Origin of the sequence: Pseudarthrobacter sp. B907, from assembly GCF_040137805.1 — a bacterium.
Lineage (GTDB): Bacteria > Actinomycetota > Actinomycetes > Actinomycetales > Micrococcaceae > Arthrobacter.
In genome coordinates, this window is record NZ_JBEEQE010000008.1 from 1 (window position 1) to 56,370 (window position 56,370).

Annotated in this window: 52 protein-coding genes, 1 tRNA gene, 1 pseudogene and 2 riboswitches (1 of these 56 only partly in view); of the genes and pseudogenes, 35 read left to right on the top strand and 19 right to left on the bottom strand. The window is 68.2% G+C overall.

Annotated features, from left to right (window positions below):
- On the top strand, positions 1–244 hold a 244-nt coding region (locus ABLI39_RS08730; RefSeq protein ID WP_349413029.1), incomplete at its 5' end, for an L-serine ammonia-lyase, iron-sulfur-dependent, subunit alpha.
- A 3-nt stretch (positions 245–247) separates the two neighbouring features.
- Here the strand turns inward: ABLI39_RS08730 and ABLI39_RS08735 are convergent.
- Complete coding sequence (locus tag ABLI39_RS08735) at positions 248–760, bottom strand: TspO/MBR family protein (RefSeq protein WP_349413030.1); 513 nt, start codon at positions 758–760, stop codon at positions 248–250.
- 136 nt (positions 761–896) lie between these two features.
- On the opposite strand from ABLI39_RS08735, the gene ABLI39_RS08740 reads away from it, so the two are divergent.
- Both ABLI39_RS08740 and ABLI39_RS08745 read left to right on the top strand, forming a co-directional pair.
- Entirely contained in the window at positions 897–1,970 is a 1,074-nt protein-coding gene (locus tag ABLI39_RS08740) for a lipid II:glycine glycyltransferase FemX (RefSeq protein WP_349413031.1), read from the top strand.
- Between the two features lie 31 nt (positions 1,971–2,001).
- Positions 2,002–3,498: a threonine/serine exporter family protein gene (locus ABLI39_RS08745; protein WP_349413032.1), complete on the top strand. Its 1,497-nt coding sequence runs from the start codon at positions 2,002–2,004 to the stop codon at positions 3,496–3,498.
- A 14-nt stretch (positions 3,499–3,512) separates the two neighbouring features.
- Here ABLI39_RS08745 and ABLI39_RS08750 read toward each other — a convergent pair whose 3' ends face one another.
- Positions 3,513–4,352, bottom strand: coding sequence for a siderophore-interacting protein (locus ABLI39_RS08750; protein ID WP_349413033.1), 840 nt, complete (start codon positions 4,350–4,352; stop codon positions 3,513–3,515).
- 25 nt (positions 4,353–4,377) lie between these two features.
- The gene (locus ABLI39_RS08755) at positions 4,378–5,082 is read right to left on the bottom strand and encodes a uracil-DNA glycosylase (RefSeq protein ID WP_349413161.1); all 705 of its coding nucleotides are present in this window, start codon (positions 5,080–5,082) and stop codon (positions 4,378–4,380) included.
- A gap of 182 nt (positions 5,083–5,264) precedes the next feature.
- On the opposite strand from ABLI39_RS08755, the gene ABLI39_RS08760 reads away from it, so the two are divergent.
- From ABLI39_RS08760 to ABLI39_RS08785, 6 genes are all read left to right on the top strand, one after another.
- Complete coding sequence (locus ABLI39_RS08760) at positions 5,265–5,582, top strand: DUF3263 domain-containing protein (protein WP_349413034.1); 318 nt, start codon at positions 5,265–5,267, stop codon at positions 5,580–5,582.
- A 90-nt stretch (positions 5,583–5,672) separates the two neighbouring features.
- Complete coding sequence (locus ABLI39_RS08765) at positions 5,673–6,293, top strand: LytR C-terminal domain-containing protein (protein WP_349413035.1); 621 nt, start codon at positions 5,673–5,675, stop codon at positions 6,291–6,293.
- A 165-nt stretch (positions 6,294–6,458) separates the two neighbouring features.
- Positions 6,459–6,662, top strand: coding sequence for a cold-shock protein (locus ABLI39_RS08770; protein WP_349413036.1), 204 nt, complete (start codon positions 6,459–6,461; stop codon positions 6,660–6,662).
- A gap of 86 nt (positions 6,663–6,748) precedes the next feature.
- Positions 6,749–7,990: an ABC transporter substrate-binding protein gene (locus ABLI39_RS08775; RefSeq protein WP_349413162.1), complete on the top strand. Its 1,242-nt coding sequence runs from the start codon at positions 6,749–6,751 to the stop codon at positions 7,988–7,990.
- Between the two features lie 296 nt (positions 7,991–8,286).
- Positions 8,287–9,924 carry a chaperonin GroEL gene (gene groL / locus ABLI39_RS08780; RefSeq protein ID WP_349413037.1) on the top strand — a complete coding sequence of 546 codons (1,638 nt, stop codon included), beginning with the start codon at positions 8,287–8,289 and terminating at the stop codon, positions 9,922–9,924.
- 335 nt (positions 9,925–10,259) lie between these two features.
- Positions 10,260–11,315, top strand: a complete 1,056-nt coding sequence (locus tag ABLI39_RS08785) for an RNase H family protein (RefSeq protein WP_349413038.1) — start codon at positions 10,260–10,262, stop codon at positions 11,313–11,315.
- Positions 11,316–11,428: 113 nt separating this feature from the next.
- On the opposite strand, the gene ABLI39_RS08790 is transcribed toward ABLI39_RS08785, so the two are convergent.
- From ABLI39_RS08790 to ABLI39_RS08815, 6 genes are all read right to left on the bottom strand, one after another.
- A complete protein-coding gene (locus ABLI39_RS08790; RefSeq protein WP_349413039.1) occupies positions 11,429–11,716 on the bottom strand; it encodes a WXG100 family type VII secretion target in 288 nt (95 codons plus the stop codon).
- A 170-nt stretch (positions 11,717–11,886) separates the two neighbouring features.
- A complete protein-coding gene (locus tag ABLI39_RS08795) occupies positions 11,887–13,500 on the bottom strand; it encodes a sensor histidine kinase (protein ID WP_349413040.1) in 1,614 nt (537 codons plus the stop codon).
- Between the two features lie 2 nt (positions 13,501–13,502).
- On the bottom strand, positions 13,503–14,213 hold the full coding sequence (locus ABLI39_RS08800) for a response regulator transcription factor (protein WP_349413041.1): 711 nt from the start codon (positions 14,211–14,213) through the stop codon (positions 13,503–13,505).
- A gap of 67 nt (positions 14,214–14,280) precedes the next feature.
- The gene (locus tag ABLI39_RS08805) at positions 14,281–15,927 is read right to left on the bottom strand and encodes a DNA repair helicase XPB (RefSeq protein ID WP_349413042.1); all 1,647 of its coding nucleotides are present in this window, start codon (positions 15,925–15,927) and stop codon (positions 14,281–14,283) included.
- Positions 15,924–18,419 carry a helicase-associated domain-containing protein gene (locus tag ABLI39_RS08810; protein WP_349413043.1) on the bottom strand — a complete coding sequence of 832 codons (2,496 nt, stop codon included), beginning with the start codon at positions 18,417–18,419 and terminating at the stop codon, positions 15,924–15,926. Before ABLI39_RS08810 ends, ABLI39_RS08805 begins: the two co-directional genes overlap by 4 nt.
- A gap of 10 nt (positions 18,420–18,429) precedes the next feature.
- Positions 18,430–18,663 (bottom strand): hypothetical protein, encoded by a 234-nt coding sequence (locus ABLI39_RS08815; protein ID WP_349413044.1) that lies wholly within the window; start codon positions 18,661–18,663, stop codon positions 18,430–18,432.
- Between the two features lie 178 nt (positions 18,664–18,841).
- On the opposite strand from ABLI39_RS08815, the gene ABLI39_RS08820 reads away from it, so the two are divergent.
- Genes ABLI39_RS08820 through ABLI39_RS08830 form a run of 3 tightly spaced genes read left to right on the top strand, consistent with a single transcriptional unit; the run spans position 18,842 to position 21,175 of the window.
- On the top strand, positions 18,842–19,225 hold the full coding sequence (locus tag ABLI39_RS08820) for a cold-shock protein (RefSeq protein ID WP_138770163.1): 384 nt from the start codon (positions 18,842–18,844) through the stop codon (positions 19,223–19,225).
- A gap of 9 nt (positions 19,226–19,234) precedes the next feature.
- On the top strand, positions 19,235–19,789 hold the full coding sequence (locus tag ABLI39_RS08825; protein ID WP_349413045.1) for a DUF3027 domain-containing protein: 555 nt from the start codon (positions 19,235–19,237) through the stop codon (positions 19,787–19,789).
- Between the two features lie 42 nt (positions 19,790–19,831).
- Positions 19,832–21,175, top strand: coding sequence for an MFS transporter (locus ABLI39_RS08830; RefSeq protein ID WP_349413046.1), 1,344 nt, complete (start codon positions 19,832–19,834; stop codon positions 21,173–21,175).
- Between the two features lie 29 nt (positions 21,176–21,204).
- Here the strand turns inward: ABLI39_RS08830 and serC are convergent, their stop codons facing one another.
- Positions 21,205–22,335, bottom strand: a complete 1,131-nt coding sequence (gene serC, locus ABLI39_RS08835) for a phosphoserine transaminase (protein ID WP_349413047.1) — start codon at positions 22,333–22,335, stop codon at positions 21,205–21,207.
- A 298-nt stretch (positions 22,336–22,633) separates the two neighbouring features.
- On the opposite strand from serC, the gene ABLI39_RS08840 reads away from it, so the two are divergent.
- The 9 genes from ABLI39_RS08840 (at position 22,634) to ABLI39_RS08880 (ending at position 33,098) form a co-directional block, all read left to right on the top strand.
- Complete coding sequence (locus ABLI39_RS08840) at positions 22,634–23,329, top strand: iron-dependent transcriptional repressor DtxR (protein ID WP_349413048.1); 696 nt, start codon at positions 22,634–22,636, stop codon at positions 23,327–23,329.
- Between the two features lie 149 nt (positions 23,330–23,478).
- Positions 23,479–23,690, top strand: a riboswitch (cyclic di-AMP (ydaO/yuaA leader).
- Positions 23,691–23,694: 4 nt separating this feature from the next.
- Entirely contained in the window at positions 23,695–24,522 is an 828-nt protein-coding gene (locus ABLI39_RS08845; RefSeq protein ID WP_349413049.1) for a M23 family metallopeptidase, read from the top strand.
- Between the two features lie 147 nt (positions 24,523–24,669).
- Positions 24,670–24,828: riboswitch (cyclic di-AMP (ydaO/yuaA leader) on the top strand.
- Positions 24,829–25,092: 264 nt separating this feature from the next.
- Complete coding sequence (locus ABLI39_RS08850; protein ID WP_349413050.1) at positions 25,093–25,833, top strand: NlpC/P60 family protein; 741 nt, start codon at positions 25,093–25,095, stop codon at positions 25,831–25,833.
- A gap of 255 nt (positions 25,834–26,088) precedes the next feature.
- Positions 26,089–26,589 carry an HNH endonuclease gene (locus tag ABLI39_RS08855; RefSeq protein WP_349413051.1) on the top strand — a complete coding sequence of 167 codons (501 nt, stop codon included), beginning with the start codon at positions 26,089–26,091 and terminating at the stop codon, positions 26,587–26,589.
- A gap of 49 nt (positions 26,590–26,638) precedes the next feature.
- On the top strand, positions 26,639–27,340 hold the full coding sequence (mobA, locus tag ABLI39_RS08860; protein WP_349413052.1) for a molybdenum cofactor guanylyltransferase: 702 nt from the start codon (positions 26,639–26,641) through the stop codon (positions 27,338–27,340).
- Positions 27,324–27,611 (top strand): DUF6457 domain-containing protein, encoded by a 288-nt coding sequence (locus tag ABLI39_RS08865; RefSeq protein WP_349413053.1) that lies wholly within the window; start codon positions 27,324–27,326, stop codon positions 27,609–27,611. Before mobA ends, ABLI39_RS08865 begins: the two co-directional genes overlap by 17 nt.
- Positions 27,608–29,014, top strand: a complete 1,407-nt coding sequence (locus ABLI39_RS08870; RefSeq protein ID WP_349413054.1) for a molybdopterin molybdotransferase MoeA — start codon at positions 27,608–27,610, stop codon at positions 29,012–29,014. Before ABLI39_RS08865 ends, ABLI39_RS08870 begins: the two co-directional genes overlap by 4 nt.
- Positions 29,015–29,098: 84 nt before the next feature.
- Positions 29,099–29,968 carry a formate dehydrogenase accessory sulfurtransferase FdhD gene (gene fdhD, locus ABLI39_RS08875; RefSeq protein WP_349413055.1) on the top strand — a complete coding sequence of 290 codons (870 nt, stop codon included), beginning with the start codon at positions 29,099–29,101 and terminating at the stop codon, positions 29,966–29,968.
- Positions 29,969–30,074: 106 nt separating this feature from the next.
- A complete protein-coding gene (locus ABLI39_RS08880) occupies positions 30,075–33,098 on the top strand; it encodes an alpha-mannosidase (protein WP_349413056.1) in 3,024 nt (1,007 codons plus the stop codon).
- 205 nt (positions 33,099–33,303) lie between these two features.
- On the opposite strand, the gene ABLI39_RS08885 is transcribed toward ABLI39_RS08880, so the two are convergent.
- From ABLI39_RS08885 to ABLI39_RS08900, 4 genes are all read right to left on the bottom strand, one after another.
- On the bottom strand, positions 33,304–34,038 hold the full coding sequence (locus ABLI39_RS08885; RefSeq protein WP_349413057.1) for a hypothetical protein: 735 nt from the start codon (positions 34,036–34,038) through the stop codon (positions 33,304–33,306).
- 12 nt (positions 34,039–34,050) lie between these two features.
- Positions 34,051–34,800: a hypothetical protein gene (locus tag ABLI39_RS08890; protein ID WP_349413058.1), complete on the bottom strand. Its 750-nt coding sequence runs from the start codon at positions 34,798–34,800 to the stop codon at positions 34,051–34,053.
- On the bottom strand, positions 34,797–35,531 hold the full coding sequence (locus tag ABLI39_RS08895; protein WP_349413059.1) for a hypothetical protein: 735 nt from the start codon (positions 35,529–35,531) through the stop codon (positions 34,797–34,799). Before ABLI39_RS08895 ends, ABLI39_RS08890 begins: the two co-directional genes overlap by 4 nt.
- Before the next feature lie 98 nt (positions 35,532–35,629).
- Positions 35,630–36,409: a hypothetical protein gene (locus ABLI39_RS08900; protein WP_349413060.1), complete on the bottom strand. Its 780-nt coding sequence runs from the start codon at positions 36,407–36,409 to the stop codon at positions 35,630–35,632.
- Positions 36,410–36,664: 255 nt separating this feature from the next.
- Here ABLI39_RS08900 and ABLI39_RS08905 point away from each other — a divergent pair, with 255 nt between their 5' ends.
- Positions 36,665–38,335 carry an ABC-F family ATP-binding cassette domain-containing protein gene (locus tag ABLI39_RS08905; protein ID WP_349413061.1) on the top strand — a complete coding sequence of 557 codons (1,671 nt, stop codon included), beginning with the start codon at positions 36,665–36,667 and terminating at the stop codon, positions 38,333–38,335.
- Positions 38,332–40,245 carry an ABC transporter ATP-binding protein gene (locus ABLI39_RS08910; protein ID WP_349413062.1) on the top strand — a complete coding sequence of 638 codons (1,914 nt, stop codon included), beginning with the start codon at positions 38,332–38,334 and terminating at the stop codon, positions 40,243–40,245. Before ABLI39_RS08905 ends, ABLI39_RS08910 begins: the two co-directional genes overlap by 4 nt.
- On the opposite strand, the gene ABLI39_RS08915 is transcribed toward ABLI39_RS08910, so the two are convergent.
- From ABLI39_RS08915 to ABLI39_RS08925, 3 genes and pseudogenes are all read right to left on the bottom strand, one after another.
- Positions 40,242–40,664: an NUDIX hydrolase gene (locus ABLI39_RS08915; RefSeq protein ID WP_349413163.1), complete on the bottom strand. Its 423-nt coding sequence runs from the start codon at positions 40,662–40,664 to the stop codon at positions 40,242–40,244. The genes ABLI39_RS08910 and ABLI39_RS08915 overlap by 4 nt on opposite strands.
- A pseudogene (locus ABLI39_RS08920) lies at positions 40,656–41,117 on the bottom strand (DUF6314 family protein); the annotation flags it as partial. The pseudogene ABLI39_RS08920 and the gene ABLI39_RS08915, both read right to left, overlap by 9 nt.
- A 13-nt stretch (positions 41,118–41,130) precedes the next feature.
- A tRNA-Arg gene (locus ABLI39_RS08925) sits at positions 41,131–41,203 on the bottom strand.
- An 85-nt stretch (positions 41,204–41,288) separates the two neighbouring features.
- Here ABLI39_RS08925 and ABLI39_RS08930 point away from each other — a divergent pair.
- The 3 genes from ABLI39_RS08930 (at position 41,289) to ABLI39_RS08940 (ending at position 44,379) form a co-directional block, all read left to right on the top strand.
- A complete protein-coding gene (locus tag ABLI39_RS08930; RefSeq protein ID WP_349413063.1) occupies positions 41,289–42,059 on the top strand; it encodes a DUF998 domain-containing protein in 771 nt (256 codons plus the stop codon).
- Positions 42,060–42,368: 309 nt separating this feature from the next.
- A complete protein-coding gene (locus tag ABLI39_RS08935; protein WP_349413064.1) occupies positions 42,369–42,851 on the top strand; it encodes a DUF7793 family protein in 483 nt (160 codons plus the stop codon).
- Positions 42,844–44,379 (top strand): putative bifunctional diguanylate cyclase/phosphodiesterase, encoded by a 1,536-nt coding sequence (locus ABLI39_RS08940; RefSeq protein ID WP_349413065.1) that lies wholly within the window; start codon positions 42,844–42,846, stop codon positions 44,377–44,379. Before ABLI39_RS08935 ends, ABLI39_RS08940 begins: the two co-directional genes overlap by 8 nt.
- 126 nt (positions 44,380–44,505) lie before the next feature.
- Here ABLI39_RS08940 and ABLI39_RS08945 read toward each other — a convergent pair whose 3' ends face one another.
- The gene (locus tag ABLI39_RS08945) at positions 44,506–44,652 is read right to left on the bottom strand and encodes a hypothetical protein (protein ID WP_349413066.1); all 147 of its coding nucleotides are present in this window, start codon (positions 44,650–44,652) and stop codon (positions 44,506–44,508) included.
- Between the two features lie 200 nt (positions 44,653–44,852).
- Here ABLI39_RS08945 and ABLI39_RS08950 point away from each other — a divergent pair, with 200 nt between their 5' ends.
- Positions 44,853–45,932, top strand: a complete 1,080-nt coding sequence (locus tag ABLI39_RS08950) for a tetratricopeptide repeat protein (protein WP_349413067.1) — start codon at positions 44,853–44,855, stop codon at positions 45,930–45,932.
- A 278-nt stretch (positions 45,933–46,210) separates the two neighbouring features.
- Here ABLI39_RS08950 and ABLI39_RS08955 read toward each other — a convergent pair whose 3' ends face one another.
- On the bottom strand, positions 46,211–46,864 hold the full coding sequence (locus tag ABLI39_RS08955; RefSeq protein ID WP_349413068.1) for a hypothetical protein: 654 nt from the start codon (positions 46,862–46,864) through the stop codon (positions 46,211–46,213).
- Positions 46,865–47,013: 149 nt separating this feature from the next.
- Between ABLI39_RS08955 and ABLI39_RS08960 the strand changes: the two genes are divergently transcribed.
- The 8 genes from ABLI39_RS08960 to ABLI39_RS08995 all read left to right on the top strand — a co-directional run.
- A complete protein-coding gene (locus tag ABLI39_RS08960; protein WP_349413164.1) occupies positions 47,014–47,847 on the top strand; it encodes an inositol monophosphatase family protein in 834 nt (277 codons plus the stop codon).
- Between the two features lie 878 nt (positions 47,848–48,725).
- A complete protein-coding gene (gene pcrA / locus ABLI39_RS08965) occupies positions 48,726–51,245 on the top strand; it encodes a DNA helicase PcrA (protein WP_502935213.1) in 2,520 nt (839 codons plus the stop codon).
- 8 nt (positions 51,246–51,253) lie between these two features.
- Positions 51,254–52,582, top strand: coding sequence for a glycosyltransferase (locus ABLI39_RS08970; RefSeq protein ID WP_349413070.1), 1,329 nt, complete (start codon positions 51,254–51,256; stop codon positions 52,580–52,582).
- Positions 52,583–52,606: 24 nt separating this feature from the next.
- Positions 52,607–52,750 (top strand): hypothetical protein, encoded by a 144-nt coding sequence (locus tag ABLI39_RS08975; RefSeq protein ID WP_349413071.1) that lies wholly within the window; start codon positions 52,607–52,609, stop codon positions 52,748–52,750.
- 225 nt (positions 52,751–52,975) lie between these two features.
- Positions 52,976–54,145 carry an ADP-forming succinate--CoA ligase subunit beta gene (gene sucC / locus ABLI39_RS08980; protein WP_349413072.1) on the top strand — a complete coding sequence of 390 codons (1,170 nt, stop codon included), beginning with the start codon at positions 52,976–52,978 and terminating at the stop codon, positions 54,143–54,145.
- 12 nt (positions 54,146–54,157) lie between these two features.
- Positions 54,158–55,060: a succinate--CoA ligase subunit alpha gene (gene sucD / locus ABLI39_RS08985; RefSeq protein ID WP_146335623.1), complete on the top strand. Its 903-nt coding sequence runs from the start codon at positions 54,158–54,160 to the stop codon at positions 55,058–55,060.
- Positions 55,061–55,241: 181 nt separating this feature from the next.
- Entirely contained in the window at positions 55,242–55,970 is a 729-nt protein-coding gene (locus tag ABLI39_RS08990; protein WP_349413073.1) for a FadR/GntR family transcriptional regulator, read from the top strand.
- A gap of 241 nt (positions 55,971–56,211) precedes the next feature.
- Positions 56,212–56,370, top strand: the 5' end (the start) of a protein-coding gene (locus ABLI39_RS08995; protein WP_349413074.1) for an MFS transporter. 1,194 nt of this gene lie beyond the right edge of the window; only the first 159 of its 1,353 coding nucleotides appear in the window; the start codon lies at positions 56,212–56,214; its stop codon lies off the right edge, out of view.

A 56,370-nucleotide genomic window follows, 5' to 3' on the forward strand; every position in this document is an offset into this window, starting at 1 on the left:
ACACAACCTCGGCCTGACCTGCGACCCGATCGGCGGGCTGGTCCAGATCCCCTGCATCGAACGCAACGCGATCGCCGCGGCGAAAGCCATCAACGCCGCCAAAATGGCCCTCTGGGGCGACGGTACCCACCGCGTCTCCCTCGACGAAGTCATCGTGACCATGCGCGAAACCGGCAAAGACATGAGCTCCAAATACAAAGAAACCGCCATGGGCGGCCTCGCCGTCAACGTCGTGGAGTGCTGAGCCTCAGTTGTTCAGCGCCGCCCAGAGGTTCAGGGACGAAGCGAACACGATCCAAGTCAGGTAGGGGAGCATCAGTAACCCCGCGGCCCGGCTGATCGGTCCGAACCGCAGCACGGTGGCGGCCACGGCGAGGGCCAGCAACACGATGATCACGAAGCCGATCCACAGCGCCGGTGTGCCGAGGGACGGGTACAGGGCGAAGAATGCCGGCGTCCACAGCAGGTTCAGCACCAGCTGGACGCCGTAGGCGGTGAGGGCCGGCCTCATGGCGGGGGACCGGCTGCGCCAGACCAGCCAGGCGGCCACGGCCATAGCGATGTAGAGCAGCGTCCAGACCGGCCCAAAGAGCCAGTTCGGCGGGGACCACGGCGCCTTGTCCGCGGCGGCGTACCAGCCGTCGACGTTGGCGGCGGAGGCCAGCCCGCCGAGTGCCGCCACCAGGGCCGAAGCGCCCAGCAACCCGAGCAGGACGAGCACCTGCGCGGCGTGTCCCGGCGGTTCCGGCTGTGCTTGCATATCCCCAGCCTAATCCCAGAGCGGGCGTCCGGCCCCGGGCCGCGGGACCCGGACCGCCCCGGCCGCCCGATAGACTTGGGACGGCATGCCAGCCATGCCGCCGAAGCTCGTACCGCAATGATTGGATGCCGCCCCCTTGCGTGAATTCACTGCACGTTTTGCCTCAACCGAAGAGATCGCCAACTGGGATGCCCACGTCACGGCGAACCCCAACGGCGGCAACCTGCTGCAATCGGAAGCCTTCGCCGAGGTCAAGCAGCACTTTGGCTGGAAGCCCCTGCACCTGGTCTACGAGACCGCCGACTACACGAGCTACAACCTCGTCCTGGAGAAGTCCTTCCCGCTTCTCGGCAAGCTCTGGTACCTGATCAAGGGACCGGACGTGGCGTCCGTTGAGGACATCCCCGGGATCGCCGCGGCGAACGCCGAGTTCGTCAAGCGCGCCCGGTTGGGGGTCTTCGCCATCAAAATCGAGCCGGACATCATCCGGTCCGACGACGCCCGGCGTGTGATCGAAGGCGCCGGCCTGGTCAAGACCCACAACCTGCAGCCCAACGACTCGACGGCGCTTCTGGACATCTCCCCGGAGGAGAACCAGCTGCTGCGCAACTTCCACTCGCGCGGCCGCAACGCCGTCCGCCGCGCCATCCGGGAGGGCGTTGAGGTCCATAACGTGGACCCCAGCGAGGAGAACTTCCGGGCCATGTACGTGTTGATGACCACCACGGTGGAAGCCAAGTCCCAGGTCCGGGTGCGCGAATACGAGTACTACCGCCAGTTCTGGACCAACTTCATCAAACGGGACCAGGGCCGGCTGCTGTTTGTGTACGAAAACGGCGTGCCCTCGGTGGGCGCGTTCGTCATCAACTACGGCCGCAAGGGCACCTACAAGGACGGCGGGTCGCTGCAGAAACGCGGCCAGTACGGCGACTCCCACCTGGTGCAGTGGACGGCCATCAACCAGGTCAAGGAGCTGGGCTGCACGGAATACGATTTCTGCGGCACCCCGCCCAGCGACCAGCTCAAGGACACATCCAACCCCTTCCACGGCCTGGGCCTTTTCAAGACCAGCTTCAGCAAGACCGTCACGGACTTCGTCGGCTGCTACGACCAGGTACTGAGCCCGCTGAAGTACAGGGCCTGGATGGCCGCCGGGGAGCGCGTCGCCCGCCAGTTGTACACGCGGCGCACGGGCCAGCAGTTCTACTAAACCGGACGTACGGACAGTTGAGGACGCCGGAATGACCGAGGAAACCGACGGACAGCGCAGGCCGCCCACCGACGGCTTGCCCAAGACCGAACCGATGTCGCCGCTGCAGGTGCGCCAGAACGCCGCCGCCAAACGGATGCTCCGCCGCCTGGTCCAGGGCGAAAACCCGCCGACGGCCCCGCTGAGCATCGTCGACCGGCTGGCCGGCAGCCCGTACGCCAACCCAATGATCCAGGTCGGCGGCGTGGACACGTCGGCCCGCAAGACAATCGACTTTGCGCTCAAGCTGGCCGAATCGATGTTCCGGTACGGCGCCGGCGCCCTCGAAGTGGAAACCAGCATCATTGCGATTACCGCCGCGCTGGGGCTGAAAAACATCGAGGTGGACATCACCAACCAGTCGGTGGCCATCAACTACGCCCCGAAGGACCAGACGCCCATCACGCTGCTGCGGGTCGTGCGGTCGTGGACCAACAACTACGCCGGGCTGGCCGAGGTCCACCAACTGGTCACCGAGATTGTGGCCGGCGGTGTGGGGCGCGAAGAAGCGGTGCGCCGGCTCGAGGAGATCACGCACAGCCCGAAACCCTTCCCGCGCTGGATGGTCACCGTTGCCTTTGGCGTCTTCTCGGCGGTCTTTGTCGGTGTGCTGGGCGGAGACCTGGCCGCCTCCGGGGTCGCCTTCCTGTCCAACCTGCTGATCAGCCTGCTGGCCCGGCAACTGGGACGCTGGCGCACGCCGGACTTCTTCGTCACGGCGGCCTGTTCCTTCGTTGTCACCCTTATCGCGTTGCTGCTGTGGCGCTTCGGCGGCAGGGTCGGGATCGAGATCGCCCCCGCCATCGTGGTGGTCGGCGGAATCCTGCTGCTGCTCCCCACCGGCCGGCTGGTCTCCTCGGTGCAGGACGCGATCAACGGCTTCCCCGTCACGGCCGCCGGCCGCTTCCTCTCCACCATGCTGACCTTCGGCGCCCTCGTCGCCGGAATCGCCGTCGGCTTCGTCGTGGGGGCGATGACGGGCATGGAAGCCATCGATGTCACCGAAACATTCCCGCCGATGTATCCATTGTGGGCGCTGGTTCCCCTGGTCGCCATCGCCGTGGTCGCAATCGGCGTGACAGAACAGACCTCACTCAAGCTGCTGCTGCCGACGGCGGCCGTCGGCGTCGTCGGGCACCTGGTGCTCATCGGTGGAACCGCCGCCGGCATCGGCCCCCGGTTCGCTCCGGCCCTCGCCGCCGTCGTGATCGGCCTGCTCGCCCGGGTGGTGGCGCTGCGGATGGGCGCCCCGCAGCTGGTCGTGGCCGTGCCTGCAGCGCTCATCCTGCTGCCCGGCCTGACTATATTCCGATCCATGTATGTATTGACGATCGAGGAGTCCGAGATCCTGATGGGCGCCGGCGGGATGCTCAACGCCGGGGCGATCGTGCTCGGCGTCGCCGCTGGCATCGTGCTCGGTGACACGCTCGCCCGGCCCCTGACCCGGAGCCTCGCCAGCAACGAACGGCGCCGCGCCCGCCGCCGCTGACCCTCCGCCTCCGGCTAGATTTTGCCGATCGGCAGCTTCTTCTCGGCCTGGAAGTCGTCTTCCACCCGGCCCTGGGCCCAGTAGCCGGACAGCGACACCTGGCCGCGCTCCAGCCCGCGCTGGGCAAAGAACACCTGGCGCAGGCCTTTCATGGCGCCGCGCTCACCGTGGGCGAAGACCTGGACCTGACCGTCCGGCCATACGGCGTCGCGTACGGCGTCCACCAGCAGCGGTGGGCTTCCGGCCGGTGCGCCGCGGCGCAGGAGCCAGCGCAGTTCGACGCCGGCGGGGGCGTCGAGGGCCAGCACGTCGGCGTCGCCGTCCACCTCCAGGAACGCCAGGCCCCGGGCGTACCGGGGGAGGGACTCAATCGCGGCACTGATCGCCGGCAGGGCGGATTCGTCGCCCGCGAAGAGATGCCAGTCGGCCCCCGGATCCGGGTTGTAGCCGCCGCCCGGCCCCGTAAAAACAAGCGTGTCCCCGGCCTCGGCGGTGGCGGCCCACGGCCCGGCGAGGCCTTCGTCGCCGTGGATCACGAAGTCGATCGCGAGCTCGGCCGCGTCCTCGTCAACCCAGCGGACGGTGTAGGTCCGGGTGTGCGGCCACTGTTCGCGCGGATGGGATTCCCGGATGGCCCAGAGGTCCAGCGGCTGCGGGTAGTCGATCCCGGGCTGCGGGAAAGCAATCTTGACGTACCGGTCCACGTAGCTGTTGTTGACGTAGCCGGCGAAGCCGGGGCCGCCGGCAACAATCCGGACCATGTGCGGCGAGAGCTGCTCCCGCCGGAGGACCGTGAGGCTGGTCTGGGGCCGGGAGTTCCGGTTGGCGCTGGTGGCGGCGGGGAGCGAAGTCATGCGGCTAAGCCTAGCCAAGAACTGCTCACGGCAGCGGCGGCAGTTCCCAGTCCACCGTGCCGTCCCCCTGGGCGGTGAGCAGCTCATTGACCCGGCTGAAGGGCCGGGAGCCGAAGAACCCGCGGGACGCCGAGAGGGGACTGGGATGTGGGCTGGCAATCACGTCGGCGGAGCCGAGCAACGGCCGCACCCCTTCCGCATCCTTGCCCCAGAGAACTGCGACCAGCGGGGCCGGGGCGCCGTCGTCGCCGCGCCGCTGTGTGAGGGCCGTGATGGCCGCGGCCGTCACGGCTTCCCAGCCCTTGCCGCGGTGAGACCCGGCTGCGCCCGCCCGGACGCTGAGGACCCTGTTGAGCAGCAGCACCCCCTGCTCCGACCAGCGGCCCAGCTCTCCGTGCACCCGCGGCGGCAGCCCAAGGTCGGCGTCGAGCTCCTTGTAAATGTTGGCCAGGCTGCGCGGGATCGGGCGCGTGGCGCCGTCCACGGCGAAAGACAGTCCGACGGCGTGGCCGGGTGTGGGGTACGGGTCCTGGCCCACGATCAGCACCCGGACGCCGGCGAGCGGCTGGCGGAAGGCGCGCAGCAGGTTCGATGGCGCCGGCAGCACCTCGTGGCCGCCGGCCACCTCGGCGGCGAGGAACTCCAGGACCTCCCGCAACTGCCGCTCGACCGGCGCCAGCGCGGCAGCCCAGTCCGCTGCCATCAGTTCGGCCAGCGGTTGCCGCGCCATGTCTGCGAAGGCCGGCGTCCCGGCAGCCTTGGGTTCGAGGTCAAACAGGGCATCAGGATGGGACGAATTGGGCACGGTCCCATTCTCGCAGGACCTCCCGCGACCCGCCCGATAAATGACAATGCTGTTATTCGGCCGTAGCATGTGGGGGACAACTATCGGAACCAGCCAGGGAGTGCGTTGTGGCCGAAGCAGCACCGGAGTACCTGCCGGCGGAGGACCTCCAGTCATCGCCGGCGGCCGACGACTCGCCGCTGAGCAGCCGGGACCAGCAGATGCTCGCCCTGGAGCGGCAGTGGTGGAAGTACGCCGGCGCCAAGGAACAGGCCATCCGGGAGCTTTTTGACCTCTCCGCCACGCACTACTACCAGATCCTCAACGCCCTGATCGATACCGAGCCGGCGCTGGCCCACGATCCCATGCTGGTCAAGAGATTGCGTAGACTACGTACGTCACGACAACGTGCCCGCACCGCCCGCCGCCTCGGTTCAGACGCCTAAACCCGCGGGAAATCCAGCCGGAGGCGAGCAAATCCGCGAGGATTCCGGCGGCGGGCCATCAGCCAGAAATCAGCAAGGACGAGTTTTACCATGACCAAGTACGCTCGGGATGAATTTGATCGGGTCCCGGAGACCTCCACGCGCCAAGGCGTACACCGGACGGTTTCCGCAGCCCGCTCCCGCCGATTGGGTCCCATCCTGTCCTTTGGCGCCGTGGCCCTCGCAATCGGCCTCGTCGCCTTCCTCCTGCTGCCCAAGCTGGGCTTCGGCCCCGCCGGCAGCTCAGCCATGACCGCGGACCAGGCCAGCAACAACGCCACGGCGTCGCCCGCACCCACCGCTGCCGGCGCCACACCCTCCGCCAGCCCCGATCCGACCGGCAGCCTCGCCCCCGCAGGCTCGGCGCCGTCCGCCTCGGCCACACCGAGCGCGGCCGTGGACAAAACACAGCCGGTGGCCATCTACAACGGAACCGCGACGGCGGGCCTCGCCGGCCGCGTCGGAACCACCGTCACCTCGGCAGGGTGGGTCCTCGGCCCGCTCGGCAACTGGGGCGGCGCCCGGCAGCAAACCTCGGTGGTCTTCTACAACGGCCCGGCGCAGAAGGCCAACGCCGACGCACTTGGCTCACTCCTGGGGATCGCCACGCTCGTGGATTCGGCCGAATTCAAGATGCCCCTCGTCGTCGTCCTTGGCCCCGGCTTCAAGTAGCAGCGGCCGCGGCGTCGGTTACGCCTGAATAACTATCCGCGCGGCCCCGGGCCCGGTCAGCAGGCCAGTGGGAGGCTGTGGGTAGAGTATCTGCGGATTTGGTTTCGCATACCGCGGCGCACAACGAGGTGGGCCGTTAACCAGCTAACTGAAAGTGTGGAGAAGATGGCACTGGGGACCGTCAAGTGGTTCAACGCCGACAAGGGCTACGGCTTCATCACCGTCGACAGCTCCGGGGCCGACGTCTTTGTGCACTGGTCCGCGATCAACGGCGAAGGTTACCGCGCCCTGGCCGAGGGCCAGCGGGTGGAGCTGGAAATCGGCGAAGGCGACAAGGGCCCGCAGGCCGAAAGCGTCCGGCCCGCCTAGTGGCATTCTCCGCAGCGGCACCCGCCCCGAAGAGCCCCGACCGCCGCCCCCGCCTCCCGCGGTTCCTCCGCGCGTCCCCTGCCGGCATGGCGGCGGCCGGACTCTCCGTGGCCGTGGCGCTCAGCGCGTGTGCCGGGCCCACCGGCAACGCCCGGACGGACACCGTGGACGCCTCCGGGGACGGCACCCTGCGGATCGGCCTGATCCTGGACAACACCGGCAAGCAAAGCTTCCTCAACGCCCCCCAGCTTGCGGCGGCAAAGCTCGCGGTCAAGGAAATCAACGCGGCCGGCGGGCACAAGGGCCGGCCGGTGGAACTGCTGCCGCAAGCGATCGGCACGGATACCGCGGCTCAGGCCAAGAACCTGGTGGCGGCCAAAGCCGACGTCGTGATCGGTCCCACCGACTCCAGCCGGGCCGCCGACGCCATCGACGTGCTCTCGCGCGCCAAGGTGGCCCTGATTTCCCCGGCGAACACCGCACCCGGACTCAGCAAATACAAGAGCGGGGGCTACTACTTCCGGACCGCCGCCGCGGACATCGCGCAGGCTTCCGTCCTGGTCAAGCTCGCCAAGGACGGCGGCGCCAAGACCATCGCCGTGCTGCATGAGGAGGGCAGCTACGGCAAGGAAGTCTCAGTGGCCGTCTCCGCGGCCGCGAAAGCGGTGGGCCTCGGCACCGCCGTCGACGCCGAGTTCACGGCCGGCCACGCGCAGCAGGCGGCCGCAGCCGCCAAGGCCGCCTCCCCGGACGCCGTCGTGCTGGTAGCCCGGGACGGTGCCCAAGGCGCCATCGCCGAGCTCCACAACGCCGGACTGGCCGGCAGCAAGCTCGTCCTCAGCGACGGCGCCGTCAACCAGTACGGCCCGGGCCTGGGCTCCAAGGCCCTCGAAGGCGCCCGCGGGGTTCTCCCCGGCACGTTCCCCTCCGCACACTTCCAGGCCGAACTCGTGGCCGTCGATCCCGGCCTGAAGGACATGGCCTTCGCCGCCGAGACCTACGACGCCGTCAACCTCGCCGCCATCGCCGCCGCCGCAGCGGAGGACGACGCCGGGACCTCGATCGCCGCCCGGCTCATCGCCGTCTCCGGCGGGAGCGCCGGTGCCGCCGGAGGGGCGTCCGGCGAGCCCGCGGCCTGCGGGTCCTACCAGGAATGTGTGGCCGCACTCCGCGCCGGCAAGCGCCCCGATTACAACGGCCAGTCCGGGCCGGTCAACTTCGACGCCGGCGGCGACGTCACCGCCGCCCCCTACATGGTCTACACCTACGGCGCGGACAACAACGCCAAGATGACCGGCAGCGAAACCGCCCGCAGCACCGGCTCCTGATCGCTCGTAGCGAAGACCGTGCCGCGGCGGCGGTCCGCAACGCCGCCACTGCTTGCACTCTCCCCGGGGGAGTGCTAATTATTGACTTAGCACTCCCGCGTATTGACTGCTAACACGACGCCCGGTTCGGCCGGCTGCGACGAGGCGGCAGGATCACCGGGGGCGAGAGAAATACCTGGCTGGGGTGAGGTTCCCGGTCCGGCGGCATACAGAGGCTGCCGGGTAGGAATCGTCCGTCGCGGGCACCACGGCCCAGGTTCATTCTTAACGACTGTCCCGAAAGGACTACTGCCGTTATGGCCAAGATCATTGCATTTGATGAAGAGGCACGCCGCGGTCTTGAGCGGGGCCTGAACATCCTCGCCGACGCCGTCAAGGTCACCCTCGGCCCGCGTGGACGCAACGTCGTCCTCGAAAAGAAGTGGGGCGCCCCCACGATCACCAACGATGGTGTTTCCATCGCCAAGGAGATCGAACTGGACGACCCGTACGAGAAGATCGGCGCCGAGCTGGTCAAGGAAGTTGCCAAGAAGACGGACGACGTCGCCGGCGACGGTACCACCACCGCCACCGTGCTGGCCCAGGCCCTCGTCAAGGAAGGCCTGCGCAACGTCGCGGCCGGCGCTGACCCGCTGTCCCTCAAGCGCGGCATCGAGAAGGCTGTCGACGCGGTCACCCGCGAACTCCTGGCCTCCGCCAAGGAAATCGAAACCAAGGAAGAGATCGCCGCCACCGCGTCCATCTCCGCCGGCGACAACGAAATTGGCGCCCTGATTGCCGAGGCCCTGGACAAGGTCGGCAAGGAAGGTGTCATCACCGTCGAGGAGTCGAACACCTTCGGCCTCGAGCTGGAGCTCACCGAGGGCATGCGCTTCGACAAGGGCTACATCTCCGCCTACTTCGTCACCGACGCCGAGCGCCAGGAAACGGTCCTCGAGGACCCGTACATCCTGATCGTCAACTCCAAGATCTCCAACGTCAAGGAACTGGTTGCTGTCCTCGAAAAGGTCATGCAGTCCAACAAGCCGCTGCTGATCATTGCCGAAGACATCGAGGGCGAGGCCCTGGCCACCCTGATCGTCAACAAGATCCGCGGCACCTTCAAGTCCGTTGCCGTCAAGGCCCCGGGCTTCGGCGACCGCCGCAAGGCCCAGCTGGCCGACATCGCCATCCTCACCGGTGGCCAGGTCATCTCCGAGGAAGTCGGCCTCAAGCTTGAGACCGCCGGCCTCGAACTGCTCGGCAAGGCCCGCAAGGTTGTTGTCACCAAGGACGAGACCACCATCGTCGAAGGCGCCGGCGACGCCGACCAGATCGCCGGCCGCGTGTCCCAGATCCGTGCCGAGATCGAGAACTCCGACTCCGACTACGACCGCGAGAAGCTGCAGGAACGCCTGGCCAAGCTGGCCGGCGGCGTTGCAGTCATCAAGGCCGGTGCCGCAACCGAGGTCGAGCTCAAGGAACGCAAGCACCGCATTGAGGACGCCGTCCGCAACGCCAAGGCTGCTGTCGAAGAGGGCATCGTCGCAGGCGGTGGCGTGGCCCTGATCCAGGCCGGCGCCAAGGCGTTCGCGAACCTGCAGCTCTCCGGCGACGAAGCAACGGGTGCGAACATCGTCCGCGTTGCCATCGACGCCCCGCTGAAGCAGATCGCCTTCAACGCCGGCCTCGAGCCCGGCGTTGTGGTGGACAAGGTCCGCGGCCTGCCCGCCGGCCACGGCCTGAACGCAGCCACCGGCGAGTACGTCGACCTGCTGGCCGCCGGCATCAACGACCCGGTCAAGGTCACCCGCTCTGCCCTGCAGAACGCGGCGTCCATCGCCGGCCTGTTCCTCACCACCGAGGCCGTTGTGGCCGACAAGCCCGAGAAGGCCGGCGCCCCGATGGGCGGCGGCGACGACATGGGCGGCATGGGCGGCATGGGCGGTTTCTAACCACCCGGCTTTCCAGCCTGAACGCCCGGCCTGACGGTTTGCCGTCAGTGCAGCACGTTCGACGACGGCGGTCCCACCTTCGGGTGGGGCCGCCGTCGGCGTTAACGCACGCTCCCTCACTTGTGGCGGCATTCCGCCGGACGCTCCCGCAATTGTGGCGGCTTTCTGCCGGACGCTCCCGCAATTGTGGCGGCTTTCTGCCGGACGCTCCCACACCCAAAGGGCCGTGGTGAGGGAGGGTTGGGCGACTGTCCGCCCGTGGTGAGGGAGCGTTGGAGGGTATGGCGCCGGTGGTGAGGAAGCGTTGGAGGGCCGGGGTCTGGCAGGATGGTGGAGTGACGATTACTGCAGCGGCCGACGGTTCGGCCCTAGGAAATCCCGGTCCGGCCGGCTGGGCCTGGTACGTGAACGATGACTGCTGGCGTGCCGGCGGCTGGCCGCATGGCACCAACAACCAGGGTGAACTCATGGCTGTCCTAGACCTCTTCCGGGCCACGGCGCACCTGGCCGGCGAGGAGTTGCACATCCTCTGCGACAGCCAGTACGTCATCAATTCGGTGACCAAGTGGATGCCGGGCTGGAAGCGCAAGGGCTGGCGGAAGTCCGACGGCAAGCCTGTGCTCAACGTCGAGCTGCTCAAGGAAATCGACCAGGCACTGGCCGGACGCAAGTACACCTTCGAGTGGGTCCGCGGCCACGCGGGCCACGACCTCAACGAGGCCGCGGATGACCGCGCGCGGGCGGCGGCCACGGCCTACCAGCAGGGGATAGCACCCCGCCAGGGCCCCGGCTTCGTCCGGGTCGGCGACGAGGCAGCCCCCGCCGCTCGGCAGAATCCCGCGCTGCGGGGAGCTGGGGAACCGGTCCCCGCCGGCCAGGCCATGGCGGCTGCGGGGACGCGCCCGGCCCCGGCCCCGCCGGCAGCCCGGGGCAGCGCGCGGGAGTTGTTCGGGGAACCCACCCTCTTCGGTGAATCCGGCCTGTTCGCGGAGCCGGACCTCTTTAGCGAGCTGGAAGCGGAATCCCGCGCGGTCGCTGCCGGTCCGGACCAGGCCCCCGAGACGATCGTCGAGGCGCTGGAGCGCGAGCTGCTGCTCCCCGAAACGCGCTCCGATCTGGGGCGCACCGGGGTGCTGCTGCACCCGGACTTCACCGAGGTCGGCAGCTCGGGCCGGCTCTGGACCCGGGACGAGATGATGATGGCTCTCGAGGACGATCCCGGCGTCCCGGCCGAGCTGGAGCTCCTCTCCGCCGACCGTATCGGCGAGGGCGCCGTGCTCCTGACCTACCGCAGCCACACCCGGACGGGAACGGCGTTGCGCAGCTCCCTGTGGGTCCTCGACGGCGCCCAGTGGCGCCTCCGCTTCCACCAGGGCACTCCCGAGGCCTAGCAAGCAGCAACGGGGGCTCTGGCCGGCGGGTTCAGCGGAGGCCAGTCCGCCCGCGGTGGCGTTCCAACGAGCGTTGGGTTCCGACGCGTCCTGGCTCCACGGCGCCGGTCCGGCTAACCGAACCTCTGGGCGTTGTTCAGCTCGACCTGTGCATAGTTTGCAGCTGCCGAGTTGAGCGCGAGGTTGATCGAGGCCAGGGACGATTCGACCTTGGCCTGGGTCAGCGCCCACTCGGTGATCAGGGCCTGGAAATTGGTGGCCGCAGCGCCGCGCCAGCTCGCCTGGAGTTCGTCCAGCCCATGCTTCATGGACTGCACGTCGGCGCTGACCCTTTCGACCGTGGCCTGGACGTTGGCGGACTTGAGCTGAAGCAGTTCGGTGTCGACAGCAATAATGCTCACGGGTTTGCCTTTCGAGCGTGCCGGCAGGCAGCCGGGCATCCCGACGTGATCGCGGGGGAGCAGGATCCCCGGCTGCCTTGGGGTGGAAGCATCCGGATCTTCCGGACCCTTTGAGCCTAGGCAACCCCAGAACCGGGCCCCAGCGGGCAAGACTGCTATGTGGACAACCGCTAGCCGCGGGCCGTGCGGCCGGCATCCGACCCCGGCGCCGTGGGGGCAGCGTCCGCCGGGGAGCCATCCGCGCCCCCCGCATCCGAGCCCTCCACCGCGGACGCCGCCCCGGCCGTCTCCACCACCGCCGTGTCCGCCACGGCCGTGTCCGCCGCCTCGGCGGCACCCGGGGCTGCGGCCTCCGCTTCATCCAGGTACGGGAGGCTGACCACAAGGGTGGCGCCGCCGCCGTCGGTCGGCTGGACGCGGACCGTGCCTGAATGCGAACCGACAATGGCCGCTACGATAGCCAGCCCGAGGCCGCTGCCGCCGGTCTCCCGCGTCCGGGAGGTGTCCGCACGGTAGAAGCGCTCAAAGATCCTGGCGGCCTCGTCGTCGGGGACGCCGGGCCCGTGGTCGCGGACCTCGATCACCGAACGGCGGGCCCCGTCGGGGTTCGTCCGCACCCCCACGGCGAGTTCGATCGGGGTGCCTTCGGGCGTGTAGCGCAAGGCATTGCCCACCAGGTTGCCGATGACCTGGCGCAGCTTCGCCTCGTCGCCCAGCACCGGGGCCGGGGCGCCGGCGGCGCCATCGAGCCCCCGCAGAGAGATCACCCGGCTGCGGTCGCTGGCCTGGGTGTCCACCACGGCGTCATGGGCCAGCAGCAGCAGGTCGGTCGGTTTCTGCTGCAGCGGGCGCTGTTCATCGATCCGGGCCAGCAGCAGCAGGTCCTCCACCATGGCGCCCATCCGCTTGGCTTCGCTCTCGATCCGGCCCATCGCGGTGGCCACATCCTCGGGGGTGGCCAGGGCGCCGTGACGGTAGAGCTCGGAGAAGCCGCGGATGGTGACCAGCGGGGTGCGCAGTTCGTGCGAGGCGTCCGCGGCGAAGCGGCGCATCCTCGCCTCGGAGGCCATCCGCGAGGCGAAGGCCGACTCGATGTGCGCCAGCATGGCGTTGAGCGACCGGCTGAGCCGGCCAACCTCCGTGTCGGGGTTTTCGACCTCCACGCGCCGGGAAAGATCGCCCGCCGCGATCGCCGCGGCTGTCTTCTCCACCCGCGCCAGCGGCCGGAAGGACCGGGTGACGGTCCAGGTGGCGATGAAAAAGGCCAGGACCAGGGTCAGCAGGCCCACGCCCACCACCACTAGAGCGGCGTGCTCCATCACCGAATCCACCGGGTAGAGCGGCAGGCCGATCACAACGACGGCGGGCCGCTGGTTGCCGTCCAGCACGTTGACGGCCACGACCCGCCAGTTGCGCCCGTCGGTGCCGCGGACCTGGAATGGAGCCTCGCCGCGGCTGCGCGCCTCTTCGGGGCTGATGCTGGCGATGGAGGGGCGTGAGCCCTTGCTGCCGCCAAAGACGTACGCGGGCTGGCCCGGGCTGAACAGCATCAGCGAATAGTCGGTGGGGACGTTCGGGTTCTGGTCCTGGAGCTGGCTGAAAGACTGCTGCTGGCGGGCCGTCTCGACGGCGGCCTTGAGCTTGTCATCGACCTGGCCCTGCAAGTAGCTGTGCAGCAGGGCCAGGGTGCCGGCACCGGTGGCGGTGAGGGCCACCAGCATCAGGGCCATCATGATCGCGACCAGCTGCGACCGCAGCGACGCCGCCTTCCAACGGTGCAGCAAGGTCAGCGCTTCTCGGCCGTCCGCAGCACGTAGCCGACGCCCCGTTTGGTCTGGATCAGGGCCGGCGCATTGGGGTCAATGTCCACCTTGCGCCGGAGGTAGGAGATGTAGGACTCCACAATCGAGGCATCCCCGTTGAAGTCGTACTCCCAGACGTGGTCCAGGATCTGGGCCTTGGAGAGCACCCGGTTCGGGTTGAGCATCAGGTACCGCAGCAGCTTGAATTCGGTGGGGGACAGCTCGATCACCGTGCCGCCGCGGCGGACCTCGTGGGCGTCGTCGTCGAGCTCCAGGTCATCAACCCGGATGACGGCGTCGTCGTCCTGGAGGGGCTGCGTGCGGCGCAGCACCGCGCGGATGCGTGCCACCACCTCGTCGAGGCTGAACGGTTTGGTGACGTAATCGTCGCCGCCGACGGTGAGGCCGGTGACCTTGTCCTCGGTGTCGTCCTTGGCGGTCAGGAACAGGACCGGGAAGTGCTTGCCCGAGGCGCGCAGCCGGCGGGTGACGGTGAACCCGTCCATGTCCGGCAGCATCACGTCCAGGACGGCGAGGTCCGGGGCGTGGAGCTCCGCGGCGGCGAGGGCGTCGCGCCCGGTGCCGGCGGAGACGACCTCGAAGCCAGCGAAGCGCAGCGAGGTGGAGAGCAGCTCGCGGATGTTGGGTTCATCATCGACGACGAGCAGCTTGGCTTCGGGACCGTTCTTTTTCATGGTTCCCATGATGCTCCCAGACTCTGAGAGTTTTCTGAGAGGCAGATGTGTGTTGAATGGAGGCCGGCTAACTGCCGGCGCCCACGTCCTTGGCGTCCATGATGCGGTAGGCATAGCCCTGTTCAGCGAGGAAGCGCTGGCGCTTGGCGGCGAAGTCCTGGTCCAGGGTGTCCCGTGCCACGAGCGAATAGAACCGTGCCGCCCGGCCGTCCTGCTTGGGCCGCAGCAGCCGCCCCAGCCGCTGCGCCTCCTCCTGGCGGGAGCCGAAGGACCCGGAGACCTGGATCGCCACCGAGGCCTCCGGCAGGTCGATGGAGAAGTTCGCGACCTTGGACACCACCAGGGTCTGCACCTCTCCCGCGCGGAACGCGTCGAAGAGCCGCTGGCGTTCCTTGACCGAGGTGTCGCCCTTGATCACCGGCGCGTTGAGGCGCTCGCCGATCTCGTCCAGCTGGTCGATGTACTGCCCGATCACGAGGAGCTGCTCGCCGGCGTGCTCGGCCACCAGCCGCTCCACGATCCCGGTCTTGGTCTCCGAGGTGGCGCAGAGCCGGTACTTGTCCGCGTCCTCGGCCATGGCATAGGCCACCCGTTCGTCGCGGGGAAGATCCACCCGGACCTCCACGCAGTCCGCCGGCGCGATGTAGCCCTGCGCCTCGATGTCCTTCCAGGGGGCGTCGTAGCGCTTGGGGCCGATCAGGCTGAACACCTCGCCCTCGCGGCCGTCCTCGCGCACCAGGGTGGCGGTCAGGCCGAGGCGGCGGCGGGCCTGCAGGTCAGCGGTCATCCGGAAGATCGGCGCCGGCAGCAGGTGGACCTCGTCGTAGATGATCAGGCCCCAGTCGTTGCCGTCCACGAGCTCCAGATGGGGGTACAGGCCGCCGCGCTTGGTGGTGAGCACCTGGTAGGTGGCGATCGTGACGGGACGGACCTCCTTGACGGAGCCGGAGTACTCGCCGATCTCCTCCTCGGTGAGGGACGTCCGCTTGAGCAGCTCGTCCTTCCACTGCCGCGCGGACACGGTGTTGGTCACCAGGATCAGGGTGGTGGTGGAACTCGTGGCCATCGCGGCCGCGCCCACCAGGGTCTTGCCGGCGCCGCAGGGAAGCACGACGACGCCGCTGCCGCCGGCCCAGAAGTTCTCCGTCGCCAGCTGCTGGTAGGGACGAAGCTTCCAGCCGGTCTCATTGAGCATGATGGGGTGCGGCGTGCCGTCCACGTAGCCGGCGAAGTCCTCCGCGGGCCAGCCGATCTTGAGCAGCAGCTGCTTGAGCTGGCCGCGCTGGGAGGAATGCACCACCACCGTCTCGGCGTCGATCCGCGGCCCCAGCAGGGGAGCGATCTTCTTGGCCCGGCTGACCTCCTCGAGCACCGGGTAGTCGGAGGTGCGCATGACCAGGCCGTGCTGCGGATCCTTCTCCAGCCGCAGCCGGCCGTACCGGGACATGGTCTCCTCGATGTCGATCAGCAGCGAATGCGGCACCGGGAACCGGGAGTACTTGAGCAGCGTGTCGAGCACCTGTTCGGCGTCGAGCCCGGCCGCCCGGGCGTTCCAGAGCCCCAGCGGCGTCAAGCGGTAGCTGTGCACATGCTCCGGGGCGCGCTCCAGCTCGGCGAAGGCGGCGATTGCGTGGCGCGCCTCGGTGGCCTGGTCATGGTCCACTTCCAGCAGGATGGTCTTGTCACTTTGGACGATCAGCGGTCCGTCATTCACTGGAGCAGTTCCTCTGTGGCTTCAACATCAATGATCCGGTGGATGGACAGGACGCGTTCCGTTTCCTTTGCCGGATCGAAGACCCGCACCCGCCCGCCGTTTACTGCTACCGGAACAACTGTTTCACGGCTGGAATTCCCCAGGCTGTCCACCACGTTCATCACCACCGGCTGCTTGAGCCGGATCGCCTTCTGCAGGGTCTCCAGGCCCAGCTGCGTCGCGGCCTCCCCGCCTGGCGCCGCGGCGCCCCTGCCCTCCGGCGCGCCGGACGCGTGCGGGGTGCGGCCGTCGCGCAGCACCGCGAGCTGGGCGTCGACGTCGGCGTCCGCGGGCGCGGTGCGGGGGGCCGTGTAGACCGGGCGGGCGCTGCCCGGCGCCGCCGTGCTGCGGCGCAGCCGGACGACGGCGGAACCGGTGTCCTCCAGCGCGGGGGACAGGCCCAGGCCCCGCAGCACCTGGGCGGCTTCCCGGGGCGCGACGGGGGAGACCAGCACGGTCGGGGCAATCCGGACCAGGGCCAGGCCGGCGGCGGCGGAGGAATTGAGCAGTTCCAGCAGGGCCGTCTCGTCCTCGCTCTGGATGAAGCTCGCGGCCGGGCCCACCCGGAGCCGGGCGTGGCGCGCGGCGGTGTCCTCGATCAGGTACTGCAGCGGCTGCGGCACCGCGGTGGCGGAGTGCTCGCGCAGGAAGTCCAGCAGCGACGCGGCGTCCTGCCCGGCATCGAGGGCACGCCGGACCGAGGCCACGGAGAAACGGTAGATGGTGGCCGGGCCCTGGCCCTCCGCGTCGGCCATGGTCATGAGTTTCTCGCTCAGCTCCGGATCCAGGTAGCCGGGGGCGACGGCGGTCAGGTCCGCCTGGAGCAGCACATGGTTCAGCGCTGCGGGCAGGTGCTCGCCCAGGATGGCGAGGGCCGCGTCAGGTTGTTCGACGGCGATCGCCGCCCCGATCTGGCTCAGGGCCCCGGACCCGATCAGTCCCAGCATCTCGGCCTCGGCGAGGACGCCGCGGATCAGCGAACTGAAGCGGCGCGCCATCCGCGGCTGCGACCAGTCGGCGCGTTCCAGCACGGCGGCGGCGTCGAGCACCGGGGCCTCGCCGTCGGCCGCGGCGGCCTCCAGGGTGAGTTCGTTCAGGATTTCCAGGATCCGTTTCCGGACCACCGGGGCATCCGGGCGTTGCGCTTCCGCGGAGAGCGCGTTGATGGTGGTCCCGGCTGTGCCGCGGTGCGGCTGGGCGGTGGCGACGCCGCTCACCGGCTGCCCCACCAGCGAGGGGACGCGTTCGCTGGCAAGCCAGGCGTTGACCAGCCAGAGCCACTGCTCCTGCCGGGGAAGCGACGGCCATTCCAGCTGCGGCGCCGGGATCCAGGCCGAGCTGTCCACGTCCAGGCGGAGCAGTCCGGAGAGCGCGGACAGCTCCGCCAGCACGCCGGCTTCGTTCAGCCCGATCCGCAGGGCGTCCGCGAGGCGCTTCATTTCCCTCACGCCCACGCCGCCGCTGCGCAGGGTGACGAGTGGCTGTTCCTGCACGCTGTGGAGGAGCTCGCCGACCAGCCTCAGCGTCTCGGCGATGGCGCCGAGCGCGGCATTGCGGCGCAGCGCCGCGCTGGTCTGTCCCAGCCGCGGCACCGGCGGACTGAGGGCGAAATGCTCGATCACAAAGCCGCCGCGCAGGGCCATGCCGACGCTGTGTGGCAATTCCACGTGGGCGGCATCCAGCGGCACCAGCAGCCCGCGGGCCAACAGCCAGTCGACCGGCCCGACGTCGGAGCCCTCGTTCAGCACGGAGGCGCGCCGCTGCGCCTGGGGAACGGCGCCCATGGCCCAATTGCCGAACCGGGCGAGCAGGGCCGCCGTGCGGTCGGGGGCGCCGGCGAGCAGGGCTTGCAGGGCCTCGGGCGAGGCGGTCCAGTGCTGCAGTGACAGCGCGGCCTCCATCGGGGTGGCTGCAGGAGCGATGTCGGCGCCGGTCCGGTGCAGCTCGGCGACCAGCTGGACCACACGCTGGGCGAAGGCCGGCTGCAGCCGGACCAGTTCGGTGTAGCTCCGACCCAGTCCGGCGGGGTAAATGCCGATCACATCCTTGAGGCTCCCGACCGGAAGGTAGTAGCGCTGCCGGCCCGCCGTCGGGGCTGTCCCGTGCGGCGGGTCGGCCCGGTGCACGAGGGCAAGTTCCTGGAGGGAATGCAGCAGCCGCTCCAGGGCGGTCACGGTGGAACCGTTGATCAGCCGTTTGAGCGTCGCGGCGGACGCGCTGTGCGCGGTGTCCGTGTTGGTGCACAGGTGGAGGGTCTCCAGCACCTGCATCTCGGGGCGGTTCAACCGTTCCAGCGCCCGCTGCACGCTGACCCTGCCGCTGGCCCGGGCGGCGAGGGCGGCAAAGTCCGGCACCGCGGGGGACATCAGGTCCGGCCGCGCGGAGAACAGGGCCCGCAACGAGTCGTCGCTGCGGGCCTGCAGTTCCTTGCTGAGCGCGCGGATCAGGGACATCAGTCCAACGTTACCTTTCGCCGTGCCCTGGCGTCCGGCGGCGGGCGGCGACGGCGTCGACCACAAGGACCAGCATGAGCAGGAACGCCAGCGGCAGCCCGTACAGGGCGGTGGAGGTGACCCACACCGGGGCCACCGCGTTGTTGAAAGCCATGGCCATCACCGCTCCGACGGCGGCCAGGGAGAGCGCGGCAACGCTGGCGGCCAGGATCAACAGGGGCCGCCGGAAACGCTGAGGTGTCATGGAGGCAACGCTAACAGCCCGGCTTCGCCCGCGCCTCAAACCGTCAAAGTGGCCAAGGCAGGATAACCTTGGAGGAACAGACCAACACGGTCCTGGCAGTCACACCCTGAACCCGCATATCCATGCGGATGCGCTGACCGCCGGCCGCGTCCCCCGCAGAACGAAGAAGGTTGATTACGTGCCCACCGGCAAGGTCAAGTGGTATGACAAGGAAAAAGGCTTCGGCTTCCTCGCAGGCGAAGACGGCCAGGAAGTGTTCCTGCCCAAGTCCGCACTGCCCGAAGGCGTGACGGAGCTCAAGGCCGGGACCCGGGTGGAGTTCGGAGTGGCAGACGGCCGCAAGGGCGCCCAGGCCCTGGGCCTGCGGGTGCTGGACAAGACGCCTTCCATTGCCAAGGCCAAGCGGCCCAGCGCCAAGGACCTCGCGCCGCTGGTGCAGGACCTGGTCAGCGTGCTGGACAACCTCTCCGGAACACTGTCCGCGGGGAAGTACCCGGAAGGCAACAAGGCCAAGGCCATTGCCGCCGCGCTTCGTAAGGTCGCCGACGAGCTGGACGCGTAAGGGCCCGCGATGACTCCGGAACCTGAACAGAACGCCGCCGCGACGGCCGGTGCGGCCGCCAAGGCCGCCGGCGCCAAAGCAGGATCCAAGCCGCGCTTCGGTGTCCCCGCCTGGCGCACCGGCAAGCCCGATGCCTTCCTGGCAGCCGCGGTGGACGCCGCACGGACCGCCGTGGAAAGCATCGCCCCGGCCGAGCAGATCGGCCGGCACCTGGGTGCCAAGAGCGAGGGCGACCGTCTGGTCACGCACCTCTTCGAATCCAAGCTGCCCGGCTACGGCGGCTGGCAGTGGTACGCGGTGCTCACGCGCAACTCCCGGTCCAAGGTTGTCACCGTGGACGAACTGGGCCTGCTGCCCTCCGAGGATTCGATCCTGGCCCCGGAATGGGTGCCGTGGGCCGAACGGGTCCGCCCCGAGGACGCGCAGCAGGACGACGTCACCGCACCCGCCTCGGGTGCCGTGACGGAACCGCCCGCCGACAACGCCGCAGAGGCGCCGGCAGGGCCCGAGGACGCGGACGGAACCGGGGCGGCGGAGGACGAGTCCGCCGTCGAGGCCGACTAGCGGTTTGGCACCGTTCGGGGGACTGCGGCGACGGGTTGGGACATGAGGTCCACCTTCAAATCACTGCACATCCTGAACTACCGGATCTGGTTCATCGGCGCCCTGGTCTCCAACATCGGGACCTGGATGCAGCGCACCGCGCAGGACTGGCTCGTCTTTGACCACCTGAGCGACCAGGACGCCGGAGCCATGGGCATCACCATGGCCCTGCAGCTGGGCCCGCAGCTCTTCCTGGCCCCGGTGGCAGGGCTCGTTGCCGACCGCTTCAACCGCAAGCAGTTGCTCGTCCTGACGCAGTCCGGCATGGCCCTCCTGAGCGCGGCGCTCGGCGTCCTGGTGCTGTCCGGCGCCGCCCAGCTCTGGCACGTCTACATCTTTGCCCTGCTGCTGGGCGTCGTCTCCGCCCTCGACGCCCCCGTGCGCCAGACCTTCGTCTCGGAGCTGGTGCGCGACGACTACCTGCCCAACGCCGTCGCCCTCAACAGCGCCTCGTTCAACGTGGCGCGGATGATCGGGCCCGCCGTCGCCGGGCTGCTCACCGTGGCCATCGGGCCCGGCTGGGTGTTCCTGGTCAACACCGTCACGTTCCTGGCGCTGCTCCTGAGCCTGGCCAAGATCCCCGGAGCCTCGCTGCGGCAGCTGCCCCGGGCGCCGGCGGGCAAGGGGCGGATCCGCGAGGGCCTGCGGTATGTGCGCTTCCGGCCGGACATTGGGGTGGTGCTGGTGGCGGTGTTCATCGTGGGGACCCTGGGACTGAACTTCGTCCTCTTTATTGCGGCCATGGTCGGCACGGAATTTGGCCTGGATGCCGGCGCTTTCGGCCTGATGAATTCGATCATGGCGATCGGTTCGGTCGCCGGCGCGCTGCTCTCGGCCGGGCGGGGCCGGCCGCGGATGCGCGTGATCTTCGGGGCGGCCGGCGCCTTCGGCCTGACCTCCGGCCTCGCGGCGCTGGCGCCCGACTACTTCTGGTTCGGTGTGGCCCTGGTGCCGGTGGGCCTCTTCGCGATCACCATGATGACCAGCGCCAATGGCTACGTCCAGACCACCACGGATCCGGTGATGCGCGGGCGGGTGATGGCGTTGTACATGGCGATTTTTATGGGCGGCACCCCGATCGGCGCCCCGCTGGTGGGGTGGGTGGCCAATGTGGCCGGGGCCCGCTGGTCCATGGGCGTGGCCGCGGCCTCGGGCGTGGCCGCGGCCGTGATCGGCATGGTCTGGATCGTCCGGGCGAAGCAGCTGCGGATCGCCTTCAACCGCCGAGCCCGCGGGCTGCGCTACTTCCGGGTCGTCCCTGCCGCCGGCCGGGAGGATGCCAGCGAACACACCGACGGCGCCGGCCGGAAGGTTCACGATGACCCGGACGGCGCCGTCGAGCGCTGACGCGTCCCTGCCAGGGGACGCCGGCGGCGCTACTGCTTGAGTTCGCCCACGACGAAGTCGATGCACTCCAGGAGCGCGGACACGTCGTCGGGCTCGATCGCCACGAAGGTGGCGATGCGCAGTTGGTTGCGGCCGAGCTTGCGGTACGGCTCGGTGTCCACGATGCCGTTGGCGCGCAGGACCTTGGCGACGGCCGAGGCGTCAATCGAATCGTCGAAGTCGATCGTGGCGATCACGTTGGACCGGTCCTCGGCCCGGGCCACAAACGGCGTGGCATAGGGGGAAGCCTCCGCCCAGCGGTAGATGCGGCCGGCCGAGTCGGCGGTCCGCGCGGCAGCGAAGTCGAGACCGCCGTTGGCGTTGAGCCACTGCACCTGCGCATCCAGGGTCACTAGGGTGGCCAGGGCCGGGGTGTTGTAGGTCTGGTTCAGCCGTGAATTGTCGATTGCGGTCTGGAGATCGAGGAAGTCCGGGATCCAGCGGCCGCTGGCCTTAACCCGGGCGGCACGCTCGAGGGCAGCCGGGGAAAACAGCCCCAGCCAGAGTCCGCCGTCGGAGGCGAAGTTCTTCTGCGGGGCGAAGTAGTAAACGTCAGCCTCGGCCACGTCCACGTCCAGGCCGCCGGCCGCGGAGGTGGCGTCGACCAGGACCAGGGAGCCTTCGTCGGCGCCCGGCACGCGCCTGACCGGGGCAGCAACACCGGTGGACGTCTCGTTCTGAGGCCAGGCGTATACATCGACGCCGGCCTCGGCCCGGGCCTCGGGGCGGGTGCCCGGCTCGGAGGTGATAATCGAGGATTCGGCCAGGAACGGCGCCTTGTTGGTGGCGGCGGCGAACTTCGAGCCGAACTCGCCGAAGGACAGGTGCTGTGCCTTGTTCTTCACGAGGCCGAAGCTGGCGATGTCCCAGAACGCGGTGGAGCCGCCGACGCCGAGGATGACCTCATAGCCGTCGGGGGCGCGGAAGAACTCGCTGAGCCCGCTGCGGACCGACCCCACGAGGTTCTTGACCGGAGCCTGCCGGTGCGAGGTGCCCAGCAGCGTCTCCGACGCCGCCGAAAGGGCCTGGATCTGCTCCGGCCGGACCTTCGACGGGCCGGCGCCAAAGCGGCCGTCCTTGGGCAGAAGGTTCGCGGGAATGGTGATGCTGGTGTCGCTCACAGTGGCTCCAATTGTCGGCTGGGTGCGTGGCGTGGCCCGGGCGGATGGTGCGTGGGCTGCGGCCGGGGACCTGACCTTATTCTGCCCGACGGTCCTCGGCAGGAGGGAAAATCGTCCGTCATAGTCCGGTCACTGAGACGGCCCGGGCGGGGCTGCCCGGGCGGGAGGCCGCAGATTATCCGGAGTAATTCAAAATAGGCTAGGCTGTGCGGTGATGTACGGCGGATCTCGCCGGGGCGCATCCTGCACGCGGTACGGTGGGAATGACGCAAGGACGGCGCTCGAGGAGCTGAGCTGAATGACGGATCTGATCGATACCACCGAGATGTATCTCCGGACCATCCTGGAACTTGAAGAAGAAAACATCGTCGCCCTCCGCGCCCGCATCGCCGAACGGCTCCGCCACTCCGGTCCCACCGTGTCCCAGACCGTCGGCCGGATGGAACGCGACGGCCTGGTGGTTGTCTCCGGCGACCGGCACCTTGAGCTGACCGACGCGGGGCGCAAGCGCGCCATCGAGGTGATGCGCAAGCACCGGCTGGCCGAGCGGCTCCTGGCCGACGTGATCGGACTCGATTGGGCCTACGTCCACGAGGAAGCGTGCCGCTGGGAGCATGTGATGAGCGAACGGGTTGAACGGCGCATCTTCGAAATGCTGGACCACCCCACCGTGTCCCCGTACGGAAATCCGATTCCCGGGCTCGCGGACCTGGGCGGTCTCCCGCCGTCGGAGGCCGCGGGCGGGGTCGTGAACCTGCTCGATGCCATGGCCGGCTACGGCGCTGACTCCCGGATCACCGTGAGCCGCCTCGCCGAGCCCATCCAGGTGGAACCGGAGCTGCTGGTGCAGCTCGACGAGGGCGGAATCCGGCCCGGCGCCCGGGTCTCGCTGGAACGCGTGGGGGAGTACATCTCGGTCCGGGTCCCCGATATCGAGGGCGCCCTTGAACTGCCTCCCGAGGTCGCGGCCCACGTCTTCGTTACGCTCGGGTAACTTGTCCGAACCGCCGTCCTGGGCGTGGGGGCCAAGTTGTGCACAGGGGAGATAACGAAATTATTACTGCCTGTCTTAATCGCCTATAGTTATGAACTGGCACTGATACTAAAGCGTTATCTGATCCGAAGCCGAGCTCTGCCAGCGGATCAGTAGGCGAGTCACCTTCTGGCAGAGGCGGGGGAACCACTACCGGCTGTTGATCCAACAGCCTTGGGGTGAAGTCCGCTAGCGGCAAGCAATCTCCATGAGGCCTCCCTTGGATGCCCCTGTGTCTGGATGCTTGCACCGGCGGACCGGGTCTTTGATCTCTCTGACCCGAATCCGACAGCTAACTTCGCAGGCTATCCAGAGAGGAACCGTAGTTGACCACCGAGACCGTCAGGGGCCGCCGTCGTGCGACCGGTCCCGCTCCGGAGCCGCGCCCGGCCGCCGTCGTAACCGCCGGGCGCCCGCGTGACGCGCACCGCGACGAACGCCGCGGCCGGCGCAGTGCGTTCCGTCAGATAACCGACTTTGCCGCTGTCAGCGGCGTCGGGCAGAAAGCCGGCATCGCCCTGGCGGCCACCGGCCTGGTCCTCACCTTCACAGTCCCGGCCACCGGCCCAGTGATGGCCACCGACTCCACGGACTCCGCCAAGACCGGCTCGGTTTCCGCCGCGGCGCAGCCCGAAGTCAAGGCCTCCGCTGCCCAGATTGACTTCAACCGCACAGCCGTCACCACCAAGGGCGACCCGGACGGCAAGCTGAAGCAGCTGCTCAGCGCCCAGTCCGCCAGCACGATCACCCGGGCGGCCTCGGCCGGCAGCCTCGGCCACCCGCTGGACACGATGGTCACCGCCTCGCCCTTCGGCTATCGGATCAGTCCCATCACGGGCGCCGTCGGGGAATTCCACCGCGGGCAGGACTACGCCGCCCAGTGCGGCACCGCCGTGCATGCCGCGGCCAGCGGCACCGTAACCTTTACCGGCTGGCACCCCTACGGGGGCGGCAACCGCGTCGTGATCGACCATGGCAATGGCCTGGAGACCACGTACAACCACTTGTCGTCCTCCACTGTCCGCGTGGGCCAGCAGGTTTCCCGCGGCGACGTGGTGGCGATGAGCGGCACCACCGGCGCCTCCACCGGCTGCCACCTCCACTTCGAGGTGATGGTCAACGGGGAAGTCGTTGATCCGCTGGGCTGGCTCTAAGCCGAGCCGAGGGACCACTCGCATTTCTGTGACACGCCGTGATCTGAATGTGACATTGAGTCCCAACTGCTGTACCGTATGAAGCACGCCAACTTCTCCGAAGTTGGCGCTCTTGAGTGGATTGCCTAACTCTGCCACCGCTCAAGGTCCGTTCGCATGACATCGTCTGGCAGGGGCGGGGGAACCAATTTTGGTCTTCGCAAGAAGACCTTGGGGTTAAGTCGCAAAGCTTCCCAGGAAGCGGCGCGGCCGGGTGACTCCCATCCGAATCCGACAGCTCACCTCGTAGGCATTGGGAGAGGCTACTTTCGTGTCTTCACGCCACAATGCTGCGCGTTCTCGCGCTGGCGAGGCTCAGTTGAGCCCGCTGAACTCCATGCTCCGCGCTGCCCTTGTCGGCGCCCGGACTGGATCTCACAACGCAGTTCCCGCTTTTGGCGCGTCTTCGCAGTACACCCTTCGCTAAAGAAACCCGTTTCGGGGCGATCCGGCGTACCCCCAAGATGCCGGAGCGTCCTCAGTCCCGCCTGAATTGAGCGCGGACAAAAGGATCACGAAAGAGAGAACTGAATGACTACTCGTGCAACCATTGCACGCCACCGCGCGGAGGTCACCAAGACCAACTCGCTGGCTGTCATTGCTAAGGCCGTCGGCGACAACGCCGGTGGTATGGGTCGCCAGGCTGCGGTTATCGCTGCAGCCTCCGGCCTGGTGCTGACCAGCGGTATCGCAGCCAACGCTGCCGAGACCAACGTTCAGCGCGAGTCGACCTCCGCTTCCGCCCTGGAAGTGCAGTCCACCTCACCGGCCACGATCTCCGCGGCCTCCAGCATCGCGATCTCCTACGAGAAGCCCGCTGTTACCACCGCACCGGCCCCCGTCGAGGCTCCCAAGCCCGTCGTCAAGGTCAAGGAAGCTGCCGCTTCCACCGGCAACGCGGTGACCGCCTCCCTGGCCACGAAGGCTCCGGCTGCTGTCAGCGGCATGGGCGCTTCGATCGCCGCTGCTGCCTACGCGCAGATCGGTGTCTCCCAGGACTGCACCATGCTGGCCACCAACGCGCTGGCCGCAGTTGGCATCAACTACCACGGCTGGCCGGCAGGTTACCTGTCCCTGGGCCGCACCGTGAGCGCTGCTGAAGCTCAGCCGGGCGACCTCGCCTACTACCAGAACGGCGGCATGGGCATGGCCCACATCGCTGTTTACGTCGGCAACGGCATGGCCGTCCACGGCGGCTGGAACGGCGGAACCACCGCGCTGTACAGCGTCAACGTCGGCTCCGGCCCGGTCTTCATCCGCGTCGGCGGCTAAGACTGAATCCCGGCGCCCGCCGGAAGCATCGTGAAGGACCCCTGCCCGCGGCAGGGGTCCTTTGCGTTGCCCGGGGCGCGGTGCCGACCCGCCCCCGGACCCTGCGGCGGACCCAGCCGCGGGGGCGCGCCGAAACAAAATTCGGTAAACCGGGCCTGCCGTGTTTACTCTTGTGGTGTCGATCCATAGCCCGACCATGCACAGGGCAGCCGGCCCTCGTGCCCCTGGCGGGTGCGGCCGTGAAGAGGTATGCGGATGCGCACTCTCGTTCTGAATGCTGGATATGAACCGCTGGCGGTAGTCACCTTCCGCCGGGCGCTGGTCCTTGTGCTGACGGGGAAGGCCAGTGTGGTGGCCGAAGGCGACGATCCCGTGGTGGGCCCGCAGGATATCCTCGGCCGGCCCTCCGTGATCCTGCTGAACAGGTACATCAGGCCGCGCTACAACACTCTGACGGCGGTCAGCCGCAGGGGGGTGCTGCGCCGCGACAACCACCGCTGCGCCTACTGCGGCAAGGCGGCCCACACCATCGACCATGTCCAGCCCAAGTCCCGGGGCGGCGCGGATTCGTGGGAAAACCTCGTCGCCGCCTGCCTGCGCTGCAACAATGCCAAGGGGGACCATACACCCGGGGAAATGGGCTGGAAACTCGGCTTCCTTCCCGGCCCGCCCAAGGGCACCATCTGGCAGATCAAGGAGCTGGAGAAGCCCGCCCCGGCCTGGGACCCGTTCCTGCTTCCCGAAAAGGCACACTGAGCATCCCGGGCTGACGCCCGGCGCCCGCCGCGGCGGCTAGGCTGGGTGGGTGGAATTCGACGCCGTTATCCTCGCCGGGGGCAGGTCAACCCGCCTCGGCGGCGTGCCCAAGGCCCGGCTGACGGCAACCGGCACCAGCTTGCTGGACCTTACCCTCAAGGCGGCCGGCGGGGCCCGCCGGATCGTGGTGGTCGGGCCGGAACTGGGCGGCCTCCCGCCTCAGGTGCTTCGTTGCCGCGAGGAGCCCCCGTTCTCCGGACCCGCCGCCGCCATCGCCGCAGGCCTCGCGGCCCTGGCCGGAGAGCATGCCGGGGCCGGGGAGCAGGCAGCGGGTGGACCGGCGGCCCAGACCCTGGTGCTCGCCTGCGACATGCCGAGGGTCGCCGCCGCGGTCGGCGCCCTGCTGGCGGCGGCGGACGGCCCGGCCGAAGGTCCGGGCGGCGGCCGTGACGGGGTCATGGCAGTGGCGCCGGACGGACGCACCCAGCCCCTCGCCGGCCTTTATCGCACGGCCGCGCTACAACGCGCCGTCGGCGACGCGGCCCGGCGCAACGCCCTCGAGGGGGGCTCCGTCTTCGCCCTGCTTGCTAGTCTTGAACTGCGGACGGTTCCGGTTCCGCCGGGTTCCACTGACGACGTGGACACCTGGGATGACGCTTCCGCCCTGGGGGTATCAGACCCCGGTCCAGGCCGGTCCGGAAACGGGCGGCCGAATTCGACTTTGGAGGCAAACGGTGAAAAGCCAGGATGAGACGCTGGAGGACTGGTGCCGGGCACTGCTCCAGGCCCTGGAACTCGAGGACGTCGAAATCGACATCAACGAAGTGCTGGGGCTCGCCGGAGTTGCCGCGCACTCCGTCGTCCGACCCGCAGCTCCGCTGACGACCTTTATTGCCGGGTTCGCGGCCGGGCTGGCCTCCGGTTCCGGGCAGGCGCCGGACAGCGTGTCCATGCAAGCCGCCATGGGCGTGGCCCGGAAACTCGCGAAGGAATACGCCGCCGCCGAGGCACCCGGGGCATGACGCCTGAGCCGCCCAGCAGCAGTGCCGGCGCCGAGGACGGGGCCTCCGGGGACCCGGCCGAGGCTCCACACCGGCACCTCGCGCACGGCTGGCAGGAGGCACGGCAGCTGGCCTTCGACTGCGCCACCCCCATCCCGGCCGCGTCGGTGCCGCTCCGGCATGCCCTGGGACGGACGCTGGCGGAAGATCTGACGGCGCTGCACGACATGCCGCACTACGCCTCCTCGGCGATGGACGGCTGGGCCGTCAACGGCAGCGGACCCTGGATCCTCGCCGAACCCGGCCAGCGGCTGGCCCCGCACCAGGCAAGCCCGATCGCCACCGGCGGGCTGATCCCGGCGGGGGCAAAGGCCGTGCTCCGCAGCGAGAGCGGCGTGATCTCCCCGGACGAAGAGGGGCTGCCGGTCCTCAAACTCGGCGGCGGGGCCAAGCCCGGGGAACCGCGCAACGGTGACCACATCCGCAAAGCCGCGGAGGAGGCCGCCGCCGGCGACTTGCTCATCAAGGCAGGCGCGGTCCTTAACCCCGCACACCTGGCCCTGGCCGCCCTCGCCGGACACGACGCGCTGCCGGTCCTGGGCAAGGCCGTCGTCCGGCTCGTGTTCACCGGTTCCGAAGTCGTCAGCAGCGGCGTCCCCCAACCGGGCGAGGTACGGGATACCTTCGGGCCGCAGCTGGCCGCCGTCGTGGAAATGCTCGGCGGGATCTTCGCCGGTGAGGTCAAGATCGGCGACGCCGACGCCGACTGGCTCGCGGCCCTTGAGGATACCGACGCCGCGGAGCCGGGCACGGCCGCCGGTGACGCCTCGGAGCCGCTGCCGGCCGACGTCGTCATCACCACCGGCGGCACCGGCCGCTCCGGCACCGACCACCTGCGGCGCACGGTCGCGGAACTGGGCGGCCGACTGCTCATCGACGGTATCGCCATGCGTCCGGGCCACCCTGCCGTGTTGGCCGAACTGCCGGACGGGCGCTTTGTGATCGGGCTGCCAGGGAATCCACTGGCGGCCATGATGGCGCTGTCCACTCTCGGCGCTCCGCTGCTGGCCGCCCTGGGCCACGGGTCGCGGCCGCCGGTGGTTGAGGTCCCGTGTGGCACCATGATCGATCCCGACCCGGGCCGGACGCGGCTGATGCCGTTCCGCATGCTCTACGGGATGGCGTCGCCGGCGCAGCACACCGGCCCGGGCATGATGCGCGGGCTCGCCGACGCCGACGGCGTCCTGGTGGTCCCGCCGCACGGCGTGCAGCTGGGCGAGCCGGTGCAGGCGTTCGCGCTGCCGTGGGGCGCGGCCCTGCCCCAGGCCGCCCCGGACGAGGCAGCCGCGAAGCCGGCCACGAAACGCGCCGCCCGGAAGCCGGCCGCGGACGGCCCGGTGGACTGGAGCGCGCTGCTTGGCTGAGGCGCGGGGGCAGGTCATGATGGATCCAGGGGCGGTCCGCCAAGGGCGGCCGGACCCAAATGCAATGCTGATGAGGAGTATCCGATGGGCCGCGTGACACAGCGCCGCAAGGTGCACAAGTTTGTCCTGGACGGCTCGCCGCAGGCGCTGGAGTTCCCGGTCCGGCACCGGGAGGACGTGCTGGCGGTCGAGGAGCCGCTCGAAATCCGGCTCGGCAGCCTCTCCTACTCCGTCACAATGCGGACGCCCGGCAGCGACTTCGACCTCGTCGCCGGGTTCCTGGTCTCCGAGGGGGTTATCTGGGAACCGGAGCAGCTCGTCTCGCTGCGGTTCTGCGCCGGCGAGGACGAGGACGGGACCCAGACGTTCAACGTGGTGGAGGCGCAGTTGCGCCCCGACGTCGTCCGGCCGGACACCGGGCGCAACTTTTTCACCTCCAGCTCCTGCGGGATCTGCGGCACCGACTCGATCGACGCCGTGCACAAGTCCTCGCACTTCAGCCCCGCCGGCGACCCGGTGACCGTCGCAGTGCAGACGCTCGCCTCGCTGCCGGACCGGCTGCGCGAAGCCCAGGCCGTCTTCGACGTCACCGGCGGCGTCCATGCCGCGGGGCTTTTCCGGATTTCCGACGACGGCGACGCCGAGCTCCTTTGCCTGCGCGAGGACGTGGGCCGCCACAACGCGGTGGACAAGGTCGTGGGCTGGGCGCTGCGGGAAGGCCTGCTGCCCCTCAGCGGCACCGTGCTCCAGGTCTCCGGCCGGGCGTCCTTCGAACTGGTGCAGAAGGCGGCGTTGGCCGGGATCCCGGTGCTCGCCGCCGTCAGCGCGCCCTCCAGCCTGGCGGTGGAACTGGCCGAGGCCAGCGGGATGACGCTGGCCGGGTTCAGCCGGGGCACCACGATCAATGTCTACGCCGGCCACGAACGCGTTTCGCCGCCGGAAGCTACCGCCTAGGCCTGCGTTGGCTTAACCGCGGCGGCCGACGTAGATTTTATCCATCGACTGGACACGCGACCCGAACTGATCACGAACCACCGGCACCAGCGCGAAGAGGATCACATTGCACGACGACCGCCGTCTCACGGAAGTCCGGCTGGACCGCTTTCTGCGCGAACGCATCACCCCCGCGGTCTACCCGCGCACGGCGCCGCTCACGCTGAGCAGCTGGGACGCGCCGGGGGAACCGGTCCCGGCGCTGGAGGCGCTACGGCAACACTTTACGCCGCAGGCGCAGGGGGAGGCCTGGGGGAGGCCCTGGAGCACCAAGTGGCTGCGGCTGCAGGGGGATGTGCCCGATTCCTGGGGCAACGCACCGGACACGACCGTGGAAATCCTGGTGGACCTGGGCTTTAGCAGCGACCTGCCGGGCTTCCAGTGCGAGGGCACCGCCTGGCGGGCCGACGGGACCGTGACCAAGGCGATCTCGCCGCGGAACCAGTACATTCCCCTGAAGCTGCTGGGCAGCGGGATGTCCGTGGACTTCTACGTCGAGGCGGCGGCCAACCCGGACCTGTCCCAGGGCTGGACCTTCGCGGCCACCCCCTACGGCGACAAGGCGACCGCCGGGTCCGAGCCGCAGTACCGGCTGGGTCCGATCGTCATCGCCGAGCTCAACCGGGCCGTCTGGGAGCTGCAGCAGGACATCTGGACCCTCCGCGGTCTGATGCACGAGCTGCCGATGGAACTGCCGCGGCGGCATGAGATCCTCCGCGCGCTCGAACGGATGCTCGACGTGATGGACCCCGACGACGTGCCGGGCACGGCGGCGGCGGGCCGTGCGGCGCTCGCCGACGTGCTGGCCCGGCCGGCCTACGCCTCGGCCCACCAGCTCCTCGCCACCGGGCACGCGCATATCGACTCCGCCTGGCTGTGGCCGGTCCGGGAAACCATCCGCAAATGCGCGCGAACGTTCTCCAACGTCGTTGCGCTGATGGACGAGGACCCCGGGTTCGTGTTTTCATGCTCCTCGGCGCAGCAGCTGGCCTGGATCAAGGAGTACTACCCTGAGCTCTTCGAGCGCATCCGGGAGAAGGCCAAGACCGGCCAGTTCGTCCCGGTGGGCGGCATGTGGGTCGAATCGGACAGCAACATGCCCGGCGGCGAAGCCATGGCCCGCCAGTTCCTCGAAGGTAAGAGCTTCTTCCTTGCCGAGTTCGGCGTCGAGTGCCGGGAGGCGTGGCTACCCGACACCTTCGGCTACTCTGCCGCCATGCCGCAGATCGTCAAGGCCGCCGGGAGCCGCTGGTTCCTGACCCAGAAGATCTCCTGGAACCAGGTCAACCGGATGCCGCACCACACCTTCAACTGGGAAGGAATCGACGGCACCCGGATCTTCACGCACTTCCCGCCGGTGGACACCTACAGTTCCGAAATCAGCGGCCGGGAACTCGCGCATGCCGAGCGCAACTACCGGGACCACGGCCGCGGCACCATGTCCCTGCTGCCCTTCGGCTACGGCGACGGTGGCGGCGGACCCACCCGCGAGATGCTCGCCGCGGCGCGGCGCACCGCGGACCTCGAGGGGTCCCCCCGGGTCCGGCTAGGCGCGGCCGCGGACTTCTTCGCCGACGCCGAGGCGGAGTACCCGGGGCTCCCAGTCTGGGTGGGTGAAATGTACCTCGAGCTGCACCGGGGCACCTACACCAGCCAGGCGAACACCAAACGGGGCAACCGGCGCAGCGAACACCTGCTCCGGGAGGCCGAGCTGTGGTGCGCCACGGCGGCCGTCCGCTCCGGTGCCCGCTACCCGGCGGCCGAGCTCAAGCGTCTCTGGCGGCTGGTGCTGCTGCAGCAGTTCCACGACATCCTGCCGGGCAGCTCGATCGCCTGGGTGCACCAGGACGCCGAACGGAACTACGACGCCGTCGCCCGGGACCTGGAAGCGATCATCGCCGAGGCCGCCGCGGCTCTGCTGGGGGAGGGGAGTGAGGAGTTCCTGCTCAACGCAGCCCCGCACGGCCGCCTCGGCGTCCCGGCGCTCGCCGCCGCCGTCCCTGTCCGCGCAGCTGCACCCGTGCAGTCCGCGGATGCCGGCGGCGGCTTTGTGCTGGACAACGGGATCATCCGCGCCGAGGTCAACGACCACGGCCTGCTGGTGTCACTTATTGACCACGCCAGCGGCCGCGAGGCGATTGCGCCGGGGGAGTTCGGCAACCTCCTCGAACTGCACCGGGACACCCCGAACGAATGGGACGCCTGGGACATCGACGCGTTCTACCGCCGCAATGTCACCGCACTGACCGAGGCCCGCTCCGTGACGCTGCAACGCGACGGGCACGCCGCCGTCGTTGTGGTGGAGCGGCTGGCCGGCGCCTCCGCCGTGACCCAGCGGATTCGGCTGGAACCGGGCGCGCCGTCGCTGGCCATCTCCACCGCGGTGGACTGGCAGGAACACGAGAAGCTGCTCAAGCTCGGCTTCGCCTTTGACGTCCGGGCCGACCGCTCCGCCTCGGAGACCCAGTTCGGCCACGTCTTCCGGCCCACCCACCTCAACACCTCGTGGGAGGCGGCCAAATTCGAGATCTGCGCGCACCGCTGGATCCACGTGGCCGAGCCCGGCTACGGCATCGCGGTCTCCAACGGCGCGAGTTACGGCCATGACGTCACCCGCGCCATCCGCGACGACGACGGCGGCACCACCACCACGGTCCGGGTCTCGCTGCTGCGGGCGCCCAAGTTCCCGGACCCGAACGCGGACCGCGGCCCGCACGAACTGACCGTCACCGTGCGGCCCGGCGCCGCCATTGCCGACGCCGTCGAGGAGGGCTACCGCACCAACCTCGCCCCGCGGGTGGTCAAGGGGGCCCGCGGAGTGGAGCCGCTAGTCTCTGTCTCCCATCCCGCCCTTGTGGTCGAAGCCGTCAAACTTGCCGAGGACGGCTCGGGCGACGTGATCGTGCGGCTCTACGAATCCCTCGGCGAACGTTCCTCCGGCACAGTGTCGGCCAACTTCACAGCCACGGGGGTGCACACCGTGGATCTTTTGGAGCGGCCGGTGGAGGCGCCCGGGGTGACGGTCCGTGACGGCGCCGCGGACCTGGAGCTGCGTCCCTTCCAGCTGGTGAGCCTGCGGTTCCAGCGCTGACGCCTGAGGGCCAGCCGGGCGGCTACCGGCCCGTTAAACAGGCTGAGTGGGAGCGGTCCTTCCGGACCGCTACCACTCATCCCCCCAATGGCGCTTTGACGCTTCGCTCGGCTTCGTAAGACTGAATCCCCATTCACGAAGCCGGCTGGCGTTTTCACACATTTGTGATTCTCTCACGCTCTAATGATTTTGTGAACACCGGCGGCTACTTCTTAAGGAACGTTGCAGGAGTGTTATGTCCGGGCCGGGAGATTTGGCCGGAAAACCAGAAGGCGAGCAGTCCCAGCACGTAGCCGAGCACTGCCACGTAATTGACGAGCATCCGGGCCGAGTCCCACTGGCCTGGAGCGAAAGACGCCGGCACGCTGGCGATCGCCGCGGCGGCACCCAGCAGGGTCAGCGCGGCTCCGGCCCGTACCAGCCAAGGCAGACGCGTCATGATAGCGGCCACGAGCGGAGGCAACAGGATCAGCGAGACGAGGGCCGGGTAGCTCCGCCCGGCTGCCGCGTAGAGCGGTGCAAGGGCGGCGTTCAGCGTACTGTCGTCCGAGTGCGCTTCAAGACCGGCCGAGGAACCGCCGGTATCCATCAGCAGGAAGGTCGCGGTCACCGCGAGGCACGCCGCGGCCAGCCCCCAGCGCCCGGCAGGGCCGGTGATCAGGCGCCGGGCGCGGGCGGCACCAAGCCCCTTGGACAACCGAAGCCCGACCAGGAACACCATTCCGAAGACGATGAAGCGGAGGAGCAGGTTGGCCAGATTCCAGCCTCCCAGCACCCTGTCGATCGCCGAGTAGGGTTCTGGAATGCTGAGCAGGCTGCAGACCGTGGCCAGGAAGAGGATCCCGAAGACTGCCCGATTGTGCCCGCGCACGGCATCGGGGACGCGGACGAGCGTTGCGATGCCGCAAACGATCAGCGTGCCCCACTGAAGGACTGCCATCTTTCTGCACTCCTAGTCCGGGACGGTGGCCGCTGGATCGGGCCGCCGGGTCCGCGGTGACGGGTGGGCCCGGAGCTTGGCGATCCAGATCAACGCCATTCCCACCACGTAGCCGAGGACAGCCGTGTAGTTGACGATAAACCGCAGGATGCCCAGCCCCGGCGGGATGACCGGGGATAGCAGGCTCAGTGCGATGGCCACCGTTCCCACGGACAGTAGCAGGGCCGCCGTCCGGATCAGTGCCGGGAGGCGGCTGCGGAACACCCCGAGCGTTGCCGGCAGGAGGACCAGCGAGACGTAGCTGGGATAAAGCCTTCCCGCCGCCCCGTAGTACTCGACCAGCGCGGCGTTGTGGGCGTCCAGCGCTGCAACCGAGGTCAGCCCGGCTGAGGACCCCGCCGTGTCCATCAGCAGGAACGCCACAACCACGGCGACGCCGGCAATGGTGAAGGCAACGGCCCCGGCACGGCCGGTGATCAGCTTCAGCGCCCGGCATGCCCCGAATGCCCTCGCGACGCGGATGCCCACCAGGAGGATGGCGCCGAAAATGATAAAGCGGAGGATCAGGTTGGCCAAGTTGCGGCCGCCCAGCGCCTGGTCGATTGCCACATAAGGCGCCTGGATGCTGAGCAGGATCGCGAAGGTCATCAGCAGCAGGATGCCCAGGAGCAGGCGGTTCTCGCCGCGGAGGGCACTCGGGATCCTGGCCAGGGCCAGGGCGGCGCAGATGACCAAGGTGGACCATTGAAGGATCTCGATCATCCGAGGTTCTCCCAGATCTTCTCGGTCTGCGCCTGTTCCAGCTCCTGGCGGCGCAGGGCCTTGCCCAGGGTTTGCAGCCGTTCGCCGGCCAAGGTGGCCAGTTCGCCGTCGGAAAGCGCGTCCAGGGCGGACTGCCGGGCATCCGAGGGCCATCCGGCCTCGGCCTCGGTGATCAGCCCGGTTGCCACCAGACCGCCCGTGAAGCCGACGCCTGCGGCCCGTGAGGTTGCGACCGCCAGTTCCGGCGAGAGCCGGTTGGCTGTCAACTGGGCCGAATAGTTTTGGGGGGCGATGCCCGTGGCGGCGGAGACCCGGTGGCGGAGCTCGCCGTCGTCGATCGCGTCCACCCAGTTGCGCACCGAGGTGGCGTGCGGGGCCGGGCTAAGCGCGTGCGGCGTCTGGCCTGCCTGGGATACGCCGGCGGAAGAGCGTTCAATCACGGCTCGCAGCAGATCCATGGTGGCGACCTGGCTGACGAGTTCCGCCGCGGTGGGGCGCTGGGCCAGCTGCTTCATTTCCGCGTAGTTGTCAAAGGTTGCGAGGGCCTCGGCGGGGTTGATGCCGAGCGCGCGGCTGATGCTGACGACGGTTGTCTCCGCGACCTTCCCGCGCACCAGTTGCTGGGCCAAAGTGGTGCGCTTGACCCCGGAGATCCTGCAGATATCGGCCGTGCTGGCCGTCGGGGCAGCGCCATGGAGCCAGAGTTGAAACGCTTTGGCGGGTACTGGCATCTATACCTTCCTGCAGGGCCGCTGGAGAGTTGGCGTGGTGGGACGTAGTACCGTGCGGCCCGCTGCTGGCCACAACCGGCACCGCCACCGTCCGATCATCATAATTCTTCAGCCCGGGCGTTTGCCTGATCAGGCGCGCGGCGGGAGCCCTCAAGTGCGGAGGATGCCCGCGCGGCCCGCCGTGCAGCCACCTTGCCCAACCAGATCAGGGTTAGGCCCACCACGAGGCCGAGCACCGCCGCAGAACTGATGATGTATTGGATGAAGGCCAGGCGCTGGGGCAATAGATCGCTAATGGCCAGCAGGATCATGGCGGCGGATCCGACCGTCAGGACGGCCGCCCCGCCGCGGACGAGGCCCGGCAAACGGGAGCGCAGGGTCTTGATGGTCGCCGGCAACAGACAGGCCGCCACGAAGGCCGGATAGAGCCGGCCGGCCGTCGTATAGAGCGCAATAAGCTGGCGGTTGGGTGGGCTCTGGTCCGCCAGTGTCGATAGCCCCACGGAGGTGCCCGCAGTGTTTGCCAGCAGGAACGGCGCCGTCGTGGCGAGGACGATCACAGCCAGCACGGCCAGACCGACCGGTCCGAGGAGCAGCCGGAGGCTGTTGGCGTTCCCGAATCCCTTCGCAATCTTGTACCCGGCCAGCAGGACGGTTCCATAGATGACGAAGCGCAGCACCAGGTTGGCGTAGTTGTTGCCCCCCAGGAACCCGTCGACCAGTGTGTAGCTCCACTCGATGCTGAGGAGCATGGCGAAAGTGACAAGCACGAAAATGCCGAAGAGGGAGCGGTTTTCTCCACGCAGGGCGGCCGGCATCCGGAACAGGGCAACAAGTGCGCAGACGAGCAACGTGGACCATTGCAGGGCAGGAATCATTGGTGGTTTCCCTTAGTTTGTGCGGGGTTGGCCCGTTCATCCGGCCCGATCCCTAAGGCCGGATCCACGGCGATTTTACCGCCGGAGCGACTTCAACTATGCTAGATGCTCGAACCCGCTGGTCCGTACACCCCCCAAGTCCGGACCAGCGGGTTCTTCTATGCCCGGCGGCAGTTGCGCGAATTTTCGCCGGTTTTCAGCCCCGGCCGGCTGCCCGCGGCCGTCCGTTTTGGCCCTCGGTGAGAGAATGGACTAATGACTGCAACCCTTGTTGCCAAGGACCTTTCCGGTGGTCACGACCACCGCACACTCTTCTCCAAACTCTCCCTCACCGTCGCGCCCGGCGACGTCGTCGGCGTCGTGGGCGCTAACGGCGCCGGCAAGTCCACGCTGCTGCGGCTGCTCGCCGGCGTCGACGAACCGCAGGAGGGGACGGTCAGCCTGGCCCCGGCCGACGCGTTCGTCGGCTGGCTGCCGCAGGAACACGAACGGATCGACGGCGAAACGGTCGCCGGCTACATCGCCCGGCGCACCGGCTGCGGACCGGCGACGGCGGAGATGGAAGCCACCGCCGAGGCGCTGGGAACCGGCGCCCCGGGCTCCGAGGACGCCTACTCCGCGGCGTTCGACCGCTGGATGGCCTCCGGCGCCGCGGACCTGGAGGAGCGGATTCCGCCGGTACTGGCGGAGCTGGGCCTCGAGGTGGGACCCGACGCGGCAATGACCGGGCTCTCCGGCGGTCAGGCCGCCAGGGTGGCGCTCGCGGCCCTGCTGCTGAGCCGCTTCGACATCGTGCTGCTGGACGAGCCCACCAACGACCTGGACCTGGGCGGCCTGGCCAAGCTGGAGTCCTTTGTCCAGGGGCTCCGCGGCGGCGTGGTGCTGGTCTCGCACGACCGGGAGTTCCTGGCCCGCTGCGTCACCACGGTGGTGGAACTGGACCTCGCGCAGAATGCCGTCGCGGTCTACGACGGCGGCTATGAGGCCTACCTGGAGGAACGCGCCGTGGCCCGCCGGCACGCCCGCGAACGCTACGAGGAGTTCGCCAACACCAAGGCCGACCTCGTCTCCCGGGCCCGCACGCAGCGTGAATGGAGCTCCCAGGGTGTCCGGAACGCCATGAAGAAAAACCCGGACAATGACAAGATCCGACGGGCGGCCAGCACGGAGTCCTCCGAAAAGCAGGGCCAGAAGGTCCGGCAGATGGAATCCCGGATCGCCCGGCTTGAGGAAGTCGAGGAACCGCGCAAGGAGTGGCAGCTGCAGTTCAGCATCGGGGCGGCGCCGCGGTCCAGCGCCGTCGTCGCCACCCTGCGCGACGCCGTCGTGCACCGGGGGGATTTCACCCTGGGACCGGTGAACCTGCAGCTCAACGCCGGCGAACGGATCGGCATCACCGGGCCTAACGGCGCCGGCAAATCCACCCTGCTGCGCCTCCTGCTAGGGATCACACGGCCCGACGCCGGGAAAGCCTCCATGGGCGCCTCGGTGGCGGTCGGGGAAATCGACCAGGCCCGCGGGCTGCTGGCCGGGCGTCTCAAACTTGCCGACGCCGTCGAGGCCGTCCTGACGGACCAAACCCCGGCCGAGGTCCGCACCCTGCTGGCCAAGTTCGGCCTCAAGGCCGACCACACCTCCCGGACCGTGGATTCGCTCTCGCCCGGCGAACGGACCCGCGCAGCCTTGGCCCTGCTGCAGGCCCGCGGCGTGAACCTGCTGGTCCTCGACGAACCGACCAACCACCTTGACCTTCCCGCGATCGAACAGCTCGAGGAAGCCCTCGAGAGCTACGACGGCGCCCTGCTGCTGGTCACGCACGACCGCCGTCTGCTGGAAAACGTGCGCCTGGACGTGCGCTGGCACGTCGTCGACGGCGTCGTCACCGAACTGCAGGGCGCGAGCGCCCCGAAAGGCACCAACACATGAGCATGGACCGGGTTGCCTGGAGCTCCCTCTACAACATCACCCGCGCCTCGTCCGGCTCCAAGCCGTTCTCCAAGGAACTCCTCAAACGCGTCTTCGGCTTCGCGCGGCCGCACCGCACCCGGCTGATCGCTTTTGTGCTGCTCTCCATCGTGATGGCGGTCCTGGCGGTCGCTACGCCGGTGCTCGCCGGCCAGGTGGTGGACGCGATCATTGCAAAGGCGGAGGCCGGAACGGTGATCTGGCTCGCCGCGCTGATCGCGGTGGTAGCCATCGCCGAGGCCGGGCTGGGGCTGGTGACTCGCTGGCTGTCCTCCACGATCGGCGAAGGCGTTATCGTGGACCTGCGCACCAAGGTCTTCGACCACGTGCAGAAGATGCCGATCGCGTTCTTCACCCGGACCCGCACCGGGGCTCTCGTCAGCCGGCTTAACAACGATGTGATCGGGGCGCAGTCCGCCTTCGCCGGCACGCTCTCGGGCGTCGTCAGCAATGTGGTGGCGCTGGCCCTCACGCTGGTGGTGATGCTGAACAAGTCCTGGCTGGTGACCGTCCTGGCCATGATCCTGCTGCCGATCTTCCTGATTCCGGCCCGCCGGATGGGCTCCAAGCTAGCCGAGCTGCGCCGCGAAGCCGCGGAGCACAACGCGGCCATGGGCACCCAGATGACTGAACGTTTCTCCGCCCCCGGCGCCACCCTGGTGAAGCTCTTTGGGCGGCCGGACGAGGAATCCCGCGAGTTCGCGCTGCGGGCCGGGCGGGTCCGGGACATCGGCGTCCGCACCGCGATGCTGCAGTTCACTTTCGTCACGGCCCTGACGCTCGTCTCCGCGCTGGCGCTGGCCCTGGTCTACGGTCTGGGCGGCTGGCTGGCCCTCGGCGGGCAGCTCGCCGCGGGCGACGTCGTTGTGCTGGCGCTGCTCCTGACCCGCCTCTACGCCCCGCTCACCGCCCTGTCCAACGCCCGGGTGGAAATCATGAGCGCGCTGGTCAGCTTCGAGCGAGTCTTCGAGATCCTGGATCTCAAGCCGCTCATCCAGCAGAAGCCGGACGCGGTGGAGTCGCCGCGCGGCCCGCTGTCGGTGGAGTTCGACAATGTCCGCTTCTCCTACCCCTCCGCGGACAAGGTCTCGCTGGCTTCCCTCGAGGACGTCTCCACCCTGGACACCCGCGGCGGCGAGGAAGTGCTGCATGGCATCAGCTTCCGGGTGGAGCCGGGCCAGACCGTGGCCCTGGTGGGTTCCTCGGGCGCCGGGAAGTCCACCATTGCCCAGCTGCTCTCCCGGCTGTACGACGTCGATTCGGGCGCCGTCCGCTTCGGCGGTGCGGGATCCGGCGCCGATGTTGACGTCCGCGACCTGACTTTCGATTCGATGCGGCAAACCCTGGGCATGGTCACCCAGGACGGGCACCTCTTCCACGAGAGCATCGCCTCCAACCTGCGCCTGGCCCGTCCCGGCGCGAGCGAGGAGCTGATGTGGGACGTGCTGCGCCAGGCCCGGCTCGAGGACATGATCCGGTCCCTGCCGGACGGGCTGGACACCGTGGTGGGGGAGCGCGGCTACAGGCTTTCCGGCGGCGAACGGCAGCGGCTCACCATCGCCCGGCTGCTGATCGCCCAGCCGCGGGTCGTGATCCTCGACGAGGCCACGGCCGCGCTGGACTCGACCAACGAAGCCGCGGTGCAGGAAGCGCTCGGCGCCGCGCTCGAGGGCCGCACCGCCGTCGTGATCGCGCACCGGCTTTCCACGATCCGCGCCGCCGACGCCATCCTGGTGGTCGAGGACGGCAGGATTGTGGAGCGCGGGACGCACAACGAGCTGCTCGCTGCGGAGGGGCGCTACGCGGAGCTCTACCGAACCCAGTTCGCCGAGGCCACCGCGGTGGCTGCGGAAGCGGTGCCGGAACTCTAGGCCTGTTTGGCCCTGGCCGCGAGGAGGGGCAGCACATGGTCCGTCAGCAGGGGCGCCAGGTCCTGGGGCAGTGCGGCGCCGAGGTCCAGCCAGCGGATCTCGGCGATCTCGGCCGAAGGGTGGGCGGTCCAGCGTCCGGGGGCCGTAAACACCGTGGCCTCGATCTGCGTGGCGGCCTCGTTCGCGGCCTCCGCCAGCCAGCTGCCGAAGGGCTCCAGGTCCTGCGGTGCCACGACGATTCCCACTTCCTCCTCGAGTTCGCGGGAGGCAGCCTGGGCGGCGGTTTCGCCGGCTTCGGGTTTGCCTCCCGGGTGCATGAACTTGTCTGTGCCGCGCTTGCGGACGGTCAGCAGGCGCCCGGCGTCGTCAAAAACGCAGACGGCGGAGACCACGATGCGGGGATTCGTGGCCCTGTGCAGCACCGAGTCGAGGAGCAGGTCCTTGGCGGGGCCGGTGACGTCCCAGCGGTAGTGGAACTCGTCCGGGCCACGCCTCGTGTAATCGACCCGGTAGGTGTCGGGATCGCACCAGTGCGTATCCCGGTGGTCCTGGCCGCCGAAGCCGAAGCGGTGGAACGGGCGGCCGTCCGCGAAGAACACGTCCATGGTGTCCGGCGTTGCCGCGGGCCGGAGCAGGTACTCCCGGCTGGCCGGCCCGGCAAAGGCCGCGCCGCTGGCGGGGAACCACTGCACGGTGCCTTCTTCGTGGAGGCGGAGGCCGCCGTCGTCGGTGTCGGTGAAGCTGACGACTCCGGAAAAGGTTCCACGGCTGCCGTTCCCGCGGTCCAGCAGGGTGCGGTCCACCTGCCAGTTGCCCAGCAGGTAGTTGCGCAAGTCAAAGCGCCGTTCATCAGCTTGCCCGGCGCCCGGCATCTGGGAGTTCAAGTGCCCTCGATTGGAATCGAACCAACGACACCGGCTTTAGGAGAGCCGTGCTCTATCCACTGAGCTACGAGGGCGGGCGTGCGGGTGGGCGGCGGTCGGCCGGCCCGTCCGGACACGGATACCAGCATACAAGGTGAGGGCACGTACTACGCTCTTCGCATGACAGCCTCTACCGCGACCGCCTCCCGGGAGCTCATCTACCTCCCCGACGTGGCCTCCACCCGGTTCTACCTCGGCGCCCTCGCCAAACTGAGCGTGCTGCAGTACTTCGTCGCCGAGGTTGCGGTGATCGGTGCGTGGGCGGGACCGGAGCGGTACAGCCGGCGCACCGGCTACATTAGCGACCTCGGCGCGCTGCACTGCGGCGAGTTTTCCGGCCGGGTTGTCTGCTCTCCCGCGCACCTGCTGATGAACGCCTCGTTCGTGGTCCAGGGAATCGGCATGATGGTCGGGGCGCTGCTGCTGAGCTCGGCCGTGATCGGCGTCGCGGCGCGGGCAGGGGCGCGGTTGGCCGTGGCCCCGGGGCGGCGCTCGCCGTCGGCCGCCGCGTTCACCGCCCGCTCGCTCAGCCTGACCGCCGGCGCCGGGACCGTAGTGGTGGGGCTGGTGCCCGAAGACGCCGGCTCCGGCTGGCATCTGGTGGGCGCCCTGATGTATTTCGCCGCGGGCGCCCTGGCGCTGCTGCTCGTCGGCTGGCTGTGGCGCCGCCAGACACCCCTGGGCTGGTTCATCCTTGCCTGTGGCGCGGTCTCCCTGGCCGCGCTGGTGGCCGGCGGTTTAACGGGGATGAAGGTGCCGGAACCGGGAACGCTGGAACGGCTGATGGGGTACCCCATCACCATCGGAATGGCGGTGCTGGGGCTGGTGGTCGCCCAGCGCGTCCGGCAGGAGCTCGTTGCCCGAAAGCGGGCGGCCGGGGGTGGGGAATAGGGCGCCCCGTCCAGTCCGCACGGCTTGTGGGCTTCCGGCGGAGGCTTTCGGGCGGGACTTTTGGAGAATCTGTGTCGTGGGGTGTCGTATGTCTCATCTGCTGGCCGGCTTGCACTATTATGAGGGCATTCGCCGGAACGGTCCGGTGCCTCGTGCCGGACTTGGCTCCAGCGCACGCCGATGCCGACTTTGTAGTCTTTGGGGACAAATGTCTGATCAGCTAGTTGTGCCGGGACCGGCAGCGACAGTTTTCGGCGACCCGGCAAACGTTCGCCTGCGCCCGGCCGCAGCCTGCCGGGCCGAGCTCCGATGACGGTTGAAGCGCCGGTCGCGCCGGACGCACCCGATGAGGAACTCCCTGCAGGGCCCCCGACCCCTGCAGCGGCACTCGCCGCCGCGGCGCCGCCGTCGTTGGCCAGCGAGCCGGCCGCCGAGCCCGTGATCGGCGTCCGCCAGCTCGACGGCGGCATCATCGAAGTAGCGCTGCCGCCGAACCGCGAGATCGAGGGCCCCGAAGCCCGGGTGGCCGGGGCGGCCGTTCGCGCACTCGCCGACGGCCGGCGCGCACCGGTTTTGCTGATCATCTCCGGTGTCGTTGGCGTCAGCGTGGAAGCGCGCCAGATCTATACCGGTTCGATTGCCGCCACGGCGTTCGCGCTGGTGGGGGAGAGCCCGGTGGACCGCGTGATCGCGCACTACCTGCTGCGTTCAAGATCCGAAACAATCCCGGCGGAGTTTTTCCTTTCGCGCGCGGAAGCCCTCGAGTGGTTAAGGCCGTATACGAGTGAATAGTGAAGTTCCAGATCCCCGGCTCCATAGCCTCGTCGAAGGCATCGTCCGGATCGCCAGCGGCGATCTCAGCACCAGGATTCCCCACTCCGGTGCGCGCGACGACGTCGCTGCGGTGATTGCCGGCATCAACCTGATGGCCGATGACCTGCAGACCATCTACCAGGAGCTCGAGGAGCGGGTGGAGAGCCGGACCGCCATGCTGCGCCAGGCGCAGGTGGAGCTCGAGCGGATGGCGCTGACGGATCCGCTGACCCAGCTGGCCAACCGGACCGCGCTGAATTCGGTGCTCAGCCACGCCCTTGCCGAGTCGTCCCGCGGCGAGCTGCCGCCGGCGCTGCTGATTCTCGACCTCGACTCCTTCAAGGGCATCAACGACACGCTGGGCCATAGCGCGGGCGACGACGTCCTGCGCGTGATTGCCCGGCGGCTACAGGACGCGGTCCGGGTGACCGATACCGTGGCTAGGCTGGGCGGCGACGAATTTGCCGTGATGCTGCCGAAATCCAACCTTGTCCGTGCCCGGCGGGTCGCCAACAGGATCCTCAAGGCGCTCAGTGAGAGCCTGGACATCGGCGACCTCCGGATCACCTGCGGCACCAGCATCGGCGTGCGCGTGGCCGAACCCGGTCAGTCCGTGGACGACCTCGTGATGGAAGCCGACACGGCCATGTACGCCGCCAAGGCCCAGCCGCACAGCGGGATCAAGGTCTTCGAACCGGCGCTGCTGTACGCCCGACGGTTGCAGAGCCTGATGGTCACCGAAATGCGAGAGGCGATCCTCCAGGACCAATTGACGCTGCATTACCAGCCGGTGGTGGAGCTCGCCACCGGGCGGATCGAAGGCGTCGAGGCTCTGGTGCGCTGGAACCACCCAGAGCGCGGGCTCCTGATGCCGGACCAGTTCATTCCGCTGGCCGAAGAGACCGGAATGATCGTGGAGTTGGGGCACTGGGTCCTGCGCAACGCGGTCCGCCAGCTGCGCGATTGGCAGGACCGGCTGCCGCTGGAGAGCGAATTCTCCGTCCGGGTCAATATCTCCACCACCGAGCTGCAAAACCTCGAACTCATTGAGCACGTCCAGGACATCCTCCGCGAGACCGGCGTGGAAGCGTCGAACCTCATCATCGAACTGACCGAATCCATGGCCGTCACCGGCGGCGATGTGGACAAGTACTCGCTCAGCGGGCTGCGCCAGCTCGGCGTACAGCTCGAAATCGACGACTTTGGCACAGGCTACTCCTCGATCAGCTACCTGCGCCGGCTGCCCGTGAACGTGGTCAAGATCGACCGGAGCCTGATAGCGGGACTGGGGACGGATGAGGAGCAGGGCAGTTTTGTCGAGGCCGTGCTGCATTTGATCCACGCTTGCGGGCTGAGGGCAGTGGCCGAGGGAATTGAGACGGCCGAACAGGCCGAGGAACTGGTCCGGCTGGGCTGTGGCAGTGGCCAGGGCTACTACTTTGGACGCCCGGCCCCGGCGGAATCCGTTGAGGAAACCCTTGTGCAGTGGAGTGCGGTTTCGGAATAAGCACTGAGGTAAAGTACGACGGCGGTTCGGCTGGCTGTCTTGCTGCCAGACGTAACTAGCCGGACATAACAAAGGGCGGGGACCGGAGGTAAATCCGGTCCCCGCCCTTTGCGGTTGCTGACTCCGTTAGTTCTTCGGGGTGGAGTTCGGCCACCATTCAATTGCCACTACCGAGCCCGAGTTGTCCCCGCTTGCAGAGACTGCGGCCGAGGCGGACATGCCTGCCGCGGCAAGGGCGCCCGCGACAAGAAGTGTTGCGATCGTTTTCTTCATTTAGGACTCCTGTTACTTGAGAGGCTGATGTGACTCATGTGATACGAAGTTAGTATATGGCCTCCCAACACGCCGCAAGGTAACGATTTGTGAGGGTTCTCGAAATGAATATGTTAGCTCCCCGCAATGCCGTAATTTTCGGACATCGCGGATTGCGTGTGCTGTCCAGATTCACTCCACCGACCACGGATACTTAACCTATGCTTGAAAAAATTGCGTCACCGGCATACGTCGCGGCCCAACTCCAGGCCCGGCACCATCGGGACCATCATGAATTCGGCCTAGCTGCGCGCAGGGCCGAAGATGCCGCGACCATCGCCCGGAGTGACGGCGATTTTCTCGCAGAGTGGGACATGAAGTTCTTCCAAACCGAGACGCTTTTGGACGCCGGCGAGTTCGACGAGGCGGCTTCACTGGCGGTTTCCCTCGTCGACAAGCCACCGGCGGTGGCTTCGGGCCAGGCCAAAGCACGTGCCTACATATTGTTAGCCATTGCCAAGCAACGGGCCGGACTGCTGGACGAAGCGGTCGAATCGGCCCGGATGGGCGCAGAATTGACGCCCGGAGATGACGACCTTGAGATCAACGTTAAGGCAAGGCAGGCCTTGATCGCTGCCCTCGCCGATTGCGGAAAACTTGCCGAGGCTTGGGCGGAGTGCCAGAAACTCGGGGACGTCATTTCGGACGACTTGGATGACCAACTGGCGGGAAAAGCATACTGGGTCATCGGAAATGTGGCGTTCCTCTGCAACAGGGCGGATGAAGGACTGCGCTTTCACGAGCTGGCCGCGAGCACATTTTCTCCTGCCAGAAACTTGGATGTCTGGGCAAAATTCAACAAGGCGTCTGCCGCCATGCGTCTAGCAGCCGACATCGCGGATGCGGATACGCTCCGGTGCATTGAACGCGCTGAACTCGCGACCGACGTCATTGGTGGCAGCGCGAACGACTATCTACTTCTAAAGTTGAATCGGGCTCACTGGAGTTACCTTGCCGGTGATCTCGGGGGGGCCATCGAAGTCTTGTCGGAACTTTGCGCAAACGAGGACGGTATTTCGCCACAGCGTTCTGGCGAGGCATGCCTCCTCCTGGGCCGTGCGCACCTTGCGCAGGGAGACACGGAGGCGGCTCGAAGGCCTCTGAGCGACGCAGTCACTCACTTTGAAAGGGCTGGGGCCACACTACGCGCCCAGCAGGCTCGCGACTTTCTCAGGGCCGAACTAGGAAGGGCTTCCTTCTGGTCCTGGCTGGTCCGCGTAATGGGTTTCGACCGCAACTGATCCCGCTTCCTGAGCATGCCCTCCACTGGCGTCCAGCAGTGGGCATATAGGGAATATGCTCGTTGGTCGCGGCCAGGAGTGGGCATGTCCCGCGGCGCTGATGTTCCCAGTCCACCGGCAGGTTGAGCATGCCCTCCGCTGGAGTCGTGCAGTGGGCATATACGGAATATGCTCATTGGTCGCGGCCAGGAGTGGGCATGTCCATCCGTCGGGCCGTGGTTCTCAGAGGCGAGGCTGCGAGCCCAGAGCGAACCTCGGGCCCGCAGATTCTCGATCCGCTAGGCCCGAGCGGAACCCGTCGTGTCAGCCCGCACCGAGGCTGACTTCCGGCCCAGGAATACTGCCGGACCGCCAACCACGAGGCTCAGGATCAGCAGTACCCAGCCGGCCAGCGTGAGGACGGACGCCAGGGCGACCTGGCCGCCGTCGAGCGTGTCCGCGGACATCATGGCGTCGATCGCGGCGTTCCCCCACAGCCGCACCCCCGCGAACAGCAGCGGCACGGCCCACAGAGCCCAGCGGAGTCCCTTCCTGGCCACATTCGTCCCGATCAGCAGCAACCAGGTGAAGCCGAAGATCAGCGGAAACAGCGTTCCGGCGGTCTTGTGCACGTAGTTGAGCTGTCCGCGGGCGTCACCGTCCATGGCCGAGCGCAACTGCTCCACAAAGCCCTGGTCGAAGCCGCCGACCAGCGAATCGGGCATCGGGAGTCCGCCGCTCAGCTGCGTGAGCTGGTTCAGGGTCAGTAGGTGGACGTACCAGAACAGGAACAGACTCGCCACGACGCCCGCGATCAGGATCAGGTTGCTGTTGCTCTGCGCCTTCTGCGGGGTCCGCGTGGTGCTCGGGTTGATCACCGCGGGCAGGTGGTGCTGGGGGACGGCCGCGCTGGCGCCGTGCTTCTTGATCCGCTGGGCGGGTGTCTTGGCCATGGCACCATTATCGCCCTTTTCCCGGGCCGCGCCCCGCCGGTCTCCAGCCGGGACCGCGGCGACGCCGGCCCGCCTGTTCAGCGTCGCACGGCGCCAGCTAGGCTGAACGCGTGAGCGAACTAGGCAGTAACGAACTTGGCAGACACCGGATGGGCCGGCACAGCACCGCGGACCTGAGCCCCGAACTGGACGACTACCAGCTGGCCGAGGCTCTGGTGCGGGAAGCCGGAAACCTGGCGCTGCTGATGCGGCAGGGCGGCCTGGAGGGGCAGCAAAAGACCTCCGTCTCCGACGTCGTGACCGCCGCGGACCACGCCGCAGAGGCCTACGTGCTCGAACAGCTCCAGCGTTGCCGGCCCGACGACGGCATCCTGGGCGAGGAGGGCGCCTCCCGGCAAAGCAGCAGCGGCCGGACCTGGGTGATCGACCCGGTGGACGGCACGTACAACTTCCTGCACGGCTCCAGCTACTGGTGCTCGGCGATCGCGCTCAAGGATGCGTCCGGGGCGCTGCTCGGGGCCATCTTCCAGCCCGAGGAGGACAAGCTCTGGCTCGGTGGCACCACGCGGGCCGCCACGCTCAACGGTGAGCCGCTGACGAGTTTCCGGCACCTCGACGCCGGCGGCCGGGGACGCTCCGAATCGCAGCTGGCGGAGCTGGGTGCCGCTACCTACATCCATCCGACCTGGCTTGCCGACCCGATGTGTGCCATGCCCTGGCATGCCGCGGCGACCGCGGCGGCGGCGCTGCGCATGTTCGGCTCCGGTTCGTGCGACCTCGGCAGGGTGGCCGACGGCGAACTCGACTGCTGGTTCCAGCACAGCTCCCCGGAGTGGGACTGGCTGCCGGGCCAGGCGATCGTGCACGCGGCCGGCGGCGCCACCGACGTCGTCCGCGTCAACGGCCTCGACTGGCATGTCGCCGGAGGCACGACGGCGGTGCGGCAGCTCCGCGACGCGCTGGAGTCCGGGTCGGTCGGGTAAGCCGGGCCCGACCCTGCGAAACCTCCGTGCGTTTCCCCTGACGACGCAGGGCACAGGGAGCATGTCCATTCTTGAGGCAGCACCCATGGGCATGCTCATTCTTGGGGCAGCACCCCCGGGCATGCCCATTTTTGAGGCCGCTGCCCGATGGACATGCTCATTCTTGGGGCCGCACCCACGGGCATGCTCATTCCTGAGGCAGCTGCCCGATGGACATGCTCATTCTTGGGGCCGCACCCACGGGCATGCTCATTCCTGAGGCAGCTGCCCGATGGACATGCTCATTCTTGGGGCCGCACCCACGGGCATGCTCATTCCTGAGGCAGCTGCCCGATGGACATGCTCATTCTTGGGGCAGCACCCACGGGCATGCTCATTCCTGAGGCAGCTGACCGATGGACATGCTCATTCTTCGGCTTGAGCAGGGGACATAATGCCGATATGGCCATCCGCCGGCGCCGGGAGAGAGCATGTCCGTCGGGGGCGGGTCGAGGGCGGTGGGGGCAAGAGGCCCGCAACCAGGCAGCACCAACGGTCATGCTCATTCCTGCGGCAGCTGCACGATGGACATGCTCATTCTTCGGCTTAAGCAGTGGACATAATGCCGATATGTCCATCCGCCGGCGCCGGGAGAGAGCATGTCCGTCGGGGGCGGGTCGGGGGCGGTGGGGGCAAGAGGCCCGCGACCAGGCAGCACCAACGGTCATGCTCATTCCTGAGGCAGCTGCCCGATGGACATGCTCATTCTTCGGCTTAAGCAGTGGACATAATGCCGATATGTCCATCCGCCGCCGCCGGGAAAGGGCATGTCCGTCGGGGGAGGGGTGCCCCGGATCGAGCTGTCAGTGGCACCGCCTAGACTGGTTAACACCATGGATATGTTGTTTGACCCCTATGCCGCCGGACCCTTCCAAGCTGCACCGAAGGTTGCCGCGACCGCGAAAGCGTCCGGAAACCCGGGGGCTGGCAGCGGCATGCCGGGCCCGGTGGCCGCGCCCGTTTTCGGCTCCCATGGCGGGCACGGCGCGGGGCACGGCGACGAAGGTGACCGCCCGCGGCTGCCCAACGCGGACGAGCTGCTGCAGGGGCTCAACCCGCAGCAGGAAGAAGCCGTCAAACACGCCGGCGGCGCCCTGCTGATTGTGGCCGGCGCCGGCTCGGGCAAGACCCGGGTGCTCAGCAACCGCATCGCCTACCTGATCGCCACCCGGCGGGCGCATCACGGCGAGATTCTGGCCATCACTTTCACCAACAAGGCCGCCGCGGAAATGCGCGAGCGGATCGAGCTGCTGGTCGGCGGCCGGGCGAAGACCATGTGGATCTCCACCTTCCACTCGTCCTGCGTGCGGATCTTGCGGCGCGAGGCTGCCAACGTGGGCCTGAACTCCAACTTCTCGATCTACGACTCCGCCGATTCGCTGCGCCTCATCACCCTCGTGGCCAAGAACCTGGACCTGGACCCCAAGCGCTTCGCGCCCAAAGCCATCCAGCACAGGATCTCGGCCCTGAAAAACGAACTGATCGACGCCGACAGCTACGCCTCCAGCGCCAACTACAACGACCCCTTCGAGCTGGCCGTCGCCGAGGTCTTCAAGGGCTACACCCAGCGGCTGCGGCAGGCCAACGCGATGGACTTCGATGACCTGATCGCCGAAACCGTCTACATGTTCCGGGCGTTCCCGGCGCTCGCCGACTCCTACCGGCGCCGCTTCCGGCACGTGCTTGTGGACGAGTACCAGGACACCAACCACGCCCAGTACGCCCTGGTGCGCGAGATCGTCGGCGAAGGCCCCGGCGCGGCTGAGCTGACCGTCGTCGGCGACTCGGACCAGTCCATCTACGCCTTCCGCGGCGCCGACATCCGCAACATCGTGGAGTTCGAGAAGGACTACCCCGACGCCCGGACCATCAAGCTTGAACAGAACTACCGCTCCACCCAGACCATCCTCAGCGCCGCCAACTCGGTGATCTCCCGCAACCCCAACCGGCCGGAGAAGCGGCTCTGGACCGCCGAGGGCGACGGCGAGAAGATTGTTGGCTACGTCGGCGAGAACGAACACGACGAGGCGCAGTTCATCGCGAAGGAAATCGACCGGCTGCAGGACGAGGGAAACCTCCGCCCCGGCGATGTCGCGATCTTCTACCGCACCAACGCCCAGTCACGCTCCATCGAGGACGTCCTGGTCCGCGTCGGACTCCCGTACAAGGTGGTCGGCGGCACCCGCTTCTACGAGCGCAAGGAAATCAAGGACGCCCTCGCCTACCTGCGGGTGCTGGTCAACCCGGACGACGACATCAACCTGCGCCGGATCCTCAACGAGCCCAAGCGCGGCATCGGCGACCGGGCCGAGGGGGCCCTCGCCTCGCTGGCGCAGCGGGACCGGACCTCCTTTATGGCTGCCGCCCGCCGCGCCGAGGAAGCGCCCGGCATGGCCACCCGCTCCGTGAATGCCGTGCTGGGCTTCGTGAAGCTCCTCGACGACCTGGCCGAGGTGGCTGCCGGCTCTGGAGCCGCCGCGGCCCTGGAAGCCGTCCTGGAACAGACCGGCTACCTCGCCACCCTGCGCTCCAGCACCGACCCGCAGGACGAATCCCGGGTGGAAAACCTCGCCGAACTCGTCGCCGTCGTCCGCGAATACGAACGCGACAACCCGGAGGGCTCTCTCGGCGCGTTCCTGGAACAGGTCTCGCTGGTGGCCGACGCCGACCAGATCCCGGACGCACCCGGGGCAGATATCGATGCCGCTGTCGCCGAAGCCAAGCGGCTCGGCGTCGTCACCCTGATGACGCTGCACACCGCCAAGGGCCTCGAGTTCCCGGTGGTGTTCCTCACCGGCATGGAGCACGGATTGTTCCCGCACCAGCGCTCCGCCACCGACCCCAAGGAACTGGCCGAGGAGCGCCGGCTCGCCTACGTCGGCCTCACCCGGGCCAGGAAACGGCTCTACCTGACCCGGTCCGAGGTGCGCAGCATGTGGGGCCAGAGCCAGTACAACCCCGCAAGCCAGTTCATCGAGGAAATTCCGGCCGACCTGGTCGAGTGGAAGCGCGAAGGATCCACCAGCCAGGCCAGCAGCTGGGGCGGCGGCGGATCGATCGGATCCAGCCGCTACGGCGGATCCTTCTGGGGCGCCGGTACCGCGCGCGGCACCGGCGCGGACTCCTCGGCCGGCTTCAACGCCGACGTCCCGGCCGCGATCGCCAAGAACCGGGTCCAGCCGCAGAAGGAAATCGTTGCCGTCAGCGTGGGGGACAAGGTCAACCACACCAGCTTTGGCAACGGCACCGTGCTGGCCGTGGAGGGCGCCGGGGACAAGACTGTGGCAAAGGTGAAGTTCGACATCGGCGAGAAGAGGCTGTTGCTGCGGTACGCCCCGCTCACCAAGATTGGCGCCTAAACTAAGGCATGAAAATCCTTTTGGCCAGCCAGGCCATCGCCGGGCACTTCAATCCCATGACCGGCATCGGTGTCCGCCTGCAGGACGAAGGCCACGAGGTCGGCTGGTACACCGGCTCCACACTCGCGCCCAAGCTGGACCAGCTAGGCATCCCGCACTACCCGTTCAACCGGGCGGTTGAGCACACCGGGGACAACCTCAACGAGCTCTACCCGCAACGCGCCAGGCTCAAGGGGCCGCTGGCGATCCGGTTCGACGGCGAGCGTATCTTCGCGAGCAACGTCAGCAACTTCTTCGAAGACATCCGCGACGTGCACGAGCGCTTCCCGTTCGACGCGGTGGTCCTCGACAACACCATGTTCATCCAGCGGCTCGTGGCGGTGGTGCTGGGCAAACCCGTGATCAGTTTTGTGCCGATCGGCAACATGGAAACGGACCCGCTGGTGCCTCCGATGTTTTTCGGCTTCGCCCCTGCACGGACCCCCGCCCACCGGATCCTCCATGCCGGTGCCCGGCTGGTCTCCGACCAGTTCGTCACAAAGCCCGCCCGGGTCAGCTACGTGCGCCAACTGCAGAACTACGGACTCCAGACCCCCAAAGAGGCCGCCATCCTCGACGAGACCTACCGGTGGTCCCACGCGGTCATCCAGACGGGCACCGCGTCCCTGGACTTCCCGCGGCGGCACACCAACCCGAAAGTCCACTACGTTGGTGCCCTGCTGCCACACCGTGCCGGAGCCGTGGACGCACCATTGCCGACGGCGGGGCCAGCCGCGGCTCCAACGGCGGCCGGGACCTACCGCCGGAGGGTCGTCGTCACCCAGGGAACCGTGGACAACCGGGACCCGGCAAAACTGATGGTCCCAACCATCGAGGCGCTCAAGGACACGGACACCCAGGTGATCGTGGCAACCGGCGGGGTGGGGTCGGACGAACTGCGGCGCCGCTACCCGCAGCCCAACGTCCTCGTCGAGGACTTCATTGACTTCGCCCAGGTGTTCCCCGGCACGGACGTCTTTGTCACCAACGGCGGGTTCGGCGGCGTGCTGCTGGCCCTCTCGCACGGGGTGCCGCTCGTGACCGCCGGCCTGAACGAGGGGAAGAGCGACGTCAACGCGCGGGTGGAGTACGCCGGCGTCGGAGTGAACCTGAAGACCGAGACGCCCAGCGCCGCGGCCCTCCGGTCCGCCGTCGGGACCGTGCTGGGCGATCCGTCGTGGCGCGCACGGGCGCAGGCGATGGCCGAGCAGTTCGAGGCGGATGACAGCGTGGGCGCCGCCGTCGACGTCATCACGGCGACCGTCGCCGCCGGCGGGACGCCCGGCGCCCCTGCCTGAGGTGGCCGCCCGCGGGAGGGGGTCATGCCTGTTTACGACGGCGGCGCCACCTGCGGAAACGTCTCCGCCGGCGTGTCTTTCTTCATTTCGCGCTACCGTTACGAGCTGATCTCGCTGGCCCCCACAACGGGCTCGTCGGCGCCGTCGGAGGCTCCAAAAACCCCGTAATCTAGCGGTTTTTCTACGCTCAATAGAATAGTGTCCTTACTCACATAACGGGTACTCTGGGACGGGCTGGTCCGCAGGAAGGACTAGAGTTCGAACAAGGAGCATTGCGCCGTGTGGCTCGTTTCCAAGCTTGTCGCAGGGTGCGTTTATTCCGCAGCCCGGTAACCGCGAGTACGTGGGGTCCGGCTGTACAGAAACTACTTCGACGTAGAAGGACACTAAACCGTGGACCTGTTTGAATATCAGGCGCGCGATATGTTCGAGGCGCACGGTGTACCCGTGCTTGCTGGCATCGTGGCGCACACCCCTGAAGAAGCAAAGGCAGCTGCCGAGAAGATCGGCGGCGTAACTGTCGTCAAGGCACAGGTTAAGGCCGGTGGCCGCGGCAAGGCTGGCGGCGTTAAGGTCGCCAAGACCGCCGACGAGGCGCTGGAGCACTCCACCAACATCCTCGGCATGGACATCAAGGGCCACACCGTCAACAAGGTGATGATTGCCCAGGGTGCCGACATCGCCGAGGAATACTACTTCTCCGTCCTGCTGGACCGGGCCAACCGCAACTACCTGGCCATGTGCTCGGTTGAAGGCGGCATGGAAATCGAGCAGCTCGCCGTCGAGCGTCCCGAAGCCCTGGCCAAGATCGCGATCGACCCGGCCGTGGGCATCGACCAGGCCAAGGCCGACGAGATCGTTGCCGCCGCAGGCTTCGCCGAGGAACTGCGCGGCAAGGTCGCCGCCGTGATCCTCAAGCTCTGGGACGTCTTCAAGAAGGAAGACGCCACCCTCGTTGAGGTCAACCCGCTGGTCAAGACCGGCGCCGGCGACATCGTTGCCCTCGACGGCAAGGTCTCCCTCGACGAGAACGCCGACTTCCGCCACCCCAAGCACGCCCACCTTGAAGACAAGGACGCCGCGGACCCCCTCGAGGCCAAGGCCAAGGCGCAGGACCTCAACTACGTCAAGCTCGACGGCTCCGTCGGCATCATCGGTAACGGTGCCGGCCTGGTCATGTCCACGCTCGACGTCGTTGCTTACGCCGGCGAGAACCACGGCAACGTCAAGCCCGCCAACTTCCTGGACATCGGCGGTGGAGCCTCCGCAGAGGTCATGGCTGCAGGCCTCGACGTCATCCTCGGCGACGAGCAGGTCAAGTCCGTCTTCGTCAACGTCTTCGGCGGCATCACCGCCTGTGACGCTGTCGCCAAGGGCATCGTCGGCGCACTCGCCGAACTCGGCCACTCCGCGAACAAGCCGCTGGTCGTCCGCCTCGACGGCAACAACGTCGAGGAAGGCCGCCGCATCCTGGCCGAGGCCAACCACCCGCTGGTTACCCTGGCCGCCACCATGGACGAGGGCGCCGACAAGGCTGCCGAGCTCGCCAACGCAGCGAAGTAAAGGGACCCGACTATGTCTATTTATCTGAACAAGGACTCCAAGGTCATCGTCCAGGGCATCACCGGCGGCGAAGGCACCAAGCACACCGCCCTGATGCTCAAGGCCGGCACCAACATCGTTGGTGGCGTCAACGCCCGCAAGGCCGGCACCACGGTCCTGCACGGCGATAACGAAATCACCGTCTTCGGCACCGTCAAGGAAGCCATGGCCGAGACCGGCGCCGACGTCTCCATCGTCTTCGTGCCGCCGGCCTTCACCAAGGACGCCGTCGTCGAGGCCATCGAGGCCGGCATCGGCCTGGTCGTCGTTATCACCGAAGGCGTGCCGGTTCAGGACTCGGCCGAGTTCTGGGCCCTGGCCCAGTCCAAGGTCGACGCCAACGGCAAGCAGGTCACCCGCATCATCGGGCCGAACTGCCCCGGCATCATCACCCCGGGCGAGGCCCTCGTCGGCATCACCCCGGCCAACATCACCGGCAAGGGCCCCATCGGCTTGGTCTCCAAGTCGGGAACCCTGACCTACCAGATGATGTACGAACTGCGCGACCTGGGCTTCTCCACCGCCATCGGCATCGGCGGTGACCCGGTCATCGGCACCACCCACATCGATGCCCTCGAAGCCTTCGAAGCTGACCCCGAGACCAAGGCGATTGTGATGATCGGCGAAATCGGCGGCGACGCCGAAGAGCGTGCCGCCGACTACATCAAGGCCCACGTCACCAAGCCGGTCGTCGGCTACGTGGCCGGCTTCACCGCCCCGGAAGGCAAGACCATGGGCCACGCCGGCGCCATCGTTTCCGGTTCCGCGGGCACCGCCCAGGCCAAGAAGGAAGCCCTCGAGGCTGCCGGCGTCAAGGTCGGCAAGACGCCGTCCGAGACCGCCAAGCTGCTGCGCGAGGTCTTCGCAGCGCTCTAGGCCCGAAGCGCCAAGCACCAACGCGGGGTCACTTCCGGTCCATTCCACTTTGTGGGATGGACCGGAAGTGACCCCGCGTTGTTTGTTTAAGGACGACGGCGGCGGGGACCGCCCCCGCGGGTCTAGTAGTGTTTAGGGAAGGCAAAGCGCCCGCTCCCGGGCGCGCGGGCAGGGGATTACGATGGCTGAAAAACGGCGGACGCTGGTGGACGTCGTTGTGGACAGGGTCCTTGAATACATCCTCAGCGGCCAGATCATGGCCGACGACGCCCTCCCGCCCGAGGCCGACATCGCCAAGGAATCGGGCGTCAGCCGCCTGACCGCCCGCGAGGCGATGAAGGTCCTCAAGGCCCAGGACGTCGTCTACGTCAAGCGCGGCCTCGGCACATTCGTCAATCCCCCTGAGCGCTGGACCGGACTGGATGCGATCATGCGCGCAGCGTCGAGGGGCGTGGCTTCGGACCAGGTGGCGCTGCGCCTGCTGGAGGTCCGGCGGATGGTCGAAACCGGAGCCGCCGAACTTGCGGCCGCACGCCACAGCGAGGCCGACCTCGCCGCCATGACGGAGAGCGTCCAGCTGATGGAGGCCGCCCACCACTCGGGCGACGTCGACGCCCTGACCCTGGCGGACATCGCCTTCCACGACACCGTGCTGCGCGCCTCCGGCAACCCCTTTGTGCCGGCCCTGCTGTCCCAGCTTTCGACGCTGCTCTACGCCATGCGCCGGGATACCTCGGCGTTCCCGGACGTGCAGCGGCACGCCATCCACCACCACAAAGTGGTCCTTGCCGCCATCGCCTCCGGCGAGCCGGCCGCCGCGCGCTCCGCGATGGACGCGCACATCACCCAGACCTTCGAGGACTACAAGCATTACCTCGCGGTCTCCAGCAGCGGAGCCGCCGCCAGCTGACCCGCGCCCGCTCCAAACGGCGGGTCTTGTCGGGTCGCGCCGCCCTCTGCACCGGCGTGCCGCACAGCGGCCGCGACTCTTTGGCGAACCCTGTTGACGCCGCATGCCACTGTGATTAGAATCTCATTCAGATATCAGACATCTGATATCTCCTACATCTCGAAATGCCGCAAGCCAAAGGAGTCTTCATGCGCGCGCACTTCCCTTCCCAGGGCACCCTGATCACCGGTGGAGGCCCGCGATGACCTCCCTGGCTACTGCTCCGGCCCTGAGTGAACTGGGCCAGACCACCCTCCGCAAAGTCCGCCGACGGCTCATGCCCCTTATCGTCCTGCTGTACTTCGTCGCCTATCTGGACCGCAACAACGTCGGCTTCGCCAAGCTTGGCATGCAGGGTGAC

What these genes read in the sequence shown, in the direction of transcription:
- ABLI39_RS08735 (WP_349413030.1), bottom strand. Translation starts at nt 760, where the DNA reads ATGCAAGCACAGCCGGAACCGCCGGGACACGCCGCGCAGGTGCTCGTC.
- ABLI39_RS08745 (WP_349413032.1), top strand. Translation starts at nt 2,002, where the DNA reads ATGACCGAGGAAACCGACGGACAGCGCAGGCCGCCCACCGACGGCTTG.
- ABLI39_RS08750 (WP_349413033.1), bottom strand. Translation starts at nt 4,352, where the DNA reads ATGACTTCGCTCCCCGCCGCCACCAGCGCCAACCGGAACTCCCGGCCC.
- ABLI39_RS08755 (WP_349413161.1), bottom strand. Translation starts at nt 5,082, where the DNA reads ATGGCGCGGCAACCGCTGGCCGAACTGATGGCAGCGGACTGGGCTGCC.
- ABLI39_RS08765 (WP_349413035.1), top strand. Translation starts at nt 5,673, where the DNA reads ATGACCAAGTACGCTCGGGATGAATTTGATCGGGTCCCGGAGACCTCC.
- ABLI39_RS08770 (WP_349413036.1), top strand. Translation starts at nt 6,459, where the DNA reads ATGGCACTGGGGACCGTCAAGTGGTTCAACGCCGACAAGGGCTACGGC.
- ABLI39_RS08775 (WP_349413162.1), top strand. Translation starts at nt 6,749, where the DNA reads ATGGCGGCGGCCGGACTCTCCGTGGCCGTGGCGCTCAGCGCGTGTGCC.
- groL (WP_349413037.1), top strand. Translation starts at nt 8,287, where the DNA reads ATGGCCAAGATCATTGCATTTGATGAAGAGGCACGCCGCGGTCTTGAG.
- ABLI39_RS08800 (WP_349413041.1), bottom strand. Translation starts at nt 14,213, where the DNA reads ATGAAAAAGAACGGTCCCGAAGCCAAGCTGCTCGTCGTCGATGATGAA.
- ABLI39_RS08810 (WP_349413043.1), bottom strand. Translation starts at nt 18,419, where the DNA reads ATGTCCCTGATCCGCGCGCTCAGCAAGGAACTGCAGGCCCGCAGCGAC.
- ABLI39_RS08815 (WP_349413044.1), bottom strand. Translation starts at nt 18,663, where the DNA reads ATGACACCTCAGCGTTTCCGGCGGCCCCTGTTGATCCTGGCCGCCAGC.
- ABLI39_RS08825 (WP_349413045.1), top strand. Translation starts at nt 19,235, where the DNA reads ATGACTCCGGAACCTGAACAGAACGCCGCCGCGACGGCCGGTGCGGCC.
- ABLI39_RS08830 (WP_349413046.1), top strand. Translation starts at nt 19,832, where the DNA reads ATGAGGTCCACCTTCAAATCACTGCACATCCTGAACTACCGGATCTGG.
- ABLI39_RS08840 (WP_349413048.1), top strand. Translation starts at nt 22,634, where the DNA reads ATGACGGATCTGATCGATACCACCGAGATGTATCTCCGGACCATCCTG.
- ABLI39_RS08850 (WP_349413050.1), top strand. Translation starts at nt 25,093, where the DNA reads ATGACTACTCGTGCAACCATTGCACGCCACCGCGCGGAGGTCACCAAG.
- ABLI39_RS08855 (WP_349413051.1), top strand. Translation starts at nt 26,089, where the DNA reads ATGCGCACTCTCGTTCTGAATGCTGGATATGAACCGCTGGCGGTAGTC.
- ABLI39_RS08870 (WP_349413054.1), top strand. Translation starts at nt 27,608, where the DNA reads ATGACGCCTGAGCCGCCCAGCAGCAGTGCCGGCGCCGAGGACGGGGCC.
- fdhD (WP_349413055.1), top strand. Translation starts at nt 29,099, where the DNA reads ATGGGCCGCGTGACACAGCGCCGCAAGGTGCACAAGTTTGTCCTGGAC.
- ABLI39_RS08885 (WP_349413057.1), bottom strand. Translation starts at nt 34,038, where the DNA reads ATGGCAGTCCTTCAGTGGGGCACGCTGATCGTTTGCGGCATCGCAACG.
- ABLI39_RS08890 (WP_349413058.1), bottom strand. Translation starts at nt 34,800, where the DNA reads ATGATCGAGATCCTTCAATGGTCCACCTTGGTCATCTGCGCCGCCCTG.
- ABLI39_RS08895 (WP_349413059.1), bottom strand. Translation starts at nt 35,531, where the DNA reads ATGCCAGTACCCGCCAAAGCGTTTCAACTCTGGCTCCATGGCGCTGCC.
- ABLI39_RS08900 (WP_349413060.1), bottom strand. Translation starts at nt 36,409, where the DNA reads ATGATTCCTGCCCTGCAATGGTCCACGTTGCTCGTCTGCGCACTTGTT.
- ABLI39_RS08905 (WP_349413061.1), top strand. Translation starts at nt 36,665, where the DNA reads ATGACTGCAACCCTTGTTGCCAAGGACCTTTCCGGTGGTCACGACCAC.
- ABLI39_RS08910 (WP_349413062.1), top strand. Translation starts at nt 38,332, where the DNA reads ATGAGCATGGACCGGGTTGCCTGGAGCTCCCTCTACAACATCACCCGC.
- ABLI39_RS08930 (WP_349413063.1), top strand. Translation starts at nt 41,289, where the DNA reads ATGACAGCCTCTACCGCGACCGCCTCCCGGGAGCTCATCTACCTCCCC.
- ABLI39_RS08935 (WP_349413064.1), top strand. Translation starts at nt 42,369, where the DNA reads ATGACGGTTGAAGCGCCGGTCGCGCCGGACGCACCCGATGAGGAACTC.
- ABLI39_RS08945 (WP_349413066.1), bottom strand. Translation starts at nt 44,652, where the DNA reads ATGAAGAAAACGATCGCAACACTTCTTGTCGCGGGCGCCCTTGCCGCG.
- ABLI39_RS08950 (WP_349413067.1), top strand. Translation starts at nt 44,853, where the DNA reads ATGCTTGAAAAAATTGCGTCACCGGCATACGTCGCGGCCCAACTCCAG.
- ABLI39_RS08955 (WP_349413068.1), bottom strand. Translation starts at nt 46,864, where the DNA reads ATGGCCAAGACACCCGCCCAGCGGATCAAGAAGCACGGCGCCAGCGCG.
- ABLI39_RS08960 (WP_349413164.1), top strand. Translation starts at nt 47,014, where the DNA reads ATGGGCCGGCACAGCACCGCGGACCTGAGCCCCGAACTGGACGACTAC.
- pcrA (WP_502935213.1), top strand. Translation starts at nt 48,726, where the DNA reads ATGTTGTTTGACCCCTATGCCGCCGGACCCTTCCAAGCTGCACCGAAG.
- ABLI39_RS08970 (WP_349413070.1), top strand. Translation starts at nt 51,254, where the DNA reads ATGAAAATCCTTTTGGCCAGCCAGGCCATCGCCGGGCACTTCAATCCC.
- ABLI39_RS08975 (WP_349413071.1), top strand. Translation starts at nt 52,607, where the DNA reads ATGCCTGTTTACGACGGCGGCGCCACCTGCGGAAACGTCTCCGCCGGC.
- sucD (WP_146335623.1), top strand. Translation starts at nt 54,158, where the DNA reads ATGTCTATTTATCTGAACAAGGACTCCAAGGTCATCGTCCAGGGCATC.
- ABLI39_RS08990 (WP_349413073.1), top strand. Translation starts at nt 55,242, where the DNA reads ATGGCTGAAAAACGGCGGACGCTGGTGGACGTCGTTGTGGACAGGGTC.